The sequence below is a fragment of the Pseudomonas sp. ES3-33 genome, from assembly GCF_000952175.1.
GTDB lineage: Bacteria > Pseudomonadota > Gammaproteobacteria > Pseudomonadales > Pseudomonadaceae > Aquipseudomonas > Aquipseudomonas gregormendelii.
Window position 1 is genome coordinate 1 of sequence record NZ_JZRI01000013.1, and the last position, 56686, is coordinate 56686.

Annotated in this window: 53 protein-coding genes and 1 tRNA gene (1 of these 54 cut by a window edge); 21 read left to right on the top strand and 33 right to left on the bottom strand. The window is 61.0% G+C overall.

The genetic code is table 11. The annotated features are described in order from the left end of the window. Positions 1-149: 149 nt before the first annotated feature. Positions 150-237: transfer RNA gene (locus UB23_RS01825), tRNA-Ser, on the bottom strand. 123 nt (positions 238-360) lie between these two features. Between UB23_RS01825 and UB23_RS01830 the strand changes: the two genes are divergently transcribed. Then, positions 361-1032, top strand: a complete 672-nt coding sequence (locus UB23_RS01830; protein WP_045057637.1) for a Bax inhibitor-1/YccA family protein — start codon at positions 361-363, stop codon at positions 1030-1032. A 57-nt stretch (positions 1033-1089) separates the two neighbouring features. Here the strand turns inward: UB23_RS01830 and UB23_RS01835 are convergent, their stop codons facing one another. Beyond that, positions 1090-1419 carry a YceK/YidQ family lipoprotein gene (locus UB23_RS01835; RefSeq protein WP_045057638.1) on the bottom strand — a complete coding sequence of 110 codons (330 nt, stop codon included), beginning with the start codon at positions 1417-1419 and terminating at the stop codon, positions 1090-1092. A 57-nt stretch (positions 1420-1476) separates the two neighbouring features. Then, entirely contained in the window at positions 1477-1914 is a 438-nt protein-coding gene (locus UB23_RS01840; protein WP_045057639.1) for an Lrp/AsnC family transcriptional regulator, read from the bottom strand. Positions 1915-2049: 135 nt separating this feature from the next. On the opposite strand from UB23_RS01840, the gene UB23_RS01845 reads away from it, so the two are divergent. Further along, positions 2050-2943 carry a DMT family transporter gene (locus tag UB23_RS01845; protein WP_045057640.1) on the top strand — a complete coding sequence of 298 codons (894 nt, stop codon included), beginning with the start codon at positions 2050-2052 and terminating at the stop codon, positions 2941-2943. Position 2944: 1 nt separating this feature from the next. Here the strand turns inward: UB23_RS01845 and UB23_RS01850 are convergent, their stop codons facing one another. Together UB23_RS01850 and UB23_RS01855 are read right to left on the bottom strand one after the other, a co-directional pair. Next, positions 2945-3988: an FUSC family protein gene (locus tag UB23_RS01850; RefSeq protein WP_082069109.1), complete on the bottom strand. Its 1044-nt coding sequence runs from the start codon at positions 3986-3988 to the stop codon at positions 2945-2947. 44 nt (positions 3989-4032) lie between these two features. Next, positions 4033-5658 (bottom strand): NADP-dependent glyceraldehyde-3-phosphate dehydrogenase, encoded by a 1626-nt coding sequence (locus UB23_RS01855; RefSeq protein WP_045057642.1) that lies wholly within the window; start codon positions 5656-5658, stop codon positions 4033-4035. 277 nt (positions 5659-5935) lie between these two features. Between UB23_RS01855 and UB23_RS01860 the strand changes: the two genes are divergently transcribed. After that, a complete protein-coding gene (locus UB23_RS01860; RefSeq protein WP_082069110.1) occupies positions 5936-6973 on the top strand; it encodes a GGDEF domain-containing protein in 1038 nt (345 codons plus the stop codon). A 253-nt stretch (positions 6974-7226) separates the two neighbouring features. Continuing rightward, positions 7227-8375, top strand: coding sequence for a PheS-related mystery ligase SrmL (gene srmL / locus UB23_RS01865; RefSeq protein ID WP_045057644.1), 1149 nt, complete (start codon positions 7227-7229; stop codon positions 8373-8375). A 56-nt stretch (positions 8376-8431) separates the two neighbouring features. On the opposite strand, the gene UB23_RS01870 is transcribed toward srmL, so the two are convergent. Further along, positions 8432-8710: a hypothetical protein gene (locus UB23_RS01870; protein ID WP_045057645.1), complete on the bottom strand. Its 279-nt coding sequence runs from the start codon at positions 8708-8710 to the stop codon at positions 8432-8434. A 184-nt stretch (positions 8711-8894) separates the two neighbouring features. Here UB23_RS01870 and UB23_RS29715 point away from each other — a divergent pair, with 184 nt between their 5' ends. From UB23_RS29715 to UB23_RS01880, 3 genes are all read left to right on the top strand, one after another. Then, entirely contained in the window at positions 8895-9056 is a 162-nt protein-coding gene (locus UB23_RS29715; RefSeq protein ID WP_160298059.1) for a hypothetical protein, read from the top strand. A 92-nt stretch (positions 9057-9148) separates the two neighbouring features. Next, the gene (locus UB23_RS01875) at positions 9149-10231 is read left to right on the top strand and encodes a hypothetical protein (protein ID WP_045057646.1); all 1083 of its coding nucleotides are present in this window, start codon (positions 9149-9151) and stop codon (positions 10229-10231) included. Between the two features lie 2 nt (positions 10232-10233). Then, entirely contained in the window at positions 10234-10587 is a 354-nt protein-coding gene (locus tag UB23_RS01880; protein ID WP_045057647.1) for a DUF1428 domain-containing protein, read from the top strand. 14 nt (positions 10588-10601) lie between these two features. Here the strand turns inward: UB23_RS01880 and UB23_RS01885 are convergent, their stop codons facing one another. Further along, a complete protein-coding gene (locus tag UB23_RS01885) occupies positions 10602-10796 on the bottom strand; it encodes a hypothetical protein (RefSeq protein WP_045057648.1) in 195 nt (64 codons plus the stop codon). 60 nt (positions 10797-10856) lie between these two features. Between UB23_RS01885 and thpR the strand changes: the two genes are divergently transcribed. Beyond that, positions 10857-11396, top strand: coding sequence for an RNA 2',3'-cyclic phosphodiesterase (gene thpR, locus UB23_RS01890; protein WP_045057649.1), 540 nt, complete (start codon positions 10857-10859; stop codon positions 11394-11396). A gap of 212 nt (positions 11397-11608) precedes the next feature. Here thpR and UB23_RS01895 read toward each other — a convergent pair whose 3' ends face one another. From UB23_RS01895 to UB23_RS01915, 5 genes are all read right to left on the bottom strand, one after another. Beyond that, a complete protein-coding gene (locus UB23_RS01895) occupies positions 11609-12706 on the bottom strand; it encodes a polyamine ABC transporter substrate-binding protein (protein WP_045057650.1) in 1098 nt (365 codons plus the stop codon). Positions 12707-12912: 206 nt separating this feature from the next. Continuing rightward, positions 12913-13794: an ABC transporter permease subunit gene (locus tag UB23_RS01900; protein WP_045057651.1), complete on the bottom strand. Its 882-nt coding sequence runs from the start codon at positions 13792-13794 to the stop codon at positions 12913-12915. Then, positions 13791-14672 carry an ABC transporter permease subunit gene (locus tag UB23_RS01905; RefSeq protein ID WP_163019448.1) on the bottom strand — a complete coding sequence of 294 codons (882 nt, stop codon included), beginning with the start codon at positions 14670-14672 and terminating at the stop codon, positions 13791-13793. Before UB23_RS01905 ends, UB23_RS01900 begins: the two co-directional genes overlap by 4 nt. Before the next feature lie 29 nt (positions 14673-14701). After that, positions 14702-15844: an ABC transporter ATP-binding protein gene (locus UB23_RS01910; RefSeq protein ID WP_045057653.1), complete on the bottom strand. Its 1143-nt coding sequence runs from the start codon at positions 15842-15844 to the stop codon at positions 14702-14704. 321 nt (positions 15845-16165) lie between these two features. Beyond that, the gene (locus tag UB23_RS01915) at positions 16166-16927 is read right to left on the bottom strand and encodes a gamma-glutamyl-gamma-aminobutyrate hydrolase family protein (RefSeq protein ID WP_045057654.1); all 762 of its coding nucleotides are present in this window, start codon (positions 16925-16927) and stop codon (positions 16166-16168) included. Between the two features lie 280 nt (positions 16928-17207). Here UB23_RS01915 and UB23_RS01920 point away from each other — a divergent pair, with 280 nt between their 5' ends. From UB23_RS01920 to UB23_RS01935, 4 genes are all read left to right on the top strand, one after another. Continuing rightward, positions 17208-18584: a glutamine synthetase family protein gene (locus UB23_RS01920; protein ID WP_045057655.1), complete on the top strand. Its 1377-nt coding sequence runs from the start codon at positions 17208-17210 to the stop codon at positions 18582-18584. A gap of 171 nt (positions 18585-18755) precedes the next feature. Next, complete coding sequence (locus UB23_RS01925) at positions 18756-20246, top strand: aldehyde dehydrogenase (RefSeq protein WP_045057656.1); 1491 nt, start codon at positions 18756-18758, stop codon at positions 20244-20246. Between the two features lie 54 nt (positions 20247-20300). After that, entirely contained in the window at positions 20301-21584 is a 1284-nt protein-coding gene (locus UB23_RS01930; protein ID WP_045057657.1) for an NAD(P)/FAD-dependent oxidoreductase, read from the top strand. A gap of 243 nt (positions 21585-21827) precedes the next feature. Next, positions 21828-22376, top strand: a complete 549-nt coding sequence (locus UB23_RS01935; protein WP_045057658.1) for a cupin domain-containing protein — start codon at positions 21828-21830, stop codon at positions 22374-22376. Between the two features lie 239 nt (positions 22377-22615). On the opposite strand, the gene UB23_RS01940 is transcribed toward UB23_RS01935, so the two are convergent. The 6 genes from UB23_RS01940 to UB23_RS01965 form a co-directional block, all read right to left on the bottom strand. Next, positions 22616-22834 carry a PLD nuclease N-terminal domain-containing protein gene (locus tag UB23_RS01940; RefSeq protein WP_045057659.1) on the bottom strand — a complete coding sequence of 73 codons (219 nt, stop codon included), beginning with the start codon at positions 22832-22834 and terminating at the stop codon, positions 22616-22618. A 172-nt stretch (positions 22835-23006) separates the two neighbouring features. Then, on the bottom strand, positions 23007-24422 hold the full coding sequence (locus UB23_RS01945) for a purine-cytosine permease family protein (protein WP_045057660.1): 1416 nt from the start codon (positions 24420-24422) through the stop codon (positions 23007-23009). Positions 24423-24718: 296 nt separating this feature from the next. Continuing rightward, positions 24719-25870 carry an acetylornithine deacetylase gene (argE, locus tag UB23_RS01950; RefSeq protein ID WP_045057661.1) on the bottom strand — a complete coding sequence of 384 codons (1152 nt, stop codon included), beginning with the start codon at positions 25868-25870 and terminating at the stop codon, positions 24719-24721. Continuing rightward, on the bottom strand, positions 25867-26544 hold the full coding sequence (locus UB23_RS01955; RefSeq protein ID WP_045057662.1) for a DUF1028 domain-containing protein: 678 nt from the start codon (positions 26542-26544) through the stop codon (positions 25867-25869). The genes argE and UB23_RS01955 overlap by 4 nt, the downstream gene beginning before the upstream one ends. A 139-nt stretch (positions 26545-26683) precedes the next feature. Further along, on the bottom strand, positions 26684-27100 hold the full coding sequence (locus tag UB23_RS01960; RefSeq protein ID WP_045057663.1) for a RidA family protein: 417 nt from the start codon (positions 27098-27100) through the stop codon (positions 26684-26686). A 21-nt stretch (positions 27101-27121) separates the two neighbouring features. Beyond that, positions 27122-28432 carry a flavin-containing monooxygenase gene (locus UB23_RS01965; RefSeq protein WP_045057703.1) on the bottom strand — a complete coding sequence of 437 codons (1311 nt, stop codon included), beginning with the start codon at positions 28430-28432 and terminating at the stop codon, positions 27122-27124. Positions 28433-28853: 421 nt separating this feature from the next. On the opposite strand from UB23_RS01965, the gene UB23_RS01970 reads away from it, so the two are divergent. Then, complete coding sequence (locus tag UB23_RS01970; RefSeq protein WP_045057664.1) at positions 28854-30530, top strand: MFS transporter; 1677 nt, start codon at positions 28854-28856, stop codon at positions 30528-30530. Between the two features lie 203 nt (positions 30531-30733). Here UB23_RS01970 and speF read toward each other — a convergent pair whose 3' ends face one another. Next, entirely contained in the window at positions 30734-32917 is a 2184-nt protein-coding gene (speF, locus tag UB23_RS01975) for an ornithine decarboxylase SpeF (RefSeq protein ID WP_045057665.1), read from the bottom strand. A gap of 233 nt (positions 32918-33150) precedes the next feature. Between speF and UB23_RS01980 the strand changes: the two genes are divergently transcribed. The 3 genes from UB23_RS01980 (at position 33151) to UB23_RS01990 (ending at position 36945) form a co-directional block, all read left to right on the top strand. Next, positions 33151-34185: a GlxA family transcriptional regulator gene (locus UB23_RS01980; RefSeq protein ID WP_052672960.1), complete on the top strand. Its 1035-nt coding sequence runs from the start codon at positions 33151-33153 to the stop codon at positions 34183-34185. Between the two features lie 14 nt (positions 34186-34199). Continuing rightward, positions 34200-35411 (top strand): M24 family metallopeptidase, encoded by a 1212-nt coding sequence (locus UB23_RS01985; RefSeq protein WP_045057666.1) that lies wholly within the window; start codon positions 34200-34202, stop codon positions 35409-35411. Positions 35412-35616: 205 nt separating this feature from the next. Then, a complete protein-coding gene (locus tag UB23_RS01990) occupies positions 35617-36945 on the top strand; it encodes an MFS transporter (protein WP_045057667.1) in 1329 nt (442 codons plus the stop codon). A gap of 37 nt (positions 36946-36982) precedes the next feature. Here the strand turns inward: UB23_RS01990 and UB23_RS01995 are convergent, their stop codons facing one another. The 4 genes from UB23_RS01995 to UB23_RS02010 form a co-directional block, all read right to left on the bottom strand. Then, positions 36983-37987, bottom strand: a complete 1005-nt coding sequence (locus tag UB23_RS01995; RefSeq protein WP_045057668.1) for a GlxA family transcriptional regulator — start codon at positions 37985-37987, stop codon at positions 36983-36985. Between the two features lie 105 nt (positions 37988-38092). Then, positions 38093-38971: a serine hydrolase domain-containing protein gene (locus UB23_RS02000; RefSeq protein ID WP_045057669.1), complete on the bottom strand. Its 879-nt coding sequence runs from the start codon at positions 38969-38971 to the stop codon at positions 38093-38095. A 92-nt stretch (positions 38972-39063) separates the two neighbouring features. Next, complete coding sequence (chrA, locus tag UB23_RS02005) at positions 39064-40422, bottom strand: chromate efflux transporter (RefSeq protein ID WP_045057670.1); 1359 nt, start codon at positions 40420-40422, stop codon at positions 39064-39066. Positions 40423-40621: 199 nt separating this feature from the next. Continuing rightward, entirely contained in the window at positions 40622-41473 is an 852-nt protein-coding gene (locus tag UB23_RS02010) for a CAP domain-containing protein (RefSeq protein ID WP_045057671.1), read from the bottom strand. Positions 41474-41672: 199 nt separating this feature from the next. Between UB23_RS02010 and UB23_RS02015 the strand changes: the two genes are divergently transcribed. After that, positions 41673-42287, top strand: coding sequence for a cell wall hydrolase (locus UB23_RS02015; RefSeq protein ID WP_045057672.1), 615 nt, complete (start codon positions 41673-41675; stop codon positions 42285-42287). Between the two features lie 75 nt (positions 42288-42362). Here the strand turns inward: UB23_RS02015 and UB23_RS02020 are convergent, their stop codons facing one another. Together UB23_RS02020 and UB23_RS02025 are read right to left on the bottom strand one after the other, a co-directional pair. Continuing rightward, positions 42363-43061: a dienelactone hydrolase family protein gene (locus tag UB23_RS02020; RefSeq protein WP_045057673.1), complete on the bottom strand. Its 699-nt coding sequence runs from the start codon at positions 43059-43061 to the stop codon at positions 42363-42365. A gap of 52 nt (positions 43062-43113) precedes the next feature. Further along, the gene (locus UB23_RS02025) at positions 43114-43629 is read right to left on the bottom strand and encodes an HvfX family Cu-binding RiPP maturation protein (protein WP_045057674.1); all 516 of its coding nucleotides are present in this window, start codon (positions 43627-43629) and stop codon (positions 43114-43116) included. Between the two features lie 230 nt (positions 43630-43859). Here UB23_RS02025 and UB23_RS02030 point away from each other — a divergent pair, with 230 nt between their 5' ends. Further along, positions 43860-45362: an aldehyde dehydrogenase family protein gene (locus UB23_RS02030; protein ID WP_045057675.1), complete on the top strand. Its 1503-nt coding sequence runs from the start codon at positions 43860-43862 to the stop codon at positions 45360-45362. 71 nt (positions 45363-45433) lie between these two features. Here the strand turns inward: UB23_RS02030 and UB23_RS02035 are convergent, their stop codons facing one another. From UB23_RS02035 to UB23_RS02050, 4 genes are all read right to left on the bottom strand, one after another. Then, entirely contained in the window at positions 45434-45763 is a 330-nt protein-coding gene (locus UB23_RS02035) for a hypothetical protein (protein ID WP_045057705.1), read from the bottom strand. 519 nt (positions 45764-46282) lie between these two features. Then, on the bottom strand, positions 46283-46786 hold the full coding sequence (locus UB23_RS02040; RefSeq protein ID WP_045057676.1) for a GNAT family N-acetyltransferase: 504 nt from the start codon (positions 46784-46786) through the stop codon (positions 46283-46285). A 25-nt stretch (positions 46787-46811) separates the two neighbouring features. After that, positions 46812-47441, bottom strand: a complete 630-nt coding sequence (locus UB23_RS02045) for a glutathione S-transferase family protein (protein WP_045057677.1) — start codon at positions 47439-47441, stop codon at positions 46812-46814. Positions 47442-47519: 78 nt separating this feature from the next. Next, complete coding sequence (locus UB23_RS02050) at positions 47520-49469, bottom strand: DNA topoisomerase III (RefSeq protein ID WP_045057706.1); 1950 nt, start codon at positions 49467-49469, stop codon at positions 47520-47522. 38 nt (positions 49470-49507) lie between these two features. Between UB23_RS02050 and UB23_RS29720 the strand changes: the two genes are divergently transcribed. Both UB23_RS29720 and UB23_RS02060 read left to right on the top strand, forming a co-directional pair. Next, a complete protein-coding gene (locus UB23_RS29720) occupies positions 49508-49666 on the top strand; it encodes a hypothetical protein (RefSeq protein ID WP_160298060.1) in 159 nt (52 codons plus the stop codon). 131 nt (positions 49667-49797) lie between these two features. Continuing rightward, positions 49798-50160, top strand: a complete 363-nt coding sequence (locus UB23_RS02060) for a DUF427 domain-containing protein (protein ID WP_045057679.1) — start codon at positions 49798-49800, stop codon at positions 50158-50160. An 11-nt stretch (positions 50161-50171) separates the two neighbouring features. On the opposite strand, the gene lldD is transcribed toward UB23_RS02060, so the two are convergent. The 3 genes from lldD to UB23_RS02075 form a co-directional block, all read right to left on the bottom strand. After that, positions 50172-51329 carry an FMN-dependent L-lactate dehydrogenase LldD gene (gene lldD, locus UB23_RS02065; RefSeq protein WP_045057680.1) on the bottom strand — a complete coding sequence of 386 codons (1158 nt, stop codon included), beginning with the start codon at positions 51327-51329 and terminating at the stop codon, positions 50172-50174. Positions 51330-51420: 91 nt separating this feature from the next. Further along, positions 51421-53043 (bottom strand): MFS transporter, encoded by a 1623-nt coding sequence (locus UB23_RS02070; RefSeq protein ID WP_045057681.1) that lies wholly within the window; start codon positions 53041-53043, stop codon positions 51421-51423. A gap of 202 nt (positions 53044-53245) precedes the next feature. Then, entirely contained in the window at positions 53246-54892 is a 1647-nt protein-coding gene (locus UB23_RS02075) for a GMC family oxidoreductase (protein ID WP_045057682.1), read from the bottom strand. A 121-nt stretch (positions 54893-55013) separates the two neighbouring features. On the opposite strand from UB23_RS02075, the gene UB23_RS02080 reads away from it, so the two are divergent. Further along, positions 55014-55916 carry a LysR family transcriptional regulator gene (locus UB23_RS02080; RefSeq protein ID WP_045057683.1) on the top strand — a complete coding sequence of 301 codons (903 nt, stop codon included), beginning with the start codon at positions 55014-55016 and terminating at the stop codon, positions 55914-55916. 94 nt (positions 55917-56010) lie between these two features. Here UB23_RS02080 and UB23_RS02085 read toward each other — a convergent pair whose 3' ends face one another. Beyond that, positions 56011-56686: the 3' portion of a DNA alkylation repair protein gene (locus tag UB23_RS02085; RefSeq protein ID WP_045057684.1), read on the bottom strand. Its footprint extends 425 nt past the window's final position; 676 of the gene's 1101 nt are visible here — the last part of the coding sequence; the start codon falls outside the window, past its right edge — the gene reads right to left on this strand; it ends in the stop codon at positions 56011-56013.

A 56686-nucleotide genomic window follows, 5' to 3' on the forward strand; every position in this document is an offset into this window, starting at 1 on the left:
AGATGTGTATAAGAGACAGCGTCTGGGGGGAGCGCAGGAGGGGAGGATCCGTGCAAACAAGCGCAAGAATTCGCACGCACACAGCAGATGGAGCACAGGCCCCAGAAACGACAAAGCCCTGAATAATCAGGGCTTTGTCGGTACAAATATGGCGGAGGCGATGGGATTCGAACTCATGGACCTGTTACAGTCGACGGTTTTCAAGACCGTTGCCTTAAACCACTCGGCCACACCTCCGTTTGCGTTGCGGGCGCCATAATACCTGAATGAAACACACTGTCAAACTCTCTGAGTAGCTTGTTACAAGGCGTCTGTTATGATCTTTGCGACTGAACGTTTCAAACCAACAGGAGTGTCGCCATGCGCGAACAGGATTACGCAGTTAATAACAGCGTGCAGGCTGAGCAGCTAGAGGTTAGCCGCGTCCTGCGCAACACTTACGGCCTACTCGCCCTCACTCTCGCATTCAGCGGCGTGATGGCCTATGTCGCCCAGCAGATGCGTGTCGGCTACCCGAACATCTTCGTGGTGCTGATCGGTTTCTACGGCCTTTTCTTCCTGACCAACAAACTCCGTGATTCCGCGTGGGGCCTGGTGTCGGCGTTTGCCCTGACCGGTTTCATGGGTTTCCTGCTCGGCCCGATCCTCAATCGCTACCTGGGCATGCAGGGCGGTGCGGAAGTGGTCAGCTCGGCCTTCGCAATGACCGCGCTGGTGTTCGGCGGCCTGTCGGCTTATGTGCTGATCTCGCGCAAGGACATGAGTTTCCTCAGTGGTTTCATCACTGCCGGTTTCTTCGTGTTGCTGGGCGCGGTGGTTGCCAGCTTCTTCTTCCAGATCAGCGGCCTGCAGCTGGCGATCAGCGCCGGTTTTGTGCTGTTCTCCTCGGTCTGCATTCTGTTCCAGACCAGCGCCATCATTCACGGCGGCGAGCGTAACTACATCATGGCTACCATCAGCCTGTATGTATCGATCTACAACCTGTTCGTCAGCTTGTTGCAGCTGTTCGGCATCATGAGCCGCGATGATTGATTGCAGGCTCTAATAAAAAACCCGCCTCGGCGGGTTTTTTATTGCCTGCAATCCCGGTTACCGGGCGACCATAATGCTGCCGTCGGCCTGTTGCCGGTAGACCGTGTAAGGGAGCACCAGGGTGTCCATCACGCCGGACAGCAACACATCGACCAGGACGATGGCCGGCGCAGTGGTAGGCGTATTGGCTTCGCGGCCTCTTTCGAGCGGGGCATTGAGGTAGCAGAAGTCGAAGATCACGCCGCTGTAGATACGCGGGACTGCGCCGCAATAGCTCTGCTGTTCCTTGAGAACCCGGGAGGCTACTTCGTCGCCGCGCACCACCGTCTGGACCGTACCGCAACCCCCGAGCATCAGCGCTGCCAATGCCATGACCTGAATTTTCATGCTGCCAATCCTTAGCTGGAAAACATCCAATCTACGTGTTTCGCAACAAAATATCACTCATTCCATCGGCGGCAGTCGGCGTTTTACCGGGGTCTTTTTCACGATTGCGGTGTTGGTTTCGGCATGGGTGTTGAGGCGGTCGAGCAGGGTGTCCAGCTGTTCCATCGAGCGCACATGCAGGCGGGCGATGAAACAATCGTCGCCGGTGACCTTGTCGCACTCGGTGAATTCGGGGATAGCCTGGATCTGCCGTTCCACTTCCTGCAATTGCCCTGGCAGCGGACGGATGCGCACGATGGCCTGCAGCTGATAACCGAAGCACTTGGGGTCGATCTCGACGGTGTAACCTTTGAGCACGCCGCGTTCTTCGAGGCGGCGCAAGCGCTCGGCCACGCTGGGCGAGGACAGGCCGCTGATACCTGCCAGGGCCTTGAGCGAGCGTCGCGAGTCTTCCATGAGGGCCTTGATCAGCACCTGGTCGATGTCGTCGGTCATGGCAAACCCTCCGTTAGGTCGATAACCAGATTCACCTTTGTAAAAAAGGTAGATGGGGATTCTAGCCTGCTTTTTGCTATGGAGGCGCCGGGCAGCTGATGGGCATAATCTGGCTTCAATTACAGGAGTCACATGATGGACAAATCAATCCGTCGCGGGTCATTCGAGATGACCGCCGCCATGCTTATTTCCGGCACCATCGGCTGGTTTGTACTGGTGTCCGGGCAGCCGGTGCTGGACGTGGTGTTCTGGCGTTGTGTGTTTGGTGCCGGCACCTTGCTGCTGATCTGCGCGGCCTTTGGTTTCCTGCGTCCCGGCCTGTTGACTCGCACCACGTTCCTGCTGGCGGTGCTTAGCGGCGTGGCGATTGTCGGCAACTGGGTGCTGCTGTTTGCGTCCTATTCCCGGGCATCGATTGCCATCGGTACGGCGGTGTACAACGTCCAGCCGTTCATGCTGGTGGGGCTGGCGGCGGTGTTCCTCAACGAAAAAATTACCCTGCAGAAACTGTTCTGGCTGGGCATTTCGTTCATGGGGATGCTGGCGATTGTCAGTGCCCACGGCACTCAGGGCGAGAGTGGTAATGACTACCTGATGGGCATCGCGCTGGCGCTGGGTGCGGCGTTTCTGTACGCCATCGCCGCCTTGATCATCAAGCGCCTGACCGGTACTGCGCCGCATTTGATCGCGTTGATCCAGGTCTGCACCGGGGTTCTGCTGCTGGCGCCGTTTGCGCATTTTTCCGCGCTGCCGCAAGCGCCGAGTGCCTGGGCCAGCCTGGTGACGCTGGGCATTGTTCACACCGGGGTGATGTATGTGTTGCTGTATGGGGCGATTCAGAAATTACCCACGGCTTTGACCGGGGCGTTGTCCTTTATCTATCCGATCGCGGCGATCTTTGTCGATTGGTTTGCCTTTGGTCATCAACTGCAAATGCTGCAGTGGATTGGCGTCGGCGCGATTCTGCTGGCGGCGGCGGGTATGCAGCAGGGGTGGAGCCCGGTATTGCGTCATCGGGTGGCGCAGTAGGTCAGATACTCCACCGCGGCGCTGTCTTCGCCAGGCGTTGGCGCATCTGGTCGACGTTGGCCAGCAGCTGCAAAATCAGTAACCGGTTACCGTCCAGGGCGCTGTACACCGGCGCGCCCAGGCTGGGGGCTGGCGTCGGCTCTACAGGCCGGTTGAGACGCTGGTACGCGCCGGTTTTCAGTGCCCGGGCCATGCCCACCAGTTGCACTCGAATCAGCCGGTGCTCGGCTTTCAACAGGGCTTGCAACTGGCCCATGGCAGCTGGATCACTGGCCTCGGGGCGGGTGTTGGCAAGTATTTCCAGGGTCGACACGCACATGCGCAGGTTGCGCTGCAGGGCGTCGAGTTCGCTCATGGAAACCTTCACTTCCTTGGACACCGAGGGCATCAGCGAGCGCAGTTGCACCATCACGTTGTTCAACCGGCCCATGAGTCGATGGTGCTCGTCGTCCGTGACCGACTGGCCGTTGATGATGCGCCCGTAGAGGGTCGCGCAGTCGCGCAGGGCGTCGGCCAGGTTGTAGCGCCAGGAGAACACCGCGTACAGCGGCAGGGCGAAGGAAAACGCCAGCGCCAGGGCAATCCCGATGAGGATGTCGACCCCGCGCCACAAGCCATCGCTGACCGGGTTGTCCCCATGGCCTGCGACGATAAATACGGTGATGCCCGCCAGCAGTGCGGTGTAACCACCTTTGCCGATGGCGTGGTAGGAGAAAAAACCGCAGACCACCGACATCACGAAATAGGTCAGCCACGGCATTCCCAGCCAGCTCTGCTGCAGCACCAATAGCAGGCCGATAGTGGCACCGACCAGTGTGCCGACGGCGCGCTCGGCGGCTTTTTTGCCGATGTTGCCGTGATGCTGCAAGCCCCCGATCACCACCAGCATGGTCACCGACGCCCACTCGCCATGGGGCAGGTTGATGCCGGTGGTGAGCAGGATCGACGCCAGCAGCCCGAGCGAAACCCGCACCGCATGGATCAGCCTGGCGTGTTGGTAACGCCGGTACGGGTCCAGCAACGGACGCAGTAATCGGCGCAGCAGGGGTGGCAGTCGGTGCGTTCTGAATAGGGTCAGATCGGCTGTCCTCAGAAGATGTAGTCGGTCGTCAGGAAGCTTGAATTGCGCCCGCTGATGATCTCGCTGATGAGTTCCTTGTTGTTTTCCTGGAACTTGGTCGCCACCAGTGTGCGGATCGAAAACACCCGCAGGGCATCATGCACCGACAACGTGCCTTCTGCAGAATTCTTGCGACCGTTGAACGGGTAGGTGTCCGGTCCCCTCTGGCACTGGGCATTGAGGTTGATCCGGCCGACCTGGTTGGCAAAGGTGTCGACCAGCCGGCCCACCGCTACCGGGTTGGTGCCGAAGATGCTCAGCTGCTGGCCGAAATCCGATTCCAGCACGTAGTCGATCACCGTATCCAGATGACGGTACGGCACGATCGGCACCACCGGCCCGAACTGTTCTTCCTGGTAGACACGCATCTGCGGCGTCACCGGGTACAACACCGCCGGGTAGAAGAAGGACGCGCGGGTTTCACCGCCGTTGGGATTGACCACGCTGGCGCCTTTGCTCTGCGCATCGGCCACCAGGGCGTGCAGGTAATCGACCTTGCTCGCTTCCGGCAGGGGGGTGAGGGACACGCCGTTTTCCCACGGCATTCCGGGTTTAAGGGTGGCAAGTTTGGCGTTGAACTTCTCGATGAAGGCATCGACCACGTCTTCATGGACGAACAGAATCTTCAGCGCGGTGCAGCGTTGACCGTTGAACGACAGCGAACCGGTCACGGCTTCGTTGACGGCGTTATCCAGATCCACTTCCGGCAGGACGATGCCGGGGTTCTTTGCATCCAGGCCCAGGGCCGCACGCAAGCGGTGCGGTTTGGGGTGGAGTTTTTTCAGGTCACTGGCGGCCTTGTTGGTGCCGATAAACGCGAAGATGTCGATCTTGCCGCTGGCCATCAGCGCGCTGACGGTTTCGCGACCGCTGCCGTAGATCACGTTGATCACCCCGGCCGGGAAGCTGTCGCGGAACGCCTCCAGCAATGGACGGATCAACAGCACGCCAAGCTTGGCCGGTTTGAACACCACGGTGTTGCCCATGATCAGGGCCGGAATCAGCGTGGTGAAAGTTTCGTTCAGGGGGTAGTTGTAAGGCCCCATGCACAACGCCACGCCCAGCGGTACGCGCCGGATCTGCCCGAGGGTGTCCTGTTCCAGCTCGAACCGGCTGGAGCGGCGATCGAGTTCCTTGAGCGCATTGATGGTATCGACGATGTAGTCGCAAGTGCGGTCGAACTCTTTTTCCGAGTCCTTGAGGTTTTTGCCGATTTCCCACATCAGCAACTTGACCACCGCCTCGCGCTGTTCGCGCATGTGCCGCAGAAAGGTCTCAACGTGCTGGATGCGCTCGGCCACGCGCATGGTCGGCCACAAACCCTGGCCCCGGTCGTAGGCGCGCACGGCGGCGTCGAGGGCGGTCAACGCGGTCTCGGCATCCAGCAGCGGCGTGCTGCCAAGGATCACCTGCTGGTCGCCCTGATCGCTGCTCAGGGACACCGGGCTTCGCACTTGGGCGAGGGGGCCGTTCCAGGTTTTCAGTTCGCCGTCGACCAGGTACTCACGTTGTTCGGTCTGGCCCTCAAGGCGGTATTTCTCCGGGATGCTGCCGGCTTCAGGGAACAGGTGGTCAAGGATATGTGCAGTGGTCATGTCGCTACCCCGTCTGGATTGGCTGATGCGCAGATGAAACGTTTTAGCAGACCTGGCCCGCGCTTGTCATGGTTGATGTGCGCGGCGGCTGGGAAAGCGCAGCCGTTGAGCAATCCGATTCACTGGAAAAGCCTAGCCCTTGTTGGGGTGTACGGCGCCAGGGTAAACCCGTCTTTTTTTCGCAGTGAATTATGGCCAGTGGCTATGCGTGCTTCGGACGGACGGTTATGCTCCGGGGGTTTTCTATTTGCCAATGATGAATAACTACAGTGACGTTATGAGCCAATCAGAGACGCGAGCGACTGTTCTAGCGCTGTACCCGGAAGACTCCCGCGAAGCTGCGGCGCTGCTCAAGCAGGCCGTCCCCCTGATGGTTCGTCACAATATCCCGCCTAACCCGGTGCACTACGCGCTGTGGTACACCTACAGCAAAGGCCAGGTGCCGGAGCTCAACCGCCAGCTGGACAAAGTACTGGAGGACTTCCCGCAGTTTCCGCCGGAGTCCGCCTCGAAGCTGTTTCGCGACTACATCATTCGTGACGAGCTGGAAGTGGCACGGGCGGGTCAACAGCAAGCCATCAATCTGGTCGATGACATGGCGCGAAACGTGTCGCGCAGTGTGGAGGGTAATCGCAGTTTCCAGACCAGTCTGGGTCACTGCCTGGACATGCTCGAGGCGCCCGCCGACGAGCGCTTGCCGGATATCCTCAGCGAACTGCAGCAAAGTACCCGGCTGATGCAGAGTCAGCAGGAGCGCTTCCTGTCCCAGCTGCACAGCGCCCAGGACGAGATCAAGAGCCTGCGCGACAAGCTCCAGCGCGCACAACTGGCTGCGACCCTCGACGGCCTGACCGAACTGCTCAACCGCGCAGCGCTCACGCACGTTCTGGAACAGGCGTTGGCCAGGCCATCGCAAGGGTTCGCGTTGGTAATCCTGGATATTGACCACTTCAAGCAGTTCAACGACCAATATGGTCACCCCCTGGGCGACCGGGTGCTGCAGCATGTCGCGCAAACCCTGCGCAACGCCTTGCCGGCCCATGCCCATGCCGCGCGATATGGCGGCGAAGAGTTCTGCGTGGTGCTGGAACAGTGCCCCGACCACGCCACCGCCCGGGCCTTCGCCGAGCAATTGCGGCTGAAGATCCAGTCCCTGCGCATCAAGACCCGCGGCGATGGCAAGCTGCTGGACACCATCACGGCGTCATTCGGTACCGCCTTGGCCCAGCCCGACGACACCCTCGACAGTCTGTTGGTCCGCGCTGACGATGCGCTGTACCGGGCCAAGCATAATGGGCGCAATCAGGTGATGTGATGAGTGGCGGGGCAGGTGATGTTGATGTCGGATGTCACGGCCTCTTCGTCGGAATGCCGCCCGGAGCAAGCCCGCACCACAGGGAGGTCGCGGTCAGCAGGACCTCGTCGGTAGGACGCGTCTGTAGCGCCATTCTGAAAATGCTTTTTTGCGCTTTTTTCGGTTGTGACAGGTCACCTCGTGTCGTTACGTTAACCCGCAGGCTTCATTGTTCAGAGGAGGCCGGGGACAACTGTCGATAGAGGATCACCTAGTGCAAGCACCCAAGAAATTCCTGGCGTATGCCGCCGTCCACCAAGCCCTGACCCAGGTCGATCTGACCGAAAAAGGTAGCCCCGACCACGCCGTGCGACTGCTGGTCGACGAGGTCCTCGGGGGGCTGGCGGCGAAGGGCTGGCCCGTGGCGCAGGAGTTGACCGGTCCGAGGATTGTCTCTGCCGAAGATAATTACGGTCTGCTCGGTTACGAGCCCGCAGAAGTCAGGCTCGGCAGTGCGCACACCTGCTGGGTGGATGAGTTCTCGCTGCTGCGCACGCAAACCACCAGCCAGATTCCTGCCGCGCTGCAGCGAGTGGCGGCATTGCGCCAGCCGGGGGAAACCATCCTGCTGGCCGCACCGGGGATTACGTTCCGGCGCGACAGTCGCGATCGCTGGCATTGTGCGCAGCCGCACCAGATGGACATCTGGGTGTTGGGCGATCCGTCGTTGTCGACTCGAGAACATCTGCTGCGCCTGGTCGACGATGTGATGCAATCGGCGGTACCGGAAAAATCCTGGATCTTCACCGACAGTCGGCATCATTACACCGAGGGTGGAATCGAAGTAAGCGTGTTGAATGAGCGCATTCCGGTCGAGGTCCTGGAGTGCGGTCTCATTGCCAAATCGTTAATGCAGCGACTGGATATCGATCCGCTGCGCCACGGCGGATTGGCTGTAGGCATGGGCCTGGATCGCCTGACCATGTTGCGCAAGGGCATCGCGGATATTCGCCTGTTGCGCGACCAGAACGAGCAAGTGCAGGCGCAGATGCACGACCTCAAGCCGTGGGTCGCCGTGTCACGTTCGCCGGCGATTGCCCGGGATGTTTCGCTGGGGGTCACGCCAGGGCTGAGTGAGGAGGTGTTGACCGAACGCATTTGCCTGGCTGCCGGCAAGTGCTCTGGCTGGATTGAGGAGGTACAGCTCAAGAATCGCTGGAAATATACCCAGTTGCCACCTCATGCAATTGAACGGCTGGGCATACTGCCGGGCCAGGAGAGCGTGCTGCTGCGTGTGGTGTTGCGCAATTGTTCGAGGTCGATCACCACCGCAGAGGCCAATAGAGTGTATTCGGTGATCCAGTCAGCATTGCATGAAGGGGTTCCGGGAAAGGGCAGCAGGATGAATCTGAGCACGATCTGAGCACCCAGGCGCGCATCAGCGCGTCGATCGTGCTACACCGGGCTGGCCCTGAACGATCAGCGCACTATCCGCTGCGCCTGTTGCGAAGGCCGTGCCGCTTGCGCGGTAGTAGCGTGGTTGGCCAGATGGTCGGCCAGCACGTCGTTGAGGAAGCGGAACTGGTCGTTCAGGCCGACCACTTCGTTACTGAAGTGATTGGCGGCGGCCGGCATCAGCAGGTCTTCAAACTGTTTGTCGAACACCAGCGCGAACACTTTGCGCGATGCCACTTGCTGGGAATAGTAGTTATTGCCAAACACCGGAAAGCTCACGGAGAGGGTGACGGAGTGGATCATGACGGTTGCTCCTCGGACAAGATGAGCCAGGAAAAAATGCTCAGCGTGACGGCCGTCAGGGCCAGGCAGGTCAGGAGATGAATCAACATGATGGGCCCCTCCGGTGTGGGGTGATGGCTTGATGGGATTGATCCTACGCTGACGAAATTTTTGCGGAAGGCATTCGCGGCGATGGTGGTTATCGATGGGAATGATGGTCGGTTTTGGCGGTGTACTGACCGACGCCATCGCGGGCAAGCCCGGCTCCCACAGGGATGTCCGCCGTACACAACTGCTGCGTCCACCACCAATACCTGTGGGAGCGAGCCTGCTCGCGATGGCGGTGCTGAAAGTAAAAACGATCTGAAGGCGCACGCCGCCGCCGCCTATACTCAAACCACAATCCCTGCGAGCGCCGAGCATCCTGTTTGGCCTCACGTTTGTCAGGAAGCCGCGACCTTGAACCTGCGTTCGCTGATCGTCGCCGTGCTGTTGGTCGTGGCGGGATGCGCCACGCCTGAGCGTGCGCCTGTCAGACAACCCCCGATCATCGTGGCGCAGGCCACGTGGCAACAGGTGGATCGAGAGATCGTGGCGGCCTCCCGGTCGGCCACTGAGCAAGCCAAAGTCTTCGCGCGTGGCTCCATGGAGCATTGGCGCACGCGAATCTACGAGCAGACTGAAGAGAACTTCATCCCCTGGTTTAGCAGCTACTGGACCCAGGAATGGATGTCGATGAAGGTCAGCTGGTACACCATCAGCGCCAAGGGTGAGCAGGACGCCTCGGCCAATCGTCTCGCGCAGTACCTGCTTGATGAATACCAGGAAAGGGTGCTGGCGCCGGTGGCCGTCGAGGTCGACCCGGATGCGATTCTGCATCAGGCCACCGAGTTCTACGTGCAGCTCATGGGCCAGCAGCTGCAGGTGATTGCCCAGCGTCATCGCGTGCCCATGGACCAGCTCAACGCCCGCGCCAACAAGATCCCGGCCATTGCCCTGGGCCCGCCGGCTGCGCGGGACGCTTCGCTTTACCAGGTCATTCACACCGACCTCAATACACTGCCGGCGTATTCGGCGCTGATCGAAAAAATTCACGTGGCCGGTGGTGACAGGGGCGTGGGTTCGACGGATACGGCCATGGCGCCCGTGGCCAAGCGTGCCAGTCAACGCATGGAGGCCGAAATGGCCCCGCGCGGCGCCGCCAGTGCCGTGGCCGCAGCGGCCGGCAAGCTGGCGGGAGGCCTGATCACCGTGGGGGTGGCGGGCATACGCGCAATCATCCGGGCCAACGACCGCCCCGACAGCGAGGCGCTGATCCGCAGTAGCCTGGGCAACACCTTCGACAAGGCCTGGCAGAAGCTGGTGCAGAACCCGACGACCGGAGTGATGGCCGGCACCTTGTACATGGCGGGGCAGGTGGAGGGGAACCTTGGCGGGAGGGTCGAACAGCCGTCGGTCGGATCCCAAGGCGCAGCTGTCGACTGGAGCCCGACGGAATCGACTATCCAGCAGCTCGACCCTCTACCCCCGGCAGGAGAATAACCATGTCTTACGTTGATGGCTTGATCGCTGCGGTACCCACCGCCAATCGTGAAAAATTCAGGAAACACGCCGAGTCTGCCGCGGTCATCTTCAAGGAAAACGGTGCCTTGAGCGTTGTTGAATGCTGGGGCGATGATGTGCCCGACGGCAAGGTCACGTCGTTCCCCATGGCGGTGAAACTCAAGGAGGACGAAACCGTGGTGTTTTCCTGGATCGTCTGGCCGGACAAGGCCACCCGCGATGCCGGCATGAACAAGCTCATGTCCGACCCGCGCATGCAGCCGGACGTCAACCCGATGCCCTTCGATGGCCAGCGCATGGTGTTCGGCGGATTTAACATGATCGTGCAGGCCTGAGGCCGGGCGCAGGGTCACTCCGCCGACGGGGTGATCCTGCAGCTCTTGCGGTTGCGGATTTCGATGTCCGTCGGTCGCTCTTTGATAAACTCAAAACGCGGTTCACCTTCGCTATAGTGAACCAGCCATCCCCAGTCCAGCTCGGACTCGTCCTGACCCGGCCGCGGTGGCATTGCCCACCAGGGTTCCTTGCTGATGATCTCTCGCATGACCCGCTCCCGTTGATGGGGTTGTCTGAACTATAACTTGCCTATCAGGAGCTGCCAGGCATGAGCGAAGAAGCCCACGAGCCGACCAAGCGGCTGTTTTTCGCCCTGGACTGCGCACCTGCCCAGCGCAAGGCCATCGCCCAATGGCGCAGCGCGCTGCAATTGAGGACCGGGCGCCCGGTGCCGGCGGAAAATTTTCACCTGACACTGCTGTTTCTCGGTTCGGTCAGCGTGGCGCAGATCGCCGAGATCTGCACGGCGGCTGGCAAGGTTGCGGTGCCGGATGAGCCCCTGCGGGTTGAACTTGATCGCCTGGATGCCTGGCGTCGGGCCGGCGCGCTGGTGCTGGCGTCGGAGCAGGCACCTGCGCCGTTGCTGCGCCTGGTGTATGGGCTGGAACAGGCGATGCTGCCGTTCGGCCTGGAGAATGCGCCGAAGGAGTTTCGCCCGCACCTGACGCTGATGCGCGATTACCGGGCGCAGGTGCCCGAGTCAGCGGCGCCACCGGCGTTTTTTCTGCGGGCTGATCGATTCGTTTTGTTTGAGTCCCACAAGGGGCGTTATCGGGCGCTGGCCGACTGGCCGTTCGGCGGCGCATAAAAAAAGCGCCCGAGGAGGGCGCCAAATTCACCTGAGCCGAGGGAGCCAGGTGAGGCCGTTCTTCATGAAAGAAATGCAGCGGTGGTAAGGCGCTGCCGGAACGGAAAATTTTTGCCGGAGGCACCCGTAGGAGCTGCCGCAGGCTGCGATCTTTTGATCTTCATAAGGCCAGAACATCGCAGCCTGCGGCAGCTCCTACATGAGCAGTCGTGCTATTTGCCGAGCTTTACCCGGGTCCAGCCCCGTGTCATCACCCGCTGGACCCCGATCGGCATATCCGGAATGGCATACAAGGTCGCGATGACCGCCTGGGACGGGTACGACCCCGGGTCATCGCGAATCGCCTCGTCCACCAATGGCGTCGCCGCCGAATTGGCGTTGCTGTAGCCGATGTTGTTGGTAATCTCGGCAATGATGTCCGGGCGCATCAGGAAATTCATGAACAGGTAGGCGTTGTCGACGTTCGCCGCGTCCCGGGGGATCGCGACCATGTCGTAGAAACTGCCGGCGCCTTCCTTGGGAATGCTGTAGTCGACCGTCACCTTGCCGCCGGCCTCCTGGGCGCGAGCCTTGGCCTGCAGCACGTCGCCGGAGTAACCGACGGCCACGCAGATATTGCCGTTGGCCAGGTCGGAGATGTACTTGGAGGAATGAAAGTACGCCACTGATGGCCGAATCTTCATGAACAGCGCCTCGGCTTCGGCGATCTGCGCCTTGTCCTGGGAGTTCACGGGATAACCCAGGTAGTGCAGGGCGGCGGGGAGCATTTCAGTCGGTGAATCGAGGAAGCTGATGCCGCAGGCTTTGAGCTTTTGCGCATTTTCCGGTTTGAACAGCAGGTCCCAGGAATTGGTCGGGGCGTTGGCGCCGAGTACTTCCTTGACCTTCTGCGGGTTGAAGCCGATGCCGATCGAACCCCACATGTAGGGGAAGGCATGCGCGTTATTCGGGTCGCTGGCGGAGGCGTTTTTCAACAGCACCGGGTTGAGGTTTTGCCAGTTCGGCAGCTTCGACTTGTCCAGCTCCTGATAAACGCCAGCCTTGATCTGCTTGGCGAGGAAACTGTTGGACGGCACGACGATGTCGTAGCCGGATTTGCCGGCGAGCAGCCGTGCCTCCAGGGTTTCGTTACTGTCGAACACATCGTAGGTGACACGAATACCGGTCTCGTCTTCGAACTTCTTCACGGTGTCCGGGGCGATGTAGTCCGACCAGTTGTACACGCGCAGCACCTTGTCATTGGCCTGGGCGCCGGTGGCGATTGCGCCTGATAAAGCCAGTATCAGCAAAGTCCTGCCAAACATTTTCATCGGTACAACTCCATTTCTTTTTATTCAAAAACGCAAAGCAAAATTGCAATCAACCTAAAACCGTCCGCCGACGTCCCCGTCACTCCCCAGGACCCTATCGGACCCCGCCGGACCCCGTAGGAGCTGTCGAGTGAAACGAGGCTGCGATCTTTTTTGCTTCTATAGAAGCGAAGATCAAAAGATCGCAGCCTGCGGCAGCTCCTACATCAAGCGGTGGCGCCCACCGTTTGCTTACCAGGCTGCCACGACTCGCTGGCCGTCTGGTCCATCGCTTCCTGGATCGCGCGTTTGCGCGTGGCTTCAGCGCGACGACTGAAATACCAGACCATGAACGTCACGATCGACACCGCCAGCAGAATCAGGCTGGCGACCGCATTGATCTCAGGTTTCACCCCCAGGCGCACCGCCGAGAACACTTCCATAGGCAGGGTCGTCGAGCCTGGCCCGGAGACGAAGCTTGCCAGCACCAGGTCATCCAGCGACAGGGCAAACGACATCATGCCGCCGGCCGCCAGTGACGGCGCAATCATCGGAATGGTGATCAGGAAAAACACCTTGAACGGCTTCGCCCCCAAGTCCATGGCGGCCTCTTCGATGGACAGGTCCAGCTCCCGCAAGCGGGCGGAGACTACCACCGCGACATAAGCAGCACAAAAGGTGGTGTGGGCGATCCAGATAGTGACGATGCCACGCTCCATCGGCCAGCCGATCAACTGCGCCATAGCGACGAACAGCAGCAACAGCGACAGGCCCGTGATCACTTCCGGCATCACCAGGGGCGCCGTGACCAGGCCGCCGAACAGAGTGCGACCCTTGAAACGGGTGACCCGCGTCAGCACGAACGCCGCCAGGGTCCCCAGCGCCACCGCCGCAATCGCGGTGTAGCAGGCGATTTCCAGCGAGCGCAGCACCGAGCCCATCAGCTGGGTATTGTCGAGCAGGCCGACGTACCACTTCACCGACCAGCCCCCCCACACCGTCACCAGTTTCGAGGCGTTGAACGAGTAGATCACCAGGATCAGCATCGGCAGGTAGATAAACGACAGGCCGAAAATCAGCATGAACTTTGAAAATCCGAAGCGTTTCATCCCCGACCCTCCATCTCTTTGGCCTGGCTACGGTTGAACAACAGGATTGGCACAATCAGGATCAACAGCATCACCACCGCCAGGGCGGAAGCCACCGGCCAGTCACGGTTGTTGAAGAATTCCTGCCACAGCACGCGGCCGATCATCAGGGTCTCAGGGCCTCCGAGCAGTTCCGGAATCACGAACTCGCCGACCACTGGAATGAACACCAGCATGCAGCCGGCAATGATGCCGTTCTTGGCCAGCGGCACGGTGATCTTCCAGAAGTTGTTGAAGTTGCTCGAGCCCAGGTCAGAGGCCGCTTCCAGCAGGCTGTTGTCATGTTTGACCAGGTTGGCGTACAGCGGCAGCACCATGAACGGCAGGTACGCGTACACCACGCCGATGTAGACAGCGGTGTTGGTGTTGAGGATCTCGATCGGGTGCGAGGTCAGGCCGGTCCACATCAGGAAAGCGTTGAGCAGCCCGTTGTTGCTGAGGATGCCCATCCACGCATACACGCGGATCAGGATCGCGGTCCAGGTCGGCATCATGATCAGCAGCAACAGGACGTTTTGCGTTTCCTTGCTCGCCTTGGTGATCGCGTAGGCCATCGGAAAACCGAGCACCAGACACATCAGGGTGCTCAGGAACGCCACCTTGAGCGAACCGAAGTAGGCCGAGATGTACAGCTCGTCCTGGGTCAGCAACGAGTAGTTGCCAAGGTTGAGCAGCAGCTGGAATTTCTGCTCGGCGAAGGTGTAGATCTCCGAGTACGGCGGAATGGCCAGGGCCGCTTCCGAGAAGCTGATCTTCATCACCAGAAAGAACGGCAACAGGAAGAACAGGCACAACCACAGGAACGGAATACCGATGACCAGTTTGCGCCCGCTGGGCACCAGTCTGAGGAATTGCTGGTTGAAGGTTCTCATGAGCGCAGTACCACGCCGCTGTCGTCTTCCCACCACACAAACACCTGATCGTCCCAGGTCGGGCGCGCGCCACGGCGTTCGGCGTTGGCCATGAACGACTGCACAATCTTGCCGCCGGGCAATTCAACGTAGAACACCGAGTGGCCCCCGAGGTAGGCGATGTCGTGGACCTTGCCCTTGGACCAGTTGTAGCGGAACTCCGGTTGAGTGGTGCTGACCAGCATTTTTTCCGGGCGGATGGCGTAGGTGATCGACTTGTCCTGGACCGAGGTGCTGACCCCGTGGCCGACGTAGATCTTCTGCTCCAGGTCCTTGCTGTGAATGATCGCGTGACCCTCGAGGTCCTCGACCACGGTGCCTTCGAAGGCGTTCACATTACCGATGAATTCACACACCATGCGGCTGACCGGTGCTTCGTAGATGTCCACCGGGCTGCCGATCTGGGCGATCCAGCCCAGGTGCATGATCGCGATGCGCTGGGCCATGGTCATGGCCTCTTCCTGGTCGTGGGTCACCATCACGCAGGTCACGCCGACCCGCTCGATGATCTCCACCAGTTCCAGTTGCATCTGCGAGCGCAGCTTTTTATCCAGTGCGCCCATCGGCTCATCGAGCAGCAACAGCTTCGGGCGCTTGGCCAGCGAACGGGCCAGGGCCACGCGCTGACGCTGGCCGCCGGACAGTTGATGTGGCTTGCGTTTGGCGTATTGGGTCATGTGCACCAGGCGCAGCATTTCCTCAACGCGGGCGTCGATTTCGCTGGCAGGCAAACGGTCCTGCTTGAGGCCGAAGGCAATGTTCTGCGCCACGGTCATGTGCGGGAACAGGGCGTACGACTGGAACATCATGTTGATCGGCCGTTCGTACGGCGGCATGTCGGTGATGTCGACGCCGTCGAGCAGGATGCGTCCTTCGGTCGGCCGCTCGAAGCCTGCGAGCATGCGCAGCAGGGTCGATTTGCCGGAGCCGGAACCGCCGAGCAAGGCGAAGATCTCGCCTTGATGGATCTCTAGCGAGACGTCATCGACTGCGGTGGTTTCGTCGAATTTCTTGGTGACGCGGTCGACTTTCACCAGCACCTTTTTCGGTGCCTGGTGACCTTCAAGAGCCTTCCTGTAGATGCTGGAGGCGTTTGCCATGTGAAACTCCCAACAGGTTTCAGTCGTCGGGCCAACGCGGCCTGACTTAAGAGTGAATTGCAAACCTGGGCTGTCAGCTGATGGCGACCCCTGTAGGAGCTGCCGAAGGCTGCGATCTTTTGATCTTGAAGAACAAAGTCAAAAGATCGCAGCCTTCGGCAGCTCCTACGGGGGCTACCCCATCGGCCCTGGCTTGTTCGGCGCCGCCATCCTGGCTGCCTGGGTCGTACTTGTTGTTATCGCAGTGTGTTGTTTCGCCAGTCACGGGTGCGCAAAGACGCACCCGCAGACTCACGGGGGCAGTAAAGGGTTGATGTCAGGTCAGCGAGTGTTACGCAGCGCGGCCCGTTGCCGGCACGCGTTGCCAAACGCCTGGAAAATACTCAAGTACGGCGGATTCGCCAGCACCTGCCACTCCGGATGCCACTGCACCCCGAGCGCGAACGCCGGGCTGTCCTGCACCGAAATCGCTTCGATCAAACCGTCCGGCGCAACCGCTTCGGCGCGCAGCCCGGGTGCCAGTCGATCAATGCCTTGGCTGTGAATCGAATTGACCATGAACTCGGCGGGCAACTGCAGCGCTTCAAACACGCCGCCCGGCTGGGTGGTCACGGCATGGGCCGGTGCGTATTGCACGGCCAGTTCCGGGCTGTCCGCTTCGCGGTGATCGAGCATGCCCGGCAGCTCATGGACCTTTTGATGCAGGCTGCCGCCGAACGCCACGTTCATTTCCTGAAAGCCGCGGCAAATGCCCAGCACCGGAACGCCCGCGGCAATGGCCGCACGCAACAGGGGAAGGGTGGTGGCATCCCGCGCCGGGTCGTGATCCGTGCCGGGGGCGCTGGCCGGGCCTTGATAGTGGAAGGGTTCCACATTCGATGGCGAGCCGGTCAGCAGCAGGCCGTCGAGTTGCCCGAGCAGGTCCTCGATATCGATCAGCTCAGCCAGGGAAGGGATGACCACAGGCAGCCCCAACGCAGCGACGCTGACAGCACGCAGGTACTTGTCGCCGCTGATGTGATAGGGGTGCAGGCCAATCTGTTTGACGCACGCAGTAACGCCGATCAATGGCTTGAATGCCATTTTTATCACCTCGAAGTTTCACACTTGAACGAGCTTTTCCGGAGCTTAGCCTTGTTGATTTTAATTAACAACTCCCATGTAAAAAATTCTAAACGCCGCGCGTCCGATCCTTAGGGAATGCGCGGTGTGCGCGGGCGATTTGGCACTCTCGTCCCCGTAAAAGGCCCGAAAATAAAGCTTTACAGGCCAGGTGTTCGCTATTGACTTCACTTGGCCTTTCGGATTGACTGGGCTCGCAACAAGGTAGTGAACATAATAATTAACAGCTAATAGGTGCATCATGTCGGTCCCTCTGCGTACCGTTCAACTCAACGAAGCAAACGCATTCCTTAAGAAATATCCTGAGGTTTTGTACGTCGACCTTCTGATTGCGGATATGAACGGTGTGGTGCGCGGCAAGCGCATCGAGCGCACCAGTCTTCATAAGGTTTACGAAAAAGGCATTAACCTCCCGGCGTCACTCTTCGCCCTGGACATCAACGGCTCTACGGTGGAAAGCACCGGCCTGGGTCTGGACATCGGCGACTCTGACCGGATCTGTTTCCCCATCCCTGGCACCCTCAGCATTGAGCCGTGGCAGAAGCGCCCAACCGCGCAACTGTTAATGACCATGCACGAACTCGAAGGCCAGGCGTTCTTCGCAGACCCCCGCGAAGTGCTGGCCAACGTGGTGCGCAAGTTCGACGACCTGGGCCTGACCATCTGCGCCGCCTTCGAACTTGAGTTCTACCTGATTGACCAGGACAACGTGAACGGCCGTCCGCAGTCGCCGCGCTCACCGGTATCGGGCAAGCGTCCGGTGTCGACCCAGGTGTACCTGATCGACGACCTCGACGAGTACGTCGACTGCCTGCAAGACATCCTCGAAGGCGCGAAGGAGCAGGGCATCCCTGCTGACGCCATCGTCAAGGAAAGCGCCCCGGCGCAGTTCGAAGTGAACCTGCATCACGTGTCCGACCCGATAAAGGCCTGCGACTATGCGGTGTTGCTCAAGCGCCTGGTGAAGAACATCGCCTACGACCACGAGATGGACACCACCTTCATGGCCAAGCCGTATCCGGGCCAGGCGGGCAATGGTCTGCACGTGCACATCTCGATCCTGGATAAAGAAGGCAACAACATCTTCGCCAGCGAGGATCCCGAGCAGAACGCCGCGCTGCGACACGCGATCGGCGGTGTGCTCGAGACCCTGCCGGCTCAGATGGCGTTCCTGTGCCCGAACGTCAACTCGTACCGTCGCTTCGGCGCGCAGTTCTACGTACCGAACTCGCCCAGCTGGGGCATCGACAACCGTACCGTGGCGGTGCGGGTACCAACCGGTTCGCCAGACTCGGTGCGCATCGAACACCGCGTTGCCGGCGCTGATGCCAACCCGTATCTGCTGATGGCGTCGGTTTTGGCCGGCATTCACCATGGCCTGACCAACGAAATCGAACCGGGCGCACCGGTGGAAGGCAACAGCTACGAGCAGAACGAGCAGAGCCTGCCCAACAACCTGCGCGACGCATTGCGCGAGCTGGACGACAGCGAAGTCATGGCGCGCTACATCGACCCGCTGTACATCGACGTGTTCGTGGCGTGCAAGGAAAGCGAGCTGGCCGAGTTCGAGAACTCCATCTCGGACCTTGAGTACAACTGGTACCTGCATACGGTTTGATTGGCCAACACCCATCTTTGATGGCGGGCAAATAATCCTGTAGGAGCTGCCGCAGGCTGCGATCTTTTGACTTTGCTTTTTAAGGATCAAGATCAAAAGATCGCAGCCTTCGGCAGCTCCTGCAGGGCATTCATTCCAACGATCACTAATTTCCTGCGTCGAGTCACAACCATGACAAACACCCGCAGCGACTGGGAGCAACGCTTCCAGTCCCTTTCCATCGAAAGCCGCGCCTTCATCGACGGCCAATACCGCGCAGCGCACAGCGGTGACACTTTCGAATGCATCAGTCCGGTCGATGGCCGCTTTCTGGCCAACGTCGCCAGCACCGACGAAGCCGACGCCAACGAAGCCGTGGCGGTTGCGCGGCGTACTTTCGAATCCGGCGTCTGGGCCAATCTGGCCCCGGCCGAACGCAAGCGCATCCTGATCCGCTTCGCCGACCTGATCCTGGCGCACCAGGAAGAACTCGCCCTGCTCGAAACCCTCGACATGGGCAAGCCGATCAACGACTCGATGAACATCGACATCCCGGCGACCGCCAACGCGATCCGCTGGAGCGCCGAAGCCATCGACAAGATCTACGACGAAGTCGCCGCCACGCCCCACGACCAGCTTGGCCTCATCACCCGCGAACCTGCCGGTGTCGTGGCGGCGATCGTGCCGTGGAATTTCCCGCTGATCATGGCCAGCTGGAAGTTCGCCCCGGCGCTCGCCGCCGGCAACTCGTTCATCCTCAAGCCTTCGGAAAAATCGCCACTGACCGCCATCCGCATCGCGCAGCTTGCGCTTGATGCCGGCATCCCCAAAGGCGTGTTCAACGTACTGCCGGGCTTCGGTCATACCGTCGGCAAGGCCCTGGCGCTGCACATGGACGTCGATGTGCTGGCGTTCACCGGCTCCACCGCGATTGCCAAGCAGCTGTTGATCTATTCCGGGCAAAGCAACATGAAGCGCGTCTGGCTCGAAGCGGGAGGCAAGAGCCCGAACGTGGTGTTCGCCGACGCGCCGGATCTGCGCGCGGCGGCCCAGGCGGCTGCGGGTGCTATCGCCTTCAACCAGGGCGAAGTCTGCACCGCTGGCTCGAGGTTGCTGGTAGAACGCTCGATTCGCGAGCAGTTTATTCCGCTGCTGGTGGAGGCACTGCAGGCCTGGAAACCGGGGCACGCCCTGGATCCGCAAACCACTGTCGGTGCCGTGGTTGATCAGCGTCAACTGAACAACGTGCTGCGTTATATCCAGGTCGGTAAAGACCAGGGCGCGCAACTGATCGCGGGCGGCAGTCGCACCCTGGAAGCCACCGGTGGGCTGTATGTGGAGCCGGCGATTTTCGACGGTGTGACCAACGCCATGACCATCGCCCGGGAGGAAATCTTTGGCCCGGTGCTGTCGCTGATCACCTTCGATACCGCTGAAGAAGCGCTGGCCATCGCCAACGACAGCATCTTCGGCCTGGCGGCGGGTGTCTGGACCAGCAACCTGAGCAAGGCTCACACCTTCGCTCGCGGCCTGCGCGCCGGTAGCGTGTGGGTTAACCAGTATGACGGCGGCGACATGACGGCGCCGTTCGGCGGGTACAAGCAGTCGGGTAACGGTCGGGACAAATCGCTGCATGCGTTCGACAAGTACACCGAACTGAAAGCGACCTGGATCAAGCTCTAAACCCTATAAAAAGCGACGGTCGCCGGCACATGCCAGCGGCCATCGGAGAAACCTATGAAACAGACACATGTAAACAGCTACTACGCCGCCACCCGCAACTTCACCGGCGACTTCCCGGTGCTGGAACACGCGGTGGACTGCGACGTCTGCGTGATCGGCGCCGGCTACACCGGTTTGTCCTCGGCACTGTTCCTCTGCGAGGCGGGCTACAGCGTGACCGTGCTCGAAGCCGCCAAAGTCGGTTTTGGTGCCAGTGGTCGCAATGGCGGGCAACTGGTCAACTCCTACAGCCGCGACGTCGACGTGATCGAAGAGCGCTACGGCGACAAGACCGCCGAAGTGCTCGGCAGCATGATCTTCGAAGGCGCCGACATCATTCGCCAGCGCATACAGCACTACGACATCCAGTGCGACTACAAGCCGGGCGGTATTTTCGCTGCGCTGAACAAGAAGCAGCTCAAAGGCCTGGCCGAGCAGAAAAGCAGCTGGGAACGCTACGGCAACAAGAACCTGAAAATGCTCGATGCGGCCGATATCAAGCGTGAAGTCGGTTGCGACAATTACGTCGGCGGCCTGCTCGACATGCAGGGCGGCCACATTCACCCGCTTAACCTGGCGCTCGGCGAAGCCTCGGCGATCATCGGCCTGGGCGGCAAGATCTACGAACAATCGGCGGCGGTGGAAATCACCTATGGCGAGCCGATTACCGTGCGTACGGCCAAGGGCGTAGTGCGCGCCAAGTACTTGCTGATCGCCGGCAACGCCTACCTGCCGCAGGGCCTCGACAATCGAGTGACCAGCAAAAGCATGCCGTGCGGTTCGCAAATCGTCGTCACCGAGCCGCTGTCCGAACAGGTCGCGCGCAGCCTGATCAAGAACAACTACTGCGTCGAAGACTGCAACTACCTGCTCGACTACTACCGCCTGACCGCCGATAACCGCCTTCTGTACGGTGGTGGCGTGGTCTACGGTGCACGCGAGCCGGACGACATCGAACAGCTGATCAAGCCGAAGATCCTCAAGACCTTCCCCCAGCTCCAGGACGTGAAGATCGACTATCGCTGGACCGGCAACTTCCTGCTGACCATGTCGCGCATGCCGCAATTCGGTCGCATCGAGAAAAACGCCTACTACATGCAAGGCTACAGCGGCCACGGTGTCACTTGCTCGCACCTGGCCGGCAAACTGATCTCGGAAATGATCCGCGGCGACGCCGAGCGCTTCGACGCCTTCGCCTCCTTGCCGCACATGCCCATGCTCGGCGGCCGCACCTTCCAGGCCCCGCTCACCGCCATGGGCGCCGCGTACTACGCGCTGCGTGATCGCTTCGGTATCTAAAGCAGGCGCCTCCCTGTAGGAGCGAGCTCGCTCGCGATGGGCGTCAACGATAACGCGTGCTGTCTGCATGAACGTGTTGTCTGGACGTTCTTCGCGAGCAAGCTCGCTCCTACAGCAACACCCCCAAACGTGATTTAATACCCGACTTTCAAATCTCCGGGACAGGGAAGCGGTACCTTCGCGGCCACAAGTCGCCCGCCATCCACCCCCATAACCCTTAAGTTTTTCTCGCATAAGGCTGTCATGGACACGGGCTCACGACTCAAACTAGTACGCGAAAGCTACAAACTCTCCCAGCGCGAGCTGGCGCGGCGTAGCGGCGTCACCAACGCGACCATCTCCCTGATCGAACAGAATCGCGTCAGTCCCTCAGTCAGTTCCCTGAAAAAACTGCTCGAAGGCATCCCCATGTCCCTGGCGGACTTTTTCACCTTCGACCAGCCGCCCCGCGAGCACCAATACGTCTTCCGCGCCAGCGAACAGCCGGATCTTGGCCGTCACGGGCTGCGGCTGCTGCTGATCGGTGCTTCGGTGCCGAGTCGGCAGATGCGCCTGTTGCGCGAGCAGTACGCACCTGGGGCGAGCTCGGGGGAAGAGCCCATCGTGCATTCGGAAGGCGAGGAGTGTGGGCTGGTGACGCGCGGCACGGTCGAGTTGACCGTCGATGGCCAGATCAGCGTGCTCAATGCGGGCGATGGCTATTACTTCCCGACGACGCTGCCGCACCGCTTCCGCAATATTGGCCAGGATGAAGCGGAAATCATCAGCGCCAACACCCCGGCCAACTTCTGATATCACTGCGGGCTGCAGCAGGTGGCGAAGGCTGCGTCCGCAGCTCGCTATGTCACAGGCGGCTCCAAGCCACGCTGTTCGATTCTTGCGGCAGGAGGGGATTTCCTACGCCATTTTCGGACGCCAAGATCAAAAGATCGCAGCCTTCGGCAGCTCCTACGGGAGGTGTGTGTCAGTTGAAATAACGAAGCCCCGAATCGTCGGGGCTTTTTTTGATTTATAGGCGCGTGTCGCCGGCTTTACTGCCTGGCCTGTGGTGAATGCGGGTTACGGGCCGTGTGCTTGGGTCCAGCCACGGCCCATGCCAGCAATCCGAGCAGTGGCACAAAGACGATCACCACGATCCATACCAGCTTGTTACTCGACTTGCCCTCGGCTTTACGCACCCGATTAATCGCCCACAACTCGACCAGCACCAGAACTGCCGCGAGTACGATCCAGATCGTTTCGATTTGCATAAGCCACCTCCTGATAGTCCTCCAGTTAGGCGGGCAGGGGCGCTCAGGGTTCATTTTATTGGTGTACAGAGTTCCACCAGTGTCCCGTCGGGGCAGTTATTGGCTGTCACGGACCCATCGCGAGCAGGGCTCGCTCCCACACGGTGGCTCCACAGGGAGCCAGCAGTGCGGGTTAGATCGAGTTGGCCAGTTTGCCGGTGGAGAGGCGGCGCTTGTAAGCGGTGTCGCGATTGGCCAGCCAGTAATAGAGCGGCGAAGTGATCAGCAAACCGACCAGCCATGATAAGTCCGCGCCATTGATGTGCTCGGAAATCGGCCCGACGTACAGCGGCGTGTTCATGAACGGAATCTGCACCACGATGCCGATTGCGTAGGCCAGCAGTGCCTGTGGGTTGTAGCGGCCGTAGATTCCGCCATCCACCTGGAAGATGGAGTTGATGTCGTATTTGCCTTGGTGAATCGCGTAGAAGTCGATCAGGTTGATCGCGGTCCACGGCACCAGCACCACCAGCAGCACCAGCACCATGTCGACGAAGTGGCCGATGAAGTCCGCCGAGGCGCCGACGGCGGCGAAGCAGCAGCCGGCGAGGACGATGATCGAGATGGCGGCGCGACTTTTGGCGGTGGGGATCCAGCGGTAGGCGAAGGTTTGCACCAGGGTGATCAGCGACAGCACGGCGCCGTAGAGGTTAAGGGCGTTATGGCTGATGACGCTGAGCAGGAACAGCACCAGCATCAGTGGGCCGATGGAGCCGGTGGCGAGTTTGACCGCGTCCATGGTGTCCATGCCTGCGGGCGTGGCCAGCACAGCCACGGCGCCGAAGATAAACGACAGGCTGGAGCCGAGCACGGTGCCCAGGTAGGTGGTCCAGAACGTGGCGGCTACCGGCACGTTGGCCGGCAGGTAGCGCGAGTAGTCGGAGACATAGGGCGCGAAGGCGATCTGCCAGAGCGCGGCCAGGGACACGGTTGCCAGCCAGCCGGAGATGTTGAAGCTGCCGCGGGTGAGGAAATCGGCGGTCTGCACGTGGGTGAAGATGTAGCCGAAACCCAGCACGATGCCGGCACCGAGCACCCAGGTGCCGATGCGATTGAGCACGTGGATGAAGCGGTAGCCAATGATGCCAATGATGCCTGAGCCAAGCGCACCGATGACGATGCCCACCGGCACCGGCACGCTGTCGACCACGCCGTGCAGGGACTTGCCGGCCAGGACGATGTTGGAGGCGAAGAAGCCGATGTACATGATGCCGGCGATCAGCACCACCAGCAGCGCACCCAGTGAGCCGAACTGGGCGCGGCTCTGGATCATTTGCGGAATACCCATCTGCGGCCCCTGGGCCGAGTGCAGCGCCATCAGTACGCCGCCGACCAGGTGCCCAACGAGGATGGCAACGATGCCCCACACCAGGTTGAGGTGGAACATTTGCACGGCAAGGGCGCCGGTGACGATGGGCAGCGGCGCTATGTTGCCGCCGAACCAGAGGGTAAACAGGTCCCGGGTTTTTCCATGCCGATCTTCGGGAGGCACGTAGCCGATCGTGTGTTTTTCAATGAGCGGAGCGGAGGTTGCTGCAGAGGTGACCATGAGGAACTCCAAGGCAATTTGAGTACGTGGACGTACTTCGGTGAGCGCTGCCCGAGGGCAACGCTTTTCTTGTTGGAGTCGATGATGTGCGGTCGGGCGGGATAGATAAATTAGTAAGTTTGTTGGTATAGACGTTAAAAAAAGTAGGTCTGCGGGCGCGGTAAAAATGTGGGCGCGGGCTTGTTCGTGAAGGCGGACTGACAGTCGCTATTGGTGTTGAATGTCAGGCCATCTTCGCGAGCGAGCCCGCTCCCACAGGGAATTTTTGCAGGGAAGAAAGTTGCTCGAGCCGGGCTTTATCTGCAAATGGATAGCAGCATTCGTTGCAGCATTTGATCGCAGCCAGCGAGTTGGTCGAGGCTGACGAATTCGTCGGGTTTGTGGCCCTGGTCCATGCTGCCCGGGCCGCAGACGACGGTGGGTATGCCAGCGGCGTCGAACAGGCCGCCCTCGGTGCCGAAGGCTACGGTGGCGAATTCGCGGGACCCGCAGAATGCGGCGAGCAGTTCTGCCGCTTCGCTGTGTGCGTCGGTCGCCAATCCCGGGTACGCCGACAGTTCGCTGAAGCTGATACCACTGTGCTCACTCACGGCGCGCATGCGCGGCAGCAGTTGCTGCTCGGCGTACAGCTGCAGCTGCTGCGCAACCTCGCTCGGATCCTGGGCCGGCAGCGCGCGAATCTCAAAGTCGAAACGGCAATCGGCGGGGACGATGTTGAGCGCCTTGCCGCCGCTAATGACGCCGGTCTGCACGGTGCTGAAAGGCGGGTCGAAACGGGCGTCCTGATGCTCGGGGGCTTTGAGCCGATTGCCGATCCGTCCCAGTTCGCCGATCAACTCGGCGGCGTATTCAATCGCGTTGACCCCGAGCGGCGCATACGCGGAATGGCAGGCCTCGCCGTGGATATCGCAGCGCATCGCCAGTTTGCCCTTGTGACCCAGCACCGGTTTCAACTCCGTCGGCTCGCCAATGATGCACAGCCTGGGTTTGACCGGTCGCTGCTGCAGCGCCTTGAGCAACGAGCGAACACCCAGGCAGCCGACTTCTTCATCGTAGGAAAGGGCAATGTGCACCGGCATGCGCAGATCCGCCTGCACCAGGGCCGGCACCAGGGCGAGGACGCAGGCGATGTAGCCTTTCATGTCTGCGGTGCCACGACCGTACAGCTTGCCCTCGCGCTCGGTCAGCGCAAACGGCGGCAGGGTCCACGGCTGGCCGTCGACCGGCACCACATCGGTGTGGCCGGAGAGGACGATGCCCGGCACATCCGCCGGGCCGATGCTGGCGAACAGATTGGCCTTGCTGCGCTGTTCGTTGTAGATCAGCTCGCAGGGCACTGAAAAATTCGCCAGGTAGTCGCGCACGAACTCGATGAGCTGCAGGTTGGATTCGCGGCTCGTGGTGTCGAACGCCACCAGGGTTTTGAGCAGGTCGACGCTGTGACTCATCGATCATCTCCAGCGACGCCATAGCCCGGGGACCTGTCGGGGGCCAGGGCGCGGTCGATGTAGTCCTGGACCTGGGGACGGTAGGCTTCCCAAAGTTTTTCCAGTTGCGCGATCGGCGCTTCGTCAGCCCAATCGACCCGCAGGTTGATGATCGGCCAGGTCAGTTCACCGACCACCACCAGCGCTGCGGAATGCACCGGACCGGCTTCACCGCCTGCTTCGATCGCGGCGTTCATGGCGGTGATCAGGCGGTCTGCCAGTTGCCCTTCACCGTGTTCAAATGCGCTGACCATGGCCTCGATCACCGAACGGTCCGCGAGCATGTTGCCGGCAGCAACGCATTGCTCACCGGACACTGCATTGTGCTTGCCGAGGGTTTCGCTGCCGCTGAAATGGGCGGTGCGCCCCAGGTGGTCGATGGCGGTGATTTGCCGGTACTGGCTGTAGCCATTGCTTGTCAGCACCTTGTCCAGGGCTTCTGCGGGTGCCAGGCCCTGTTCCATCAGGGCCAGGGTTTCCGGGCCGAGGGAGGGCAGGGTGATGTTCTGTGTCGAGACGGCACCGACACCTGGCAGCAGCCAGGGGCAACGGGCGCCGACGGCGATGCTGGAGGAGCTGATGGCGATGCCGAACTGGCCGGTTTCGGGGCAGCGGGCGGCGATGGAGAAGGTCATGGGGGGGCTCCTAGGTTGGCCTTTTTTAGGGTGGTGTCTGAGCTGGCCTCATCGCGAGCAAGCTTTGCTCCCACAGTGGGAATCCCAGAGTGACTAGCTGTGGGAGCGAAGCTTGCTCGCGATGGCTGCGCCGCGGTCTTTACTGCGGAATCACCGCAATCACATCAATCTCCATCAACCACTGCGGCTGCCCCAGCGCCGACACCACCAGCCCGGTGGAAATCGGAAATACGCCTTTAAGCCATTTCCCCACCTCCTGATAGACCGGCTCGCGGTAACGCGGGTCGATCAGGTAAGTGGTGGTCTTGACGATGTGGCTCAGGTCGCTGCCGGCCTCTTCCAGCAACTGCTTGACGTTGCGCATGGCCTGCTCGGTCTGCGCCCGCGGGTCACCGAGGCCGATCAGGTTGCCCTCGAAATCGGTGCCGACCTGACCCCGGACATACACCGTATTGCCGGCGCGCACGGCCTGGCACAGGTCGTTGTCCAAACTCTGGTTGGGGTAGGTTTCCTTGGTGTTGAACATGCGAATACGGGTATGAGTTGGCGTGGACATGTGGAGCTCCTGAACAGGGAATTAGGCACTGATCGGCGTTTTGGACGCGATCGAAAGGGTCTCGGCCTGGCGCTGTGCGGCATGGTGGTAGTCGAGGTATGAGCGCTGGATGGCGATGTGGTCCGCGACGTATTTGGCGTCATGCCACACCCCCCAGATAAACGACGAACCGCGCCGGGACTGCCACGGCAGGCCGAGGAAATACACGCCGGGCTCGTTGGACACACCGCGCTGATGCCTGGGCTTGCCGTGCTCATCGAACGCGTCGACGTGCAGCCAGCTGTAATCGGTGGCGAACCCGGTGGCCCAGATGATGGAGGTCACGCCGGCGCGGGCCAGGTCGAGCTCGAGAATCGGCGTGGTCACGCAGTCCGGATCGGGGAAGGTGTGGCGCGCCTCGGGTTCCTGGGGCAGGTCCAGGCCATTGCGCTCGATGTAGGCGTCGGCCGCGTCAAGCAGCGCCAGGTAGTTCTCGTCGCCGCGGGCCAGGTTCTCGGCCAGGTTCGGCCGAAACGTCGCCACGCTGCCGTTGAAGGCCTGGGTCAACCCCACCAGCGTCATGCCGCGATGAGCCAGGCCGCGGAAATCCACCGTCCGCCCGCCATGGGCACCACTGACGGCGATGGTCACATGCTCCCGACCGGGCTTCATCGCCGCCTGGTCCCACTCGCCGAGGACCCCCAGCCACCAGCAGAAATCCCGGTTGCGATAAGCGCGAGGCGGGCGGTCGTGGGCGCCCACCGAGAGGTAGACCTTTTTCCCGGCACGTTGCAGTTCATCGGCGATCTGCACCCCGGACGAGCCGGCGCCCACCACCAGCACTGCGCCTTCCGGCAGTTGCCCAGGGTTGCGGTAATCAGCGGAGTGGATCTGCAGCAACGGTGTATCTTGCGGTGCGATGGGCGGAATGACCGGGCGCTGGAACGGCCCGGTGGCCGCGACGACCCGGTTGGCTTCGATCACGCCTTGGGACGTTTCGATGGTGAAGCCAGGGCGACCGACATTGCGCTCGACCTTCAACACCTCCACCCCGGTACGCACGGGGGCATTGAATTTTTTCGCGTAGGCTTCGAAGTAGTCGGCAACCCGTTCTTTCGGCGCAAAGCCATCGGGGCTCAGGTCATCAAATTCGAGGCCGGGAAACCGATCGTGCCAGGCCGGGCCGTTGGCCACCAACGAATCCCAACGGCCAGTGCGCCAGCGTTCGGCAATGCGCTCACGTTCCAGCACCAGGTGCGGCACCCCGAGTTTGCTCAAGTGCTCGCTCATCGCCACGCCAGCCTGACCGGCGCCGACAATCAACGTGTCTGTTTTTGTTATTTCAGTGGTCATCTCTCTACCCTTCGACATGGGATTCAGGCGCTGATGGCCTGCCATCTGTTGGGCTCAAGACTAGGGATGACCCTGGTATCGGTAAAATATTATTAAGCTGGCATTTGAGTACAAATAACTGAGGCAGAGGCTTTGGCTTGAGGTGATTTGCAGGGTATTCGTTTGATCGATCAACAACTCAATCGCCGGGTCGATAGCAGCCTGATGCCGCAGACAGGCGCCCGCGGTTAGTCGCCAGGCCAGCTTTATCGCGCAGTCGAGTGGATAACTGCGCGAAGCTGATTATGCTGTAGGAAACCTTGCAGCGATGCGAGGTCGTCAGCCTGTTCGCATGCGTTACGACATCAGCCCCAGGGCCTGGGTGCGGCGTTTTGGTAGTGGGGTACTCCGGCCTAAAACAAGAGACACACGGAGAACACTCATGGCCGCAATCGACAACACCACCACGGGCAGCCCGCCCAATCAGGGGATCACCAAGGAGGAGCGCAAGGTCATCTTCGCGTCCTCCCTGGGCACGGTATTCGAGTGGTACGACTTTTACCTGTACGGCTCGCTCGCCGCGATCATCGCCAAGCATTTTTTCGCCGGGGTCAACGAGACCACCGCCTTTATCTTCGCGCTGCTGGCGTTCGCCGCCGGGTTTGCCGTACGGCCTTTCGGCGCGATCGTGTTCGGGCGCCTGGGCGACATGATCGGGCGCAAGCACACGTTCCTGATCACCATTGTGATCATGGGGATCTCCACGGCCGTGGTGGGTTTCCTGCCCGGTTACGCGACTATCGGCGTGGCCGCACCGATCATCCTGATCACCCTGCGCATGTTGCAAGGCCTGGCGCTGGGTGGTGAGTACGGGGGCGCGGCGACCTATGTGGCCGAACATGCGCCGAAAGGCCGGCGGGGTTTCTTCACCTCGTGGATTCAAACAACGGCCACCCTCGGGCTATTCCTGTCCTTGCTGGTGATCCTGGCCTGCCGCACCATTCTGGGCACCGAAGACTTTGAGGCCTGGGGCTGGCGGATTCCGTTCCTGCTGTCGCTCCTGCTGCTGGTCATCTCGGTGTACATCCGCCTGCAACTGAGCGAGTCGCCAGCGTTCCTGAAAATGAAGGCCGAAGGCAAGGCGTCGAAGGCGCCGCTGACCGAGTCCTTCGCCCGTTGGGACAACCTCAAGATCGTCATCATGGCTTTGCTGGGCGGCACGGCAGGGCAGGCGGTGGTCTGGTACACCGGGCAGTTCTACGCGCTGTTTTTCCTGCTGCAGACGCTGAAGATCGACCCGCAGACTGCCAACTTGCTGATCGCCGGTTCGCTGCTGATCGGTACGCCGTTCTTTGTGATATTTGGCAGCCTGTCCGACCGTATCGGGCGCAAAGGCATCGTCATGGCTGGCTGCATTCTGGCCGCGCTCACTTACTTCCCGATCTTCCATGCGCTGACCCAGTACGGTAACCCCGACGTGTTCACCGCCCAGGCGCGCAATCCGGTCACGGTGGTGGCTGATCCCGAGCAGTGTTCGTTCCAGTTCGACCCGGTGGGCAAGGCCAAATTCACCAGCTCCTGCGATCTGGCCAAGACCCTGCTGGCCAAGCGCGCCATCCCCTACAAGGACGAGAAGGCCGAGCCGGGAACGGTGGCGCAGGTGCGTATTGGCGACAAGGTGATCACCAGCTTCGAAGGCACCGGCATGCCGGCTGCCGACTTCAAGACCCGCAACGACGCCTTCACTGCATCGCTGAGCACTTCGCTCAAGGAGGCCGGCTACCCTGAAAAGGCCGACCCGGCGAAGACCAACTACCCCATGGTGTTGCTGCTGCTGACCATCCTGGTGATCTACGTGACCATGGTGTATGGCCCGATTGCCGCCTGGCTGGTGGAGCTGTTCCCCACGCGCATCCGCTACACCTCGATGTCGCTGCCATACCATATCGGCAACGGCTGGTTCGGCGGCTTCCTGCCGACGGTGGCGTTCGCCATGGTCGCGGCCACGGGTGATATCTACTACGGGCTGTGGTACCCGATCGTCATTGCCGTAATGACTGCTGTGCTGGGCACCTTCTTCCTGCCGGAAACCAAGGATCGCGACATCCTCAACGACTGATCCCTCGACGCCCTCTCTCGTAAGGGAGGGGGCTGTTTCTGAACCATCACGCCGCCGCATGCCCCAACCTGTTCCCACCCCGGGAAGCATCACTCAATCGACGCCGCGTTTTCGGCGAAGCAGTGATCTGTTTCTCAACACCCTTGGCGTCATTCTGGATAACGCAGCGGCAGATCGCGGCGAGTCCGCTGCGTACACCCCGGTCAGTTCTTGATCACGTACCCATACGCGCGAATACGCCCTTCAACTTCCTTCAAATACACGCCCTGAAGTTCCGGGGTGAAGCCTGGCAGGCAGTTGATGCCTTCTTCCAGCGCCAGGAAATACTTGAGCACCGCGCCGCCCCAGATTTCCCCGGGCACCACGCACAGCACGCCAGGCGGGTAGGGCAGCGCACCCTCGGCGGCGATGCGACCATCGGCATCGGCGAGCGCCACCAGCTCGATGTTGCCGCGGATGAATTCGAACTGCGCCGCTTGCGGGTTCATCGCCTTCACCGGGAAGTGTTCCTTGCGGAACATCGCTTTCTGCAATTGCTGCACATTGTGGCTGCGATACAGGTCGTGCATTTCCTGGCACAGCTGGCGGATCGTGTAGTTGCGATAACGCTCCTCGTACCGCGCATAGATCGCCGGCAAGACCCGGCTCATCGGCGCGTTGTCATTGACGAAGCGCTCAAAACGCGCGATCTGCGCGGCCAGATGAGTCATCTTCGCCCAGTCTTCCGCCGGGGTCAGGAGGAACAGGATCGAGTTCAGGTCGCACTTTTCCGGAACGATGCCATTTTCGCGCAGGAAGTTGGCGAGGATGCCGGCGTGTATGCCGAAGTCGGTGTAGCTGCCATCCACCGGGTCGATGCCCGGGGTCGTAAACAGCAACTTGCAGGGGTCGATGAAGTACTGCTTCTCGCCGTAGCCCTGGAAGGCATGCCAGCGGTCTTTGGGATGAAACTCGAAGAACCGCAGGTCATTGGCGATTTCTTCGGTCGGGTAGTCTTCCCACGCACGTCCTTCAATGGTCGCGGGCACGAACGGGCGGACCATGGTGCAGGCTTCGAGGATCAGCTTGCGCGCGTCGATGCCGAATTTCACGCAGTCATCCCACAGCTTCAGGCCACTGCGGCCGGCGTGGATACGTGCGTTGACATCCAGCGAGGCGAATATCGGATAGAACGGACTGGTAGAGGCCTGGGCCATGAATGCATTGTTCAGCTGCGCATGGTTGCAGTAGCGGGCCTGGCCCTTGATGTGCCGGTCTTTCTTGTGCACCTGCGAGGCCTGGGAAAAACCGGCCTGCTGCTTGTGCACCGACTGGGTGACGAAGATGCCCGGGTCGTCTTCGTGCAGGTCCAGCAGCAGTGGCGAGCAGTCCTTCATCATCGGGATGAACTGCTCGTAGCCGACCCACGCCGAGTCGAACAGGATGTAGTCACACAGCTTGCCGATGCGATCGACCACCTGGCGGGCGTTGTAGACGGTTCCGTCATAGGTGCCGAGCTGAATGATCGCCAGGCGGAACGGGCGGGCGACCTGGGCCTTGTCCGGTGCCACTTCGGCGATCAATTCGCGCAGGTAGCTCTCTTCGAAGCAATGGGCGTCGATGCCGCCGATAAAGCCGTAAGGGTTACGCGCGGTCTCCAGATAGACCGGCGTGGCGCCCGCCTGGATCAGTGCGCCCTGGTGATTGGACTTGTGGTTGTTACGGTCGAACAGCACCAGGTCGCCGGGCGTCAGCAGGGCATTGGTTACCACCTTGTTGGAGGCGGAGGTGCCGTTGAGCACGAAGTAGGTCTTGTCGGCGTTGAACACCTTGGCCGCGTGTTTCTGCGCCAGCAGCGCAGGGCCCTCGTGAATCAGCAGATCGCCCAGTTTGACGTCGGCGTTGCACATGTCGGCGCGAAACAGCGTCTCGCCGAAAAAGTCGAAGAACTGTCGGCCGGCCGGGTGCTTGCGGAAGAACTGGCCGCCCTGATGGCCCGGGCAGGCGAAGGTGACGTTGGCTGATTCGGTATAGCGTTTGAGCGAGTCGAAGAATGGCGGCAACAGGCTTTCTTCATAGGCCTTGGCCGCGGTTTCCAGCTGGTTGCCATGGTATTCGGCATTGTTGCGCGAACGGTCAAAGATGCCGTTGACCTGCAGCAGCACGTCTTCCAGGTGCTTGTACACATCACGCGCGCGGTTGCCTGTACCCGGGGAGGTGGCGAGGAAAATCGGGATATCGAAGCCGGTGCGCTGGAGCGATTCCAGGGCTCCGGCCATCACGTCTTCCACCGAGAACACGGCGACGGCGATGTCGGTGTAGTCGGTCTGACTGAGCGGCACTACTTGCCGATAAGTCTGGAAGCAGTCGATCGCGGAATCACTGGCAGCAATTTTCAAAATTTTCATGCGGGGGAAATCTCCTGGCGGACACTCACTTGTCCACCGTTTGCAAGAAATCAATGTACCGAGGGAACCATCAAGGTTCCCTGACCTGAATCATGCCAACACTGGTTATAGACGTGTTTGGCCAGATTGGTAGCAACGGACAATCCGGGGTCGACTCCGGACAAGCCATGCCTGTCCCTGACGCTGACAATCCGCCGGGTGCCTGAACCTTTTTGCAGTGGAGTGCGAAATCCATGGTGGCTACCCGCGTTGATGAAGTACTGAAAATTGGCTTCTGGCTGACGGAGCGTTTCGACCTGTTTGCCCTGGCCAATGCCCTGGAGCCCTTGCGCCTGGCCAATCAGGTGGCGGGGCGCATGGTGTGCCAATGGCAAATACTCAGCCTGGAGGGGCATTCGCTCAGCGCCAGTAACGCGATCGCTACCTCCACAGCACGACTGGATCAGGCATCAGCGCTGGACGTGTTGATCCTGTGCGCGGGCGAACACCTGCCACTTGAGACGGATTTTGAGCAGAAACTGCACTACTGGACCACACAGCCAATCCTCTTTGGCGCGCTCGGCAAGGCCGGTTGGTTGCTGGCGCAAATGGGTGCGCTGGACGGTTTTCGCTGCAGCTTGCCGGAGCCCGACTCGCCCTTGGCCTTTGCTGCATCCAGAGCGCTGAGCCCGGTGGCCGCGCCGTTCTGTGTCGATGGCCCGCGCCTGACGTGCGTCGGGCCCGAGGCCGTGCGAGGGTTGGTCTGCGAGCTGCTGGCCCAGGTCCACGGGCGCGCCCTGGTACTGCGCATGGAGCAACACCTCGTACGCCAGACACGGCCATTGCAGCCGCTGCATCAAGCCCCGGAAAAACTGCAGACGGCGCTGGCCCTGATGAGCGAGCACCTCACCCATATGCTTGCAATCGACGAACTGGCCGAGGCCATGGGGATATCCCGGCGTCACCTGGAGCGTCTGTTCAAGCGCACCCTCGGCTGTTCGCCGTCCCGGCATTATCTTGATTTGCGCCTGCAACAGGCCCGGCGCCTGCTGCAGGCGGGTGACCGCTCGATCGCGCAAACCGCCGGCGAATGCGGCTTCGTCGCGGTGCAGCATTTCATTCGCTGCTATCGCCAGTACTTCGGCGCGCATCCGCGTGAACATGTGGTTGCGTGCACAGCGGATCTGACCAACTACAGGTCGGATTCGCGCAAAAAACCTCGTCTTGCATCTGTTCGAATGATCTCCAGCGGCCCACCAGAGTGGCGCCCTCTGTCGCTCAATCACTGACAAGGATCAATGACATGCAAATGCCCAAAACCATCCAGATCAAGAACGGCGAAAAAGTCAGTCCGACCTTCTCGGCTCAGGAATACGCCAACCGCCAGGGCAAACTGCGCGCTTATCTGGCGCAAAACAACATCGACGCGGCAGTCTTCACTTCCTATCACAACATCAACTACTACAGCGATTTCCTCTATTGCTCGTTCGGCCGCCCCTACGCCCTGGTCGTGACTCAGGACAGCGCCGTCACCATCAGCGCCAACATCGATGGCGGCCAGCCTTGGCGCCGGACCGTGGGCACCGAGAACATCGTCTACACCGACTGGCAGCGCGACAACTACTTCGTCGCCATCCAGCAAGCCTTGCCCAAGGCGGGGCGCATTGGCATCGAGTTCGATCACTTGAACCTGCTCAACCGCGACAAACTGGCCAGCCGCTACCCCCAGGCCGAGCTGGTGGACATCGCTGCACCCTGCATGCGCATGCGTATGATCAAGTCGGCCGAAGAGCACGCGATTATCCGTCACGGTGCACGGGTGGCGGACATTGGCGGCGCCGCGATCGTCGAAGCACTGCGTGACCAGGTGCCGGAATATGAAGTGGCGCTGCATGCGACCCAGGCCATGGTGCGCGAGATCGCCCGGACCTTCCCGGACTCGGAGCTGATGGACACCTGGACCTGGTTCCAGTCCGGCATCAACACCGATGGCGCACACAACCCGGTGACCTCGCGCAAGGTCAACAAGGGCGATATCCTCAGCCTCAACTGCTTCCCGATGATCGCCGGCTATTACACGGCGCTCGAACGCACGCTGTTTCTCGACCACTGTTCCGATGAGCACCTGCGCCTGTGGGAAGTCAACGTCAAGGTCCACGAAGCCGGGCTGAAGCTGATCAAGCCGGGCATGCGCTGCTGCGATATCGCCGAGCAACTCAATGAGATTTTCCTTGAACACGATCTGCTGCAGTACCGCACTTTCGGTTACGGACACTCGTTCGGCACCCTGAGCCATTACTATGGCCGCGAAGCCGGGCTGGAACTGCGTGAAGACATCGACACGGTGCTGGAGCCGGGGATGGTGGTGTCCATCGAACCGATGATCATGCTGCCCGAAGGCCTGCCGGGGGCTGGCGGTTACCGCGAGCACGATATCCTGATCGTCAACGAGCAGGGCGGCGAGAACATCACCCAATTCCCGTACGGGCCGGAGCACAACATCATTCGCAAGTAACGGCGTAACAGACAAGCGTGGGAGCTTCGCCGCTCCCACGCTTGTTTATCGACCATTGCTGGACACCATACGGCATGCGCGCCCAAGAACGTGCAGCACTTACTGACCTTGATCCCTGCCAAGTAAAACAATAGAGGGTATTTGTCATGTCACATGTCTCGACTGTTCTTCCCCGTTTTTGCACCTCCACCCCGGGAGGTGCGCAATGAGCACCGCAAGCCTCACCCTCGCGCAGACCCACGAAAGAACTTCCGAGCGCAAAGCCCTGCGGCGCGCGGCCAGTGCCAGCTTCATGGGTAACTTCGTCGAATGGTTCGACTACGCCGCCTACGGTTACCTGGCCACCGTCATCGCCCTGACATTCTTCCCGCAGACCGACAAGCCCAGCGCCTTGCTGGCGACGTTCGCGGTGTTTGCCCTGTCGTTCATCGTCCGTCCCCTGGGTGGCCTGGTCTGGGGGCATTTTGGTGACAAGTATGGGCGGCGCAGCGCGTTGTCCTGGTCGATCCTGATTATGTCGGTCTCGACGTTCTGCATCGGCATCCTGCCCACCTACAATCACATCGGCCTGTGGGCACCGGCGTTGCTGCTGGTGATCCGCCTGTTCCAGGGGTTCTCTGCGTCCGGTGAATACGCCGGTGCGTCGGCATTCCTCGCCGAGTACGCCCCGGAAGGCAAGCGCGGCCTGTACACCAGCATTGTCCCGGCCAGTACCGCCGCCGGTTTGTTGTTTGGCGCGGTCTTCGTGGCGGGCCTGCATGCCTGGCTCAGCGTCGAGGACCTGCACAGCTGGGGCTGGCGCTTGCCGTTTCTGCTGGCGGCGCCGTTTGGCCTGGTGGGGCGTTACATCCGCATGAGCCTGCAGGACACGCCCAAGTTCCTGGAGATGGAAAAGCGCCTCGAAGCCAAGGAGTGTGCGACCCATGCCCCGGTTCGCGAGCTGCTGACCGTGCACCGGCGCAGCGTGATCATCGGCATCGGCGTGACCTGCCTGAACGCCGTGGCGTTTTACCTGCTGCTCAGCTACATGCCGACGTACCTGTCGACTGAAATGGGCATGAGCGAAAGTGATTCGTTCCTGGCGTCAACGGTGTCCCTGGCGACCTACATCGGCCTGATTTTCCTGATGGGCAGGCTGTCGGACCGCTTTGGGCGCAAGACCATGCTGCTGACGGCTTCGGTGTTGTTCCTGTTGCTGACCTTCCCGCTGTTCGGAATGCTCGATCATCAGCCACTGCTGGTGGTGTTGATGATCCAGATCGCATTCGGTGCAATCCTGGCCATGAATGACGGCACCTTGCCGTGTTTCCTCGCCGAGATATTTCCCACTCGCGTGCGCTTCAGCGGGTTTGCCTTCAGCTTCAATATCGCCAACGCGGTGTTTGGCGGGACCGCACCGTTTATCGCGACCTGGCTGATCCAGATGACCGGTAACAAGATGGCACCGGCCTGGTATCTGCTGGCCGCTGCAGCGGTAGCGTTGGTGGCCATGCTGGCTAGCCGGGAGACGGCGCACAAGGCTTTGCAGGATTAATGTGGGAGCAAGGCTTGCCCGCGATGGCGTCCTTGCATCAATGCACTGCCAACTGCTTGCGCTCACCGATCGGCGACACTCCAAAAAACCGGCTATAGCATTTGGAAAAATGTGCCGGGGACACAAAGCCGCAGGCGAGCGCGATATCGCGGACCTGCGACTCGCTTCGCAGCAGCAATTGCCGCGCCCGCGACAGGCGTAGCTCCAGATAGTACTGGCTGGGGGTGCGCTGCAGGTGTTTGTGAAACAGGCGCTCCAGCTGGCGCACCGACACTTCGTTCAAACGCGCGAGCTCTTCCAGGCTGACCGGCTCTTCAAGATTGGCTTCCATGATCGCCACCATCTGGCTGAGCTTGGGCTGCGAGGTCCCCAGCTTCTGCCTTAAAGGCACGCGCTGCTGCTCCTGCGCCCCGCGCACCCGGTCGCACAGCAGCAACTCGGCGGCATGGGCGGCGATGTCGCGGCCACCAGGTTCGCGGGCGATCAGTTGCAAGGTCATGTCCATGGACGCCACGCCGCCGGAGCAGGTGTAGCGATCGCGATCCAGTTCGAACAGCTGATTGGAGATGATGATCCCGGGAAACCGCTCTTTGAGTGCCTCGATATCTTCCCAGTGAATGGTGCAGCGGTAACCCTTGAGCAGATCCGCGCGCGCCAGCAGGTGGCTGCCGGTGCAGATGCCGCCCAGCGTGACCTGCTGATGGGCAAGCTTGCGCAGCCAGTTGAGCAGTGGCCGGCTGCTGTGATTGGAGACTATCGGGTTTGCGCCGACCACGAACAGAATGTCCAGCTCGGGGGCGTCGACGATCGAGTAATCAGGCAGGATGCGCATCCCGTTGCTGGCGGTGACCGGGTCCAGTGTGGCGCCGATCACCACCGTGCGAAACATCGGCCGGCGCGCCGCCATATTGGCCATGCGCAGGGTTTCCACGGAGGAGGCAAAGCCAATAGTGGTGAAATTGGGAATGACCAGAAAGCCAACGGTTTTCACCGGCCGTTGTTCACCTGCCGGGCCGTCCACGGGCGGCGTGTTCGCCTTCATCAATACTCTCCGCTGTACCATTGACGCGTTCTGCGCAGGTAGCAACCTGTTGCGGCATCATCGCGTTTTCCTGAGGGTCATGTGCAGGTACCGAGTGCTTGAATATTACACCCAGTGCTCGCTCAACAGGCGCACGGCCTCGGCCTCCACGGCGCCTTCGTCGGTGCCATCGGAAAAGACCGCGCAGGTGGTGATATCCGGGCCGCAAACACTGCGATAAACCGCCACGACACTGCCGGGGCCGACGCCGGTATGACCACTGAGGATGCGTCCACCCTCGACCGGCCCGTGCATCAGGCCGAGGCCGTAACCGGGGGCGATCCAGGGACGTCCCGGTATCGGTCCACCGAGCGTGCGCACTGCCTGCATTTGAGCAAGCAAGGAGTGCGCCAGGAAGTCTGAAGCGTATAAACGGTCCAGGCACGAGGCGGCCTCCACCAACGGCCCTACCAGCAGCCCGTGGTACACCCAGCCCGGGTCATAGGTGGCGACAGCGCCCATGTTTACCCCGTGCAGATCGACTTCACGCCTGGCGAGACGGACCCGGGACAGGCCAAGCGGTACGAACACCCGTTGCGCCAGGGCTTCATCCAGGGCAAGGCCAGTCAAGCGCTCGATCAGTCGCGCCACGTACAGATAACCGACATTCGAATAGTGCCAGCCATCTCCCGGTGCGTAACGCAGGCGGCTTGCGTCAAGGCGTTGCAGCATTTCATCCGCCGGCCAGGGAACGTCGCCGCGGGCGACTGCGCCGTGGTAATCGGCCAGTTCGCTGTAGTCCGCCAGGCCTGCTTCATGGCGCAACAATTGGCGCAGGGTAAAGGGGCCTTCGGGCAGTGGCTGATCCAGCTCGATCAGGCCATCGCGCACCAGCGTCAGGGCGGCAGCCGCCAGCACGGTCTTGGTAAAGCTCCACCAAGGGATCGTCGCATCGGACCGATCCGGGGTCAGGGGTGTACCGTTGGAAATAAGGGAGAAAAGCATTGCTGGCTGCTCTGAAAGGGGGCGCGGCGAGAGTTTGCCAGAATGCAAAAGCCGGTGATCAAATGTTTACATCCGGTCATTGCTGAATGACCTTAGCGCAGCCAATGCACCAGCACGCCCGCCAGCGCGCATGCCAGCAGTACTTCGATCACACCGCGCTTGAAAACCAGCAGCGCGATCGCCGCCACCACTGCAAGCAACAGCGACACCCAGTCGAACCCGCCACTGAACCCGCCTGGCCACAGCACGTGATAGCCGAAAAACACCGCGAGGTTGAGGATCACCCCGACCACCGCTGCGGTGATGGCGGTCAGCGGCGCGGTGAATTTAAGTTGGTTGTGAGTCGATTCGACCAGGGGACCGCCAGCCAGGATGAACAGGAACGAGGGCAGGAACGTAAACCAGGTCACCAGCGCCGCCGCGAGCGCGCCCGCCAGGAACGCCTGGTCCGGGCCAAATACCTGTTGCACGTAGGCGCCAATGAAGCCGACGAACGCCACCACCATGATCAACGGACCTGGGGTGGTCTCGCCCAGCGCCAGGCCGTCGATCATCTGGGTGGGTGTCAGCCATCCGTAATGACTGACCGCGCCCTGGTACACATAGGGCAGCACCGCATAGGCGCCACCAAAGGTCAGCAGCGCGGCCTTGGTGAAGAACCAGCCCATCTGGGTGAAGGTGCCGTGCCAACCGAACAGGAGGGTGAGCGCGCCCATCGGCAGCGTCCACAGGATTGCCCCGATAAACGCCAGGCGCAGCAATTTCAGGCTGCTGAAGCGGGCATGTGCGGGGGGCGGGGTATCGTCATCGATCAGCGCGGGCCCAAACGATTTACCCTTGGCCAGCGCTGTGCCGACCGTGAATTTTCCGGGGGCAAGGCGTCCGCCGACGTACCCGATGAGTGCTGCGGCCAGCACAATCAAAGGGAAGGGCACGTTCAACAACAGGATAGCGGCAAAGGAGGCGCCGGCAATGCTCCACAGCCAGTTGTTCTGCAACACCCTGGAACCCATGCGGTGCGCGGCTTGCAGCACGATGGCGGTGACCGCCGGCTTGATCCCGTAGAACACCCCGACCACGACCGGCACTTCGCCGAAAGCAATGTAGACCCAGGATAATGCAATGAGGATGAACAACGACGGCAGCACGAACAGCGCGCCGGCAATCACGCCGCCCCAGGTGCGGTGCATCAACCAGCCGAGATAGGTCGCCAGTTGCTGAGCTTCGGGGCCCGGTAGCAACATGCAGTAGTTGAGGGCGTGCAGAAACCGGCGCTCGGAGATCCAGCGCCGGCGCTCCACCAGTTCCTGGTGCATGATCGAGATCTGCCCGGCCGGGCCGCCAAAACCGATCAACCCCAGTTTGAGCCAGAACCCGAAGGCTTCCCGTAGCGGGACCGCCCGGGGTGATGCCTGAGCCTGTTCGTCGGCGGAGCAGGGGGGATGGCTCAAACAGGTGCTCCCGAATGACTTAACCGTGACCCAACGCGATCGCAAACGACACGACGATCATGCACGCAAACGCGAAATTGAGGTTCATGAGGGCTTGTTCCGTAAAGTGCTAAAAGTGCAGCCATCTTGAACAGGTCGCGCAGAAATAAAAAATTCGCCTTCATGATTTGAAAGATCGAAGCAATTGATACCTCGGTCATTACTGGGTGCCAAACATCGCCGTCCAGTAAATCCCCGCATCGCTCTTCGGGTCTACCGCGTAGGCCGCGCCCAGTTCCTTGTACGCGGGGTTCATCAGGTTGGCGCAGTGACCAGGGCTGGCGATCCAGCCGTCGACGACCTTGCCCACGGTGTCTTGCCCTGCGGCGATGTTTTCGCCGATCTGCTGGCCGATGTAGCCGGCCAGTTCCGCGCGGTCACCCGGCGTGCGGCCGTCGCGATCCTTGTGGTCGAAAAAATTGTTGTTGGCCATGGCTCGCGAATGGGTCTCGGCGGCGCTCGCCAATGTCGCGTTCCAGGCCAGCGGGGTGGTAGCAGCGAACGATTGCGTGCCGCACTGGCGAGCCTGGCTGCGGGCGTTGTTGAGCAGGGTTAGGACTTTCTGGCCTTCGGCCTGGGAATCGCCCAGGCGTGCGGACATCAGCGGCCGCGCCAGCACGATGCGCCAATCGCGGTCGTCGCGACTCACGCCGATGTCGACAAACTGCGGGTCGAGCACCACGTGGCAGAAACTTTCCCGAATGGCTTGCATGGCCGATTGCGCATCGCGCGGGCCGGACAGGGTGATCGCCTGCACATTGACCATCGGGTAGCCGGCACTGGCCATGGCTTGCTGCAGGTTGCGCACGTTTGTTGCCGACAGTGCCAGGCGTGGATCACCTGCCAGTGGCGGCAGTTCCGGTGATACCTGGTCGGCGCAACGCTGGGGCTGGGTGCGGTAGAGGTTGATCGAATCGATCAGTTGTTTCTCATCGACCGCCAGCGCCTGGGCGGCGAATGACAGGCCCAGCGACAACGCGGCGAGGCGCATAACGGATGAAATGAAGCGCATGAAAATCCCCTTGGGCAGACTGCGCCCATGATGCGCGATTTCACCCCCGCTTGCGCAATGCCTTTTTGTGCCAGGAAACAGTTTTATTGGCCGCCGGATGAAATGAATTGGGGCGACTACAATTAAGCCAGGCCGCCGATTAGCGCGTAACAGCGTCGATAATGCGCTGCCCCATCCGGTTCTTTGAGAAGGGTCGATCATGCGCTTGATGTGGACTGCAACCTGCCTGGCACTCTCCCTGGTCGGCGGCCAGGTGATGGCCACTGAACTTGAACAGCAAAAAGCCGAGGACAAGGCTGAGGTGCTTGAGCAAAAGGCGGCGGAAAAAGGCCCCGATGTCCCGGTGCCCAAAGCCGAGGCGATCACCACCTCGGAGGTGCAGGCGGTCGATCCCGCCGGCTCGGCGCCGCTGGATGACGCCATAACCTGTCTTGCGCGTTCCATCTACTGGGAGGCGAAGGGCAGGCAGACCCGGGAAATGGAAGCCGTGGCCAGCGTGGTCATGAACCGCCTGGGGCACGAAGGTTTTCCCGACACGGTATGCGCAGTGGTCAAGGAGGGCTCGGAAAGCCGTAACTGTCAGTTTTCCTGGTGGTGCGACGGGCGTTCGGATCAGGTCAGGGAGGATGCCGAGTACGCGGTCGCCAAGGAAATCGCGCGCAAGGCGCTGAACCGCACGCTCAATGACCGGACACTGGGGGCAATGTATTTCCATGACAAAACGGTGCGGCCGGATTGGGCGGGCAAGTACATCAAGACGGCGGATATCGGCAGGTTCAGGTTCTACAAGCCGCGGGGCGGGGACGCGAAATAGGGGCGTGGAGACGAGCTTCAGGAATGGGCGACAAAAAAGGCACCTTCCCAGGTGCCTTTTTCGTGTGCCGCCGTCTTACAGTTCCTGACCCAGGAAGATCAGCGTATTGCCATGGGCTTCAGCCGCAGCCCGTTGGTTGTAGCTGTCGCGGTGCGAGCAGTTGAAACCGTGTTCGGCTTGCGGATAGATGACGATTTCCACGAAGTCGTTGTTCTCGAAGCGCTCGGCGATTTTTTCCACCGCTTCCAGTGGAATGTGGCTGTCCTCTTCACCAAAGTGCATCAACAGCGGCACGGTGATTTCGTCGGCGCGGTCCAATTGGTCCTGGATACCGCCACCGTAGTAGGTGATCGCCACGTCCACCAGGCCGTTGGCGGCGGTCAGGTAGGACAGCAGGCCGCCGAAGCAGTAGCCAATGGAGGCCACGCCGCCATCCAGGCCCGGCTGGTCCTTGAGAGCGGCAATGGCCAGCTTGATGTCGTCCTGGGCTTTGGTGATGTCCGTGGCATTCATCAGTTCGACGGCGCGTTTCCAGCCGGCTTCGTCGTACGTCAACTCGATGCGCGCGCCGCTACGCCAGAACAGATCCGGCACGACCACCAGGTAGCCGTCGGCAGCGTATTGTTCGGCGACCGAGCGGATGTGCTCGTTGACGCCGAAGATCTCCTGGATCAATACGATCCCCGGGCCTTTTTGCGTGTGGGGAATCGCCAGGTAAGCACCGAATTTACCGTCGGCGCTGTCGATCTCGATCCATTGGGTGGTTACGCTCATGGTGGCTCCTGTCTACGCGAGTGAGGGGGGTGTAGCTTGCCACGGTAACATTTCAACGAATGTTACGGCGCCAGAAAGTGCATGCCAGCAGCGCATCGAGGCTGAGTTTGCCTGCGCCGGTCAATACCAGCGGAAGGAGAGCGGCGAGGTAAATCAGCGGCAGCTTGAAGTTGCCATGTCCCTTGTTGCTGATGGCGTAGCCCTGGGCCAGCTCACTCAATGTAGACCAATCGGCCGGCCAGTGGACCGCTGCGGTGGCGACGACGGTCACCACCATCAGGATGAGCGCCGAGACTCGCGTGCCCAGGCCTACCAGCAGGGCCAGGGCGCAGATCAGCTCGGCCCACATCGACAGTTCCCAGTTGAAGGTGGCGGGGACCTGGTTGAACGGAAACGGAAATCGCTCCTGAATGTCGGCAAACCAATTCTGCCCGTTCCACTTTTCCAGGCCCGACTCAAAGAATTCCCAGGCCAGGAACACCCGCAAGGTCAGCGGCGCCATCCAGCGGCCGGCGCGGTCGAGGTTGAAGTGCAGGCCTTTGACGGCCGAAGAGAGTGAGGTGTTCATGGGCGGGATCTCCGTTGCGCGTTTTGATCGGCCTGGCCAATCGACCGGCGGATTTCATCAGCCGGGTGTATCAGCGATGTGTCGTGGGCCAGGGAGATTGGAGGGTTAGTGTGTCGGGGATGGGGGTGGATACACATGGATACGCTTGAGCTGGTTGAAATGCCGGGAATGACGCTTCGGGGATTTTCCGGTACCTTTTCTGCCCCTCCATTGCATGGTGAAACCGCTTCATGTCTCTTGCGCTCGATCGTCTAGTCGCTGGCACGCCCATTCCGTTCGCCGGGAATCGTGTCACTGTCGTCAGCCCCGAACTGGCTGAGCGGTTCCAGCCCGGTGACCACCTTCTGGTGGAGCAGGTCAGTGGTGAATTGCTCTTGATTCCGGTGGCTGACCAGCAAGCGGCAGCCGTGGCGATCGAGCGCGCCGAAGCGGCTTTCAAGGCGATGTCGGCCGTGTCGGATGAGGCGATCAGCGAATTTTTCGACCACTTCGCGCAGCGCCTGGAAAGCCCGCAGGCCTGGGCGTTGATCGAGGCGGCGAACCTGGCCGATATCGAGCGGGCCAAGGCCCGTCGACGTTCCACCACGCGACTGCTGGCCAATGAGCCGATGCGCCGCGACATGATCGCCGGACTCAAGGCCTGGCGCGATGCGTCGGCGTCTCGCGGCAAAGTCATCAGTTGCGTCGAGCATGACGGCTGGAAGGTCGAACAGGTGGTCTCACCGCTGGGCATTGTTGCGTTTGTATTCGAGGGTCGACCGAATGTCTTTGCCGACGCTGCTGGCGTTCTGCGTACGGGCAACACCGCCGTGCTGCGCATCGGCAGTGATGCGTTGGGCACTGCCCAGGCCATCGTTACCCATGCATTGAACCCGGCGCTGGCGGATGCCGGCTTGCCCGCCGGCGCTGTGTCGCTGGTGGAAAGTGTCAATCACGCAGCGGGTTGGGCCATGTTCGCCGACCGGCGCCTGTCGCTGGCCGTGGCCCGAGGTTCTGGCCGCGCAGTCAGCCAGCTGGGCAGTATCGCCCAGCAGGCCGGCACCGCCGTCAGCCTGCACGGCACCGGAGGTGCCTGGCTGATAGCGGACAAGGACGCCGACGCCCGGCGTTTTGCCGCCGTGGTGCGCAACTCCCTCGACCGTAAAGTCTGCAACACCCTGAACGTCTGCCTGATTCACCGCGACCGGGCCGATGAATTGGTGCCGTTGTTTCTCGACGCCCTGCAGCAGGCCGGCAACAGCCGTGGTCAAGGCTGCAAATTGCACATCGTCGAGGGCAGCGAAGGGCGCTTGCCGCCGGAGTGGCAAACGGCGAGCGTCGAGGTCTATCGCGCCGATGGCTACCGCACCGAAGCGCTGGCTGAGCCATTGCCCGAGGCTCAACTGGGGCGTGAATGGGAATGGGAGGAAACGCCCGAAGTCAGTCTGAAAATCGTGGATGACCTGGATCAGTCCATCGACCTGTTCAACCGCTACAGCCCGCAATTCACGGTGTCGTTGATCAGTGAGGACGCCAGCACCCAGGAGCGCTTCTACAACGCGGTGAATGCGCCTTTCGTGGGTAACGGAATCACCCGTTGGGTGGATGGCCAGTACGCATTGAGCAAGCCGGAGCTGGGCCTTTCGAACTGGGAGAGCGGTCGCCTGTTTGCACGCAGCGCGATTCTCTCGGGGGATGGGGTGTTCACCATTCGCAGTCGCATGACCCAGATTGATCTGGGCGTTAAACGCTAAAAAAGCTGGCTACAAAAAAGGGCCTGCTCTTTGGCGAGAGCAGGCCCTTTTTATATTAGAGGTGTGAAGTATCAGTAGAACCGGTCAATCACCCGAACTTCGTTCTGGTTCTGCATCGACGCCCACGCCTGTTTCAGCGTTTGCAGAACACTGCCGATGAAGTCTTTATCAGCGGCGGCTTTCTTGCCAACGTAGCCCTGGCCGCGACGGTACATCTTCAGTCGGGCAAGCAGGTTCTGGTTGTTCTTGTCGAATTCCGTCTCATCGGCGTGCGTTGCCAGGCAGTCCATATGAACCTGGCCCGACTTGCTGATCCACAGAATATGGCTGTCGTGGCTGTCTTTTTGCGCAGCGAACATGCGAGCCAGTTCTTCGATAGTGGGTTGATTGTTCAGATTCATGATTTGCCCCTTGACCATTTGGTGATCTTTCAAAGTTGGTTCGCTAATACAGGTAGCCCATCGGTTAGTTGATCCCTGGCACCGAAACCAGGACGTCAGCGTTCATTCGCCGAATGTGGCGAGGTCCCGCGTCTGTTGCATGTAGTCGTGTTGAATAACTGCTACGCAATAGCGTCACAACGAAGAGAAGCAGCGAAAACCTGGAGGCCACTGCCGACTTTTCAGGGTCGGCCACAAGCTTCATGAGGATTGATCGCCAGCGCTTCTCGTCCTTGTACTGGACGTTCGGGCCAGGTCAGCTTCTTCAATCTGCCTTGTGGGCAGCGTGTATCCGGGAATAACAGCTCGGCGGTCAGACGAGCTTGCTCAAACATGTTGCCGTACTCCCGATCGGGGAGATGTCTGCATCATGCAAGGGCAAATCGGAGGCGTCAATGGTTATGTAGTGATTATTTTTGTTCACTACATATTGTCGGACAAAGCGGTTTGGAATGAGCAGGGCGAGGCAGCGCGCCCCGTTCAGACGGCCTGGGGCGGGGTTTCGAAGCGGTAAAAGGTGCAGGGATGTCCATCCACCGGTCGCTGGTGCAGGCTGTACTGGTGGCCTGTGAGAATCGGTATGAGTCCGGCCCAGAACCGCCGTGCCGGCTGGTTTGCATCGATATGGAAAATTTGCCATTGGCCCGGGTGGACGCTCAAGAAGGCAGAGACGACAAACTTCGCGACGCCCTGGCCACGAAAACGTCGAGTGACGAACAGATAACCCAAGTTCAACTGCGCGCCATCGAGGTGGGTCTGGTCGTCGACGGTCACGAAGCCGGCCAGTTCGCCGTCAACCGTAATCAGGAAGGGCCGGGTGGCCGACTTTCTCCAGTAGTCCACCTGGGGCTGGATACTGAAGAAACCGTGCCCTGCGAGCTTCAGCGGGAGCCATTCACTGAAGTCGTACAGGTAGAACTGCATCAGGTTTTCAATGGTGTCCAGATCGTCGCGTTGGGCGGCGTGCAGTTCTATCACGGGCATTAAAAGTGGCTCCTGACCGGGTCGATCAGTGGGGCGCGAAATCGTATGGGCCACCGGTCTTCAGTGCGGCAGCGTAGGCTGGGCGTTTCTGGAAGCGGTCGACCCAGGCGGCGACGTGCGGGTACTGACCGAGTTTGCCTTGCGCCCTGGCGATCTCGCCGATAAAGCTCATCTGGATGTCCGCGGCGCTGAATTCAGCGCCCAGCAGGTAGTCGCCCTGGCTCAGCGCCGTGTCGAGGTAACCCAGGTAGTTGGCCACTTCCGAGTTGATCCGTGGATGCAATGGCGCGCCAGCCTCTCCCAGTCGACCCACGTACAGGTTCAGCATCAGTGGCAGCATCGCCGAACCTTCGGCGAAATGCAGCCATTGCACGTATTGATCATAGGCGGCTGTGGCGGGGTCAGGTTGCAGGCGGCCCTGGCCGTGGCGTCGGATCAGGTAATCGATGATGGCCGCAGACTCGATCAACGTCTGTTGACCGTCTTCGATGACCGGGGATTTGCCCAGGGCATTGACTGCCTTCAACTCCGGCGGTGCCAGGTTGGTCTTCGGGTCACGCTGGTAGCGCTTGAGCTCATAGGGGATGCCCAGTTCTTCCAGCAGCCAGAGAATCCGTTGCGAGCGAGAGTTGTTCAGGTGATGGACGATAATCATGTTCTTGGCCTTTTCAGGTAGTAGGGCTGGCGCCGGGCTTGAACAACACTAGACCATCACAGTCCGCGCGAAGTGCCCTTATGGTTTGCTTGCCGGTTTTGCCGTGCGCCGGGTGCTGGTGGCCGGTTTGCGCTTGGCCGGTTTGCGTTTGTTTTTCCACGGCGTGGCTCCGCGCCCTGCCGGGCTTGCAGGCCCGCTGATGGTCAGGCTCAGGCCTGCGCAGCGGGCCACCTGTTTGCTCATCCAGGCGGCCTGTTTGGTGACAAACTCTTCCAGGCTCATCTCGCCGCTCTGCACCATGTCCAGCGCCTGTTCCCAGATCGCCGTGGTACCCGGGTCGGCAATGGCCCGGGGCACGGCGTCGATCAGGCTGAATGCCGCCGGGGTCGCGGCCAGCGCCTTGCCGTTTTTAATCAGGTAGCCGCGGTCGAGCAGCCCCTGGATGATCGACGCGCGAGTCGCTTCGGTACCGATGCCGGTAGTGTCCTTGAGTTTTTGCTTGAGCAGCGGATCTTCCACGAGCTTGGCGACATTTTTCATCGCCTTGATCAGGTCGCCCTCGGTGAAGGGTTTGGGCGGCTGAGTCCAGAGGTCCTTGAGCTTGACGTCGACAACCTTGCATTCACGACCTTCGGCCAGGGTCGGCAAGGTTTGCGGAACCGGCGCTTCGCGTCCCTTGGCCGGGGCCAGGGCCTCGGGCAGGGCGCGTTTCCAGCCAGGCTCGACGATCTGCTTGCCAACAGCTCGCAGCGCTTGCCCGGCGCAGTCGAAGTCGGCCTGGGTCCGGTCATACTCGTGGTTGGGCAGGAACTGCGCCAGGTAGCGTGCGCGAATCAATGTGTACACCGCCCGCTGCTTGCCCACCAGTCGCTCGAGGTTCTTTGCTGCCGCCGTGGGGATGATCCCGTGGTGAGCGCTGACCTTGGCATCGTTCCAGGCGCGGGAGCGTCGGTGCGGTTCAAGGTGATCATTCAATGCGTTCAGGCCGGGATCGGCCTGCCTTAACGCTGCCAGAATGCCGGGCGCCTCGCCGTGCTGACTGACCGGCAGGTAGCCGCAGTCGCTTCGAGGATAGGTGATGACTTTATGGGTTTCGTAGAGTGCCTGGGCGATGTCGAGCGTCTCCTGGGCACCGAGGCCCAGTTTCTTCGAACAGACCTCCTGCAAAGTGCCCAGGTCGAAGGGCAGGGGGGCGACTTCACGCAGGCGCTCGGTACGCAGCTTGACCACCCGGGCGCTGGCCGCCTGGCTGATAGCTGCTGCGGCCTGCCGGGCCAGTTCCGGGTTCAGGCAGCGGTCCTGGTCGTCGCAAACCTCGGAAGCTGCGCGCCATTGCGCGGTGAATGGTGTGCCGTCGTGCAGCAGTTGCACGTCAATCGCCCAATAGGCGACCGGGACGAAATCGGCAATGCTGCGATCCCGATCCACCACCAGGCGCAAGGTGGGCGTTTGCACTCGACCGACCGGCAACACTCCCTGATAACCGGACTGCCGTCCCAGCAGGGTGAACAAGCGGCTCATGTTCATGCCGATCAGCCAGTCGGCCCGGGAGCGGCCCAGGGCGGAGTGGTACAGGCTGAACGTCTCGGCTCCCGGCTTGAGCGCCGCCAGCGCCTTGCGAATTGATGCGTCATCCAGCGCCGATAACCAGAGGCGACGAATCGGCCCGCGATACCGGCAATGTTCGACCAGCTCCCGAGCGATCATTTCGCCTTCGCGGTCGGCGTCCGTGGCGATCACCAGCTCATCGGCTTCGCCCAGCAACCGTTTGACTGCCTTGTACTGGCTGGCAGTGCGCGGCTTGACGGTCATCTTCCATTTATCAGGAATGATCGGCAGGTCTGCCAGCACCCAGCGCTTGTAGCGTGCGTCGTAGGCATCCGGTGGCGCGGTTTCCAGCAGGTGGCCGATGCACCAGGTCACCGTGACGTCCGTACCCAGCCAGCAGCCATCGCCGCGACGCCGGGCGCCGAGCACGGCCGCAATATCCTTGGCCTGGGAAGGTTTTTCACAGAGGTACAGCCGCATGACCACCATCGATGTTCAGTGTACGAGAGGTGCACAGAATGGCGGTTGACGGGCGAGGGATCAACCTTTATCTGTATGGATGTACAGCAGATGAGTTTCCGTTCGTTGCCCTGAGCCACTGCCGTTGGGCCGAGCCCGTCACCGAACTGCCCGGAGTGAAGCTTCCGTTCGGCTGTGAAGCGTTCGTGCAGGCGTAACTTGGGTTATACCTGATAGCTGGTGATGCAGGTTTTGACCACGCCAAGCTGCCCTTTAAGAGGATGCTCGCCCCCCGCGGGTACAAGCTTTCGCACCGATTGAGTCAAGTCTTCCAAGAGGAATCCACTCCATGTCAACTCCCCCCGCTGTCATTACCATTGCTGAACAACCGGGCTGTCTTCTGGTGAAATTCCACGGCATCCAGGTGGCCGCGTCCTCGCGCGCGCTGGTGCTGCTGGAGGCCAATTACCCGCCGGTGTATTACGTCCCGCGCGAAGACATCGACGAAAAGTACTTCGCCCGCACCGATCACACCAGTTATTGCCCGTACAAGGGCGACGCCAGCTATTTCAGCCTGCAGGTTCCCGGGCATGAGGGGGCCAACGCGGTGTGGAGTTATGAGAAGCCCAAGGTGTCGGTGGCGCAGATCAAGGATTACGTCGCGTTCTACCCGAATCAGGTTAAGTTCGAATTGCTGGACGCCGAGGTCTGATAAAACGCCAGTTAAACAAGGTCCGATAGCCGCTGTGCCTGGACCAAGGTGGTTTCGTCGATCTGATCGATCGACGTCACCCCGGTCAACGTCATGGCCACGCGCATTTCCCTGGCAAAGATATCCAGCATGTTTTCCACTCCGCGTTGACCGTCGGCGGCCAGCGCGTAGGCCATTGATCGTCCCAGCAGGACGCCTTTGGCACCCAGCGCGAGCATGCGCACCACGTCCAGTCCCGAACGAATGCCCGAGTCGACCAGCACGGTCAGGTCATTCGCCACGGCTTGCACGATCGGCGGCAATGCCCGGGCGGTCGAGAGCACGCCGTCCAGTTGGCGGCCGCCATGGTTCGACACGACGATGCCATCAGCCCCGAAGCTGACCGCGTCCCTGGCATCCTGGGGATCGAGGATGCCCTTGATGATCATCGGTCCTTGCCAGAAATCGCGTATCCACTCCAGGTCACTCCAGCTGATCGACGGGTCGAAATTATTCGCCAGCCAGCCCATGTAATCCTCCAGGGTCACGGCCTTGCCGAGGTATCTGGAAATGTTGCCCAGATCATGGGGACGGCCCATGAGGCCGACGTTGAAAGCCCAGTCGGGCCGGGTCATGGCTTGCAGCATGCGCCGTGTCGAAGCATACGGGCCGGACATCCCCGAATGCGCATCGCGATAACGCGCGCCGGGCGTTGGCATGTCCACGGTGAATACCAGGTTCTTCACGCCGGCCGCCTTGGCTCGCTCGAGGGCGTTTTTCATGAAACCGCGGTCCTTGAGCACGTACAGCTGAAACCAGATCGGTTGCTGGCTCTGGGCGACGACTTCCTCGATCGAACACACCGATACCGTCGAAAGGCACAAGGGGATGCCTTTGTTTTGCGCAGCCCTGACGGCCTGGACTTCACCCCGGCGGGCAAACATGCCCGTCAGGCCGACCGGCGCCAACACGATTGGCATTGCGAGTTTCTGTTCGAACAGGGTGGTCTCCAGGCTCAGGGTCTCGACGTTTTTCAGGATCCGCTGGCGCAGGCTGATGCCGCTAAGATCGGCGCTGTTGGCCCGCAACGTATGCTCCGCATAGGCCCCGCCGTCGATGTAATCGAACAAAAAGCGCGGGAGTTTGCGCCGCGCCGCCTCGCGATAGTCGGATGCAGATGAAATGATCATGAAGACGCGCCTCGGTCTGGTGATTGCGATGACCCATGTGCTCAGGTTAACGAAAACGCCCCGCGTGTGCGGGGCGTTTTTTCGTCTGCTGTCAGTTGGTGTCCAGGTCGACGTTTTTCGTCTCACGCAAACAGATCAAGCCGACCACCAGGCTCACCCCGGTGATCAGCACCGGGTACCAGAGTCCGTAGAAAATATCCCCGGTGTACACCACCAGCGCAAACGACACCGTCGGCAGGAAGCCACCGAACCAGCCGTTGCCGATGTGATAGGGCAGGGACATCGAGGTGTAGCGGATGCGCGTCGGGAACAGCTCGACCATCAGCGCTGCCAGCGGGCCGTAGCACATGGCGGAGATGATGATCAGCCCGACGATCAATGCCACGATCATCGGCTTGTTGATCAGCTGGGTGTCTGCCTGTGACGGATAACCGGCCAGGGTGATCGCACCGCGCAGGGCGGCTTCGTCATAGCCGTCGATCTTCACGTCGCCGACGCTGACCTGCACGGCGCTGCCAGCGGGGGCTGCGGCGCTGCTGTAGGGCAGCCCTTGCTTGACGAGGAAGGTCTTGACCTTGTCGCACGGGCTGTCGAATTTCGCTTTGCCCACTGGATCGAACTGGAAGGTGCAGGTGGCCGGGTCGGCCAGCACGGTGATCGGCGCCTGTTGGCTGGCCAGGTCAATGGCGGGGTTGGCATAGTGCGCCAGGGATTTGAAGATCGGGAAGTACAGGACCGTGGCCAGCAGCAGTCCAAGCATCAGCACCGGTTTGCGCCCGACCTTGTCCGACAGCCAGCCGAAGAAGATGAAGAACGGCGCGCCGATGATCACGCTGATGATCAGCAGGCTGTTGGCCAGGGCCGGGTCCATTTTCAGGAACTGGGTGAGGAAGAACAGCACATAGAATTGCGCCGCGTAGAAGGTGACGGCCTGACCGGCGTTGATGCTGAACAGGGCAATCAGCACCACCTTGAGGTTTTCCCATTTGCCGAAGGAGTCACGAATCGGCTGCTTGCACAGCTTGCCTTCCTCTTTCATTTTCACGAATGAGGGGGACTCGTGCAGGCTCAGACGAATCCAGGTGGAAATCCCCAGCAGCACGATGGAAAACAGGAACGGAATCCGCCAGCCCCAGACTTCAAACTGGTCGCCGGTGAAATAGCGGCAACCCAGTACCACCAGCAGCGACAGCAGCAGGCCGAGGGTTGCGGTGGACTGGATCCAGCTGGTGTGGAAGCCGCGCTTGCCGATCGGTGCGTGTTCCGCCACGTAGGTAGCCGCCCCCCCATATTCACCGCCCAGGGCCAGGCCCTGGAGCATGCGCAGCACCACCAGGATGATGGGCGCGGCAATGCCGATACTGGCGTAGGTGGGCAACAGGCCGACGCAGAAGGTCGCCACGCCCATCAGCACGATCGTCGCCAGGAAGGTGTACTTGCGCCCGATCATGTCGCCCAGTCTGCCGAACACCAGCGCGCCGAACGGCCGCACGATGAAGCCTGCCGCGAAGGCCATCAGGGCAAAGATGAACGCCGTGGTGTCATTGACCCCCGAGAAAAACTGCTTGCTGATCACTGCGGCGAGCGCGCCGTAGAGGAAAAAGTCGTACCACTCGAAGACCGTTCCAAGTGACGAGGCGAAGATGACCTTGCGGGTGTCGTGACCGATCTCGGCGCGGCCCACGGTCTCCAGCGGCTGAACATGTTCTGACATATCGGTATCCCTTACAGTGATTGTTTTTTTTGTTCCACTGTCGGCGCCTGCCTTGTGGGCGGGTGCCGGTACTTCGATGTAGGTAGTGCGTGCAGTCCCCGCCGCCCCTGTAGGAGCTGCCGAAGGCTGCGATCTTTTGATGTTGCTTTTCAAGATCAAAAGATCGCAGCCTTCGGCAGCTCCTACGGGGGGCGCGGGGGTTTCAGGTGGTGGTGACCCGTTCCTTTGGCGTGGTGGTGCTCCTTAAGGTTGGATTGAGGATCAATTCAGCGGCCTTTTCCGCAATCATCAGCGTAGGCGAACAGGTGTTGCCCGAGGTAATTCTTGGCATGATCGAAGCGTCGGCAATCCGCAGACCGGGGATGCCGTGGACTTTGAGCTGCGCGTCGACCACCGCGTCCCGATCGTTGCCCATGCGGCAGGTACCCACCGGGTGAAAAATCGTCGTGCCGATGCGCGCGGCCGCTTCGTGCAGTTCTTCCTCGCTTTGCAAACTGTCCCCGGGCAGATATTCCACCGGGTTGAAGCGGGCGAGGGCGGGTGCCGACACGATGCGCCGGGTCAGGCGAATGGCATCCGCCGCGACCCGCAGGTCTTGCGGATGACTCAGGTAGTTGGGCTGGATCAGTGGCGCGTCCTGGGCATTGGCGCTGCGGATTTCCACGCGACCACGACTTTGGGGGCGCAAATCACACACCGACGCAGTGAAGGCGGGAAAGGCATGCAACGGCTCGCCGAAGCGCTCCAGCGACAGCGGCTGCACGTGGTACTCGAGGTTGGCCGAGGTCTGCTCCGGCCCCGACCGGGCAAAAGCGCCCAACTGGCTCGGCGCCATCGACAGCGGCCCGCTGCGGTTGTAAAGGTAACGCAGGCCCATGCCCATCTTGCCCCACACGCTGCCGGCGATCTGGTTCAGGGTGCGGGCATTTTCCAGCTTGTAGATCAGTCGCAGTTGCAGGTGATCCTGCAGGTTGCCGCCAACCCCCGGTAGTGCATGGGCCACACCGATGCCGAGTGATTGCAGGAGTGGGCGAGGGCCGATGCCCGAGCGTTGCAGGATACTTGGCGAGCCGACGGCGCCTGCGCACAGGATGATCTCCTGGCGAGCCCTGAAGGTTCTCGGTTGGCCCTGGCAGCGGCTGATGACCGCCGAGGCGCGGCCATTGTCCAGTTGCACGCGATCAACTTCGACGTCAGTCAGTACCGTGAGATTGGGCCGGTGCCGCACGGGCTTGAGAAACGCCTTGGCCGCATTCCAGCGAACCCCGGCTTTCTGGTTGACCTGGAAATACCCGCAGCCTTCGTTGTCGCCCTTGTTGAAGTCATCGACGCTGGCAATTCCGCTCTGTTCGGCGGCGCTACGGAACGCGTCCAGAATCGGCCAGGACAGGCGCTGGCGTTCGATCCGCCATTCCCCGGCAGCGCCATGAAACTGCGAGTCGCCGGCAAAGTGGTCTTCACTTTTCCTGAACAGCGGCAACACCTGGTCCCAACCCCAGCCGGGGTTGCCGTCGGCGGCCCAGCTGTCGTAATCGCCCGCCTGGCCGCGCATGTAGATCATGCCGTTGATCGAGGAGCAGCCGCCCAGCACCTTGCCCCGTGGATAGCTCAGGGCGCGCCCTTGCAGGCCGGGTTGCGCCTCGGTCTTGAAGCACCAGTCGGTGCGCGGGTTGCCGATGCAGAACAGGTAACCCACCGGAATGTGAATCCACGCATAGTTATCGCGACCGCCCGCTTCGAGCAGCAACACCCGATGCTGCGGGTTGGCCGAGAGTCGATTGGCCAGCAAACAACCGGCCGGACCGGCCCCGACCACTACATAGTCGTATTCATCAAGGGAAGTCGGCATCCCTGACCTCGTATTGTTGTTCTTGTTGTCAGGCATCCTAGTTGTTAGCTTTCGTTTAAAGAATGTTAATTTTTGCGCAGCCGCTGTGCGTTTTTAAACAGTGCGGCCTTGGGGACGATCGATGTTCGACTGGAATGACCTGCGGTTTTTTCTTGAACTCCAGCGCAGCGGGCGCTTGCTCACCGCCGCGCGTCGTTTGAACACCACCCATGCCACCGTCGCCCGGCATATCGAAGCCATCGAAAAAAGCCTGGGGACCGCGCTGTTCGTCCAGCATGCCCAGGGTTACCAGATGACGCCTGCTGGCGAAGCGCTGCTCAAACACGCCGAGGCCATGGAAAACGTCGCGTTGCTGGCCCAGGAAGAAATGACCCAATCGACGGCGCCCCTTGGCAAGATCCGCGTGGGTGTCACCGAAGGGCTGGGCATCATGTTTCTCGCCAGCCGCATGAATGACCTCTTCGAGCGTTACCCCGGTCTGGAAGTGGAGCTGGTCGCGGTGCCGCGTTTTGTCAGCATCCTCAACCGCGAAGCCGAAATCAGCATCCACCTGGAACGGCCGGCGGCCGACATGCTGGTCACCCGCAAGCTCACGGACTACCGCCTGGCGCTCTATGCCAGCCAGGACTACCTGAATCGTGCGCCCCCGCTGCGCAGCCGCGAAGACCTCGGCCGGCATGCGTGGATCGGCTATGTCGACGACCTGCTGTTCAGCCAGGAACTGATGTTTCTCAACAGTTTCTGCCGCAACCCCCAGGTGGTGTTCCACAGCACCAGCGTCATCGCCCAGCAGCAGGCGGCACGCTCGGGGCTGGGGATAGCGGTGCTGCCGTGCTACATGGCCAGTGCCGACCCGGGATTGGTGGCGCTACTGCCGGATGAAAGCCTTCTGCGCAGCTACTGGATCAGCACCCGCCGCGAGCTGCACAAATCGGTGCGGCTGCGGGTGTTGTGGGACTACGTGGTGGCGTTGTGTGAGAGCGAGCAGGGCCTGTTGCTGGGCACGGATCAAGCTGCACTGTAGGAGCGAGCTTGCTCGCGATGGTCTTAAGGTCGCGGCGGGTAACCTGTTGCCCCGCCTTATCGTGTACCTCCATCGCGAACAAGGGGTTGGTGTTTCACGGCAGGATCTCGAAGGCCGTTGTGGCCAACCGCTCGCCGTTCACCATCACATGCACCGCGTGCTTGCCCGCGTAATGGCGGCGGGTGGTGAGCTCCTTGATCTGCTGGCTGCGCGCCACTCGTTCGCAAGCCTTGCCCGGCAGGGTCAGCGCCTTGAGCTTGAACACCTTCGCCGAGGTGCTGCCATTGCCCTTGACGTAGTCGATCGCATAATCGATCACCAGCCGCTGGCCGTGCTCGACCGTGGATTGCACGGCAAACGACAGAGTGATCTTCTCACCAAGCGTAATGACTGGAGGCTCAATCCGAACGTCCGTGATCTGGACCTCGGCCTTGCCGCCTGCGCCGATGATCGCCAGCGCCCGTCGATTGCCTTGCTTGATCAGGCTGCGCAGGGCGTGTTTGGCGATCCAGGCAGTGTGCCGGTTCTCCAGCGACCAGCCCTCGATCAGGTCCAGCACCCAGTCGGGATGCTCCTTGGTGATGTCGTTCAAATGATTGGCCACGGACTTGCGCACGTACAAGCTGTCGTCGGCCTTGAGGTTATCGAGGATCGCCGCGGCCAGGCCCGGATCAGCCTGAATCCGCTCCAGCCGGAAAGACCAGGGCAGTCGCGGCCGGCTGCCTTCGCTAGCCAGGCGGCGGACGTGTTCGTTGTCATCCAGCGACCAC

Excerpts from the sequence above, each read along its gene's own strand:
- UB23_RS01830 (WP_045057637.1), top strand. The coding sequence starts at position 361 with ATGCGCGAACAGGATTACGCAGTTAATAACAGCGTGCAGGCTGAGCAG.
- UB23_RS01835 (WP_045057638.1), bottom strand. The coding sequence starts at position 1,419 with ATGAAAATTCAGGTCATGGCATTGGCAGCGCTGATGCTCGGGGGTTGC.
- UB23_RS01840 (WP_045057639.1), bottom strand. The coding sequence starts at position 1,914 with ATGACCGACGACATCGACCAGGTGCTGATCAAGGCCCTCATGGAAGAC.
- UB23_RS01845 (WP_045057640.1), top strand. The coding sequence starts at position 2,050 with ATGGACAAATCAATCCGTCGCGGGTCATTCGAGATGACCGCCGCCATG.
- UB23_RS01855 (WP_045057642.1), bottom strand. The coding sequence starts at position 5,658 with ATGACCACTGCACATATCCTTGACCACCTGTTCCCTGAAGCCGGCAGC.
- UB23_RS01860 (WP_082069110.1), top strand. The coding sequence starts at position 5,936 with ATGAGCCAATCAGAGACGCGAGCGACTGTTCTAGCGCTGTACCCGGAA.
- UB23_RS01870 (WP_045057645.1), bottom strand. The coding sequence starts at position 8,710 with ATGATCCACTCCGTCACCCTCTCCGTGAGCTTTCCGGTGTTTGGCAAT.
- UB23_RS29715 (WP_160298059.1), top strand. The coding sequence starts at position 8,895 with ATGGGAATGATGGTCGGTTTTGGCGGTGTACTGACCGACGCCATCGCG.
- UB23_RS01880 (WP_045057647.1), top strand. The coding sequence starts at position 10,234 with ATGTCTTACGTTGATGGCTTGATCGCTGCGGTACCCACCGCCAATCGT.
- UB23_RS01885 (WP_045057648.1), bottom strand. The coding sequence starts at position 10,796 with ATGCGAGAGATCATCAGCAAGGAACCCTGGTGGGCAATGCCACCGCGG.
- thpR (WP_045057649.1), top strand. The coding sequence starts at position 10,857 with ATGAGCGAAGAAGCCCACGAGCCGACCAAGCGGCTGTTTTTCGCCCTG.
- UB23_RS01895 (WP_045057650.1), bottom strand. The coding sequence starts at position 12,706 with ATGAAAATGTTTGGCAGGACTTTGCTGATACTGGCTTTATCAGGCGCA.
- UB23_RS01900 (WP_045057651.1), bottom strand. The coding sequence starts at position 13,794 with ATGAAACGCTTCGGATTTTCAAAGTTCATGCTGATTTTCGGCCTGTCG.
- UB23_RS01910 (WP_045057653.1), bottom strand. The coding sequence starts at position 15,844 with ATGGCAAACGCCTCCAGCATCTACAGGAAGGCTCTTGAAGGTCACCAG.
- UB23_RS01915 (WP_045057654.1), bottom strand. The coding sequence starts at position 16,927 with ATGGCATTCAAGCCATTGATCGGCGTTACTGCGTGCGTCAAACAGATT.
- UB23_RS01920 (WP_045057655.1), top strand. The coding sequence starts at position 17,208 with ATGTCGGTCCCTCTGCGTACCGTTCAACTCAACGAAGCAAACGCATTC.
- UB23_RS01925 (WP_045057656.1), top strand. The coding sequence starts at position 18,756 with ATGACAAACACCCGCAGCGACTGGGAGCAACGCTTCCAGTCCCTTTCC.
- UB23_RS01930 (WP_045057657.1), top strand. The coding sequence starts at position 20,301 with ATGAAACAGACACATGTAAACAGCTACTACGCCGCCACCCGCAACTTC.
- UB23_RS01935 (WP_045057658.1), top strand. The coding sequence starts at position 21,828 with ATGGACACGGGCTCACGACTCAAACTAGTACGCGAAAGCTACAAACTC.
- UB23_RS01940 (WP_045057659.1), bottom strand. The coding sequence starts at position 22,834 with ATGCAAATCGAAACGATCTGGATCGTACTCGCGGCAGTTCTGGTGCTG.
- UB23_RS01945 (WP_045057660.1), bottom strand. The coding sequence starts at position 24,422 with ATGGTCACCTCTGCAGCAACCTCCGCTCCGCTCATTGAAAAACACACG.
- argE (WP_045057661.1), bottom strand. The coding sequence starts at position 25,870 with ATGAGTCACAGCGTCGACCTGCTCAAAACCCTGGTGGCGTTCGACACC.
- UB23_RS01955 (WP_045057662.1), bottom strand. The coding sequence starts at position 26,544 with ATGACCTTCTCCATCGCCGCCCGCTGCCCCGAAACCGGCCAGTTCGGC.
- UB23_RS01960 (WP_045057663.1), bottom strand. The coding sequence starts at position 27,100 with ATGTCCACGCCAACTCATACCCGTATTCGCATGTTCAACACCAAGGAA.
- UB23_RS01965 (WP_045057703.1), bottom strand. The coding sequence starts at position 28,432 with ATGACCACTGAAATAACAAAAACAGACACGTTGATTGTCGGCGCCGGT.
- UB23_RS01970 (WP_045057664.1), top strand. The coding sequence starts at position 28,854 with ATGGCCGCAATCGACAACACCACCACGGGCAGCCCGCCCAATCAGGGG.
- speF (WP_045057665.1), bottom strand. The coding sequence starts at position 32,917 with ATGAAAATTTTGAAAATTGCTGCCAGTGATTCCGCGATCGACTGCTTC.
- UB23_RS01980 (WP_052672960.1), top strand. The coding sequence starts at position 33,151 with ATGGTGGCTACCCGCGTTGATGAAGTACTGAAAATTGGCTTCTGGCTG.
- UB23_RS01985 (WP_045057666.1), top strand. The coding sequence starts at position 34,200 with ATGCAAATGCCCAAAACCATCCAGATCAAGAACGGCGAAAAAGTCAGT.
- UB23_RS01990 (WP_045057667.1), top strand. The coding sequence starts at position 35,617 with ATGAGCACCGCAAGCCTCACCCTCGCGCAGACCCACGAAAGAACTTCC.
- UB23_RS01995 (WP_045057668.1), bottom strand. The coding sequence starts at position 37,987 with ATGAAGGCGAACACGCCGCCCGTGGACGGCCCGGCAGGTGAACAACGG.
- UB23_RS02000 (WP_045057669.1), bottom strand. The coding sequence starts at position 38,971 with ATGCTTTTCTCCCTTATTTCCAACGGTACACCCCTGACCCCGGATCGG.
- UB23_RS02010 (WP_045057671.1), bottom strand. The coding sequence starts at position 41,473 with ATGCGCTTCATTTCATCCGTTATGCGCCTCGCCGCGTTGTCGCTGGGC.
- UB23_RS02015 (WP_045057672.1), top strand. The coding sequence starts at position 41,673 with ATGCGCTTGATGTGGACTGCAACCTGCCTGGCACTCTCCCTGGTCGGC.
- UB23_RS02020 (WP_045057673.1), bottom strand. The coding sequence starts at position 43,061 with ATGAGCGTAACCACCCAATGGATCGAGATCGACAGCGCCGACGGTAAA.
- UB23_RS02025 (WP_045057674.1), bottom strand. The coding sequence starts at position 43,629 with ATGAACACCTCACTCTCTTCGGCCGTCAAAGGCCTGCACTTCAACCTC.
- UB23_RS02030 (WP_045057675.1), top strand. The coding sequence starts at position 43,860 with ATGTCTCTTGCGCTCGATCGTCTAGTCGCTGGCACGCCCATTCCGTTC.
- UB23_RS02035 (WP_045057705.1), bottom strand. The coding sequence starts at position 45,763 with ATGAATCTGAACAATCAACCCACTATCGAAGAACTGGCTCGCATGTTC.
- UB23_RS02040 (WP_045057676.1), bottom strand. The coding sequence starts at position 46,786 with ATGCCCGTGATAGAACTGCACGCCGCCCAACGCGACGATCTGGACACC.
- UB23_RS02045 (WP_045057677.1), bottom strand. The coding sequence starts at position 47,441 with ATGATTATCGTCCATCACCTGAACAACTCTCGCTCGCAACGGATTCTC.
- UB23_RS02050 (WP_045057706.1), bottom strand. The coding sequence starts at position 49,469 with ATGCGGCTGTACCTCTGTGAAAAACCTTCCCAGGCCAAGGATATTGCG.
- UB23_RS29720 (WP_160298060.1), top strand. The coding sequence starts at position 49,508 with ATGGCGGTTGACGGGCGAGGGATCAACCTTTATCTGTATGGATGTACA.
- UB23_RS02060 (WP_045057679.1), top strand. The coding sequence starts at position 49,798 with ATGTCAACTCCCCCCGCTGTCATTACCATTGCTGAACAACCGGGCTGT.
- lldD (WP_045057680.1), bottom strand. The coding sequence starts at position 51,329 with ATGATCATTTCATCTGCATCCGACTATCGCGAGGCGGCGCGGCGCAAA.
- UB23_RS02070 (WP_045057681.1), bottom strand. The coding sequence starts at position 53,043 with ATGTCAGAACATGTTCAGCCGCTGGAGACCGTGGGCCGCGCCGAGATC.
- UB23_RS02075 (WP_045057682.1), bottom strand. The coding sequence starts at position 54,892 with ATGCCGACTTCCCTTGATGAATACGACTATGTAGTGGTCGGGGCCGGT.
- UB23_RS02080 (WP_045057683.1), top strand. The coding sequence starts at position 55,014 with ATGTTCGACTGGAATGACCTGCGGTTTTTTCTTGAACTCCAGCGCAGC.